Source organism: Pseudoalteromonas sp. SMS1 (assembly GCF_021530565.1).
In the GTDB taxonomy this organism is placed as follows: Bacteria; Pseudomonadota; Gammaproteobacteria; order Enterobacterales; family Alteromonadaceae; genus Pseudoalteromonas.
In genome coordinates, this window is record NZ_JAKGBI010000018.1 from 1 (window position 1) to 57,671 (window position 57,671).

55 protein-coding genes and 1 rRNA gene (1 of these 56 running past the window's edge) are annotated in these 57,671 nt (G+C 42.8%); 50 read left to right on the plus strand and 6 right to left on the minus strand.

Going from position 1 to position 57,671, the window contains the following annotated elements; translation table 11 throughout:
* A 5S ribosomal RNA gene (gene rrf, locus L1286_RS17790) occupies positions 1-91 on the plus strand; the annotation flags it as partial.
* Between the two features lie 1,155 nt (positions 92-1,246).
* On the opposite strand, the gene L1286_RS17795 is transcribed toward rrf, so the two are convergent.
* Both L1286_RS17795 and L1286_RS17800 read right to left on the minus strand, forming a co-directional pair.
* Entirely contained in the window at positions 1,247-2,095 is an 849-nt protein-coding gene (locus L1286_RS17795; RefSeq protein ID WP_235408381.1) for a hypothetical protein, read from the minus strand.
* Between the two features lie 27 nt (positions 2,096-2,122).
* Positions 2,123-3,958: a motility associated factor glycosyltransferase family protein gene (locus tag L1286_RS17800; protein ID WP_235408382.1), complete on the minus strand. Its 1,836-nt coding sequence runs from the start codon at positions 3,956-3,958 to the stop codon at positions 2,123-2,125.
* 798 nt (positions 3,959-4,756) lie between these two features.
* Between L1286_RS17800 and flgB the strand changes: the two genes are divergently transcribed.
* From flgB to L1286_RS17945, 29 genes are all read left to right on the plus strand, one after another.
* Positions 4,757-5,170, plus strand: coding sequence for a flagellar basal body rod protein FlgB (flgB, locus tag L1286_RS17805; protein WP_235408383.1), 414 nt, complete (start codon positions 4,757-4,759; stop codon positions 5,168-5,170).
* 2 nt (positions 5,171-5,172) lie between these two features.
* Complete coding sequence (gene flgC / locus L1286_RS17810) at positions 5,173-5,604, plus strand: flagellar basal body rod protein FlgC (RefSeq protein WP_235408384.1); 432 nt, start codon at positions 5,173-5,175, stop codon at positions 5,602-5,604.
* Positions 5,605-5,619: 15 nt separating this feature from the next.
* Complete coding sequence (locus L1286_RS17815; protein WP_235408385.1) at positions 5,620-6,297, plus strand: flagellar hook assembly protein FlgD; 678 nt, start codon at positions 5,620-5,622, stop codon at positions 6,295-6,297.
* A gap of 38 nt (positions 6,298-6,335) precedes the next feature.
* Complete coding sequence (gene flgE / locus L1286_RS17820) at positions 6,336-7,682, plus strand: flagellar hook protein FlgE (protein WP_235408386.1); 1,347 nt, start codon at positions 6,336-6,338, stop codon at positions 7,680-7,682.
* A gap of 110 nt (positions 7,683-7,792) precedes the next feature.
* Complete coding sequence (locus tag L1286_RS17825; RefSeq protein ID WP_235408387.1) at positions 7,793-8,557, plus strand: flagellar basal body rod protein FlgF; 765 nt, start codon at positions 7,793-7,795, stop codon at positions 8,555-8,557.
* 18 nt (positions 8,558-8,575) lie between these two features.
* Entirely contained in the window at positions 8,576-9,364 is a 789-nt protein-coding gene (flgG, locus tag L1286_RS17830) for a flagellar basal-body rod protein FlgG (protein ID WP_235408388.1), read from the plus strand.
* 15 nt (positions 9,365-9,379) lie between these two features.
* Entirely contained in the window at positions 9,380-10,060 is a 681-nt protein-coding gene (gene flgH, locus L1286_RS17835; protein WP_235408389.1) for a flagellar basal body L-ring protein FlgH, read from the plus strand.
* Positions 10,061-10,071: 11 nt separating this feature from the next.
* The gene (locus L1286_RS17840) at positions 10,072-11,166 is read left to right on the plus strand and encodes a flagellar basal body P-ring protein FlgI (protein WP_235408390.1); all 1,095 of its coding nucleotides are present in this window, start codon (positions 10,072-10,074) and stop codon (positions 11,164-11,166) included.
* A gap of 103 nt (positions 11,167-11,269) precedes the next feature.
* A complete protein-coding gene (gene flgJ, locus L1286_RS17845; RefSeq protein ID WP_235408391.1) occupies positions 11,270-12,280 on the plus strand; it encodes a flagellar assembly peptidoglycan hydrolase FlgJ in 1,011 nt (336 codons plus the stop codon).
* Position 12,281: 1 nt separating this feature from the next.
* A complete protein-coding gene (gene flgK / locus L1286_RS17850; protein WP_235408392.1) occupies positions 12,282-14,312 on the plus strand; it encodes a flagellar hook-associated protein FlgK in 2,031 nt (676 codons plus the stop codon).
* 2 nt (positions 14,313-14,314) lie between these two features.
* Positions 14,315-15,553, plus strand: a complete 1,239-nt coding sequence (gene flgL / locus L1286_RS17855) for a flagellar hook-associated protein FlgL (protein WP_235408393.1) — start codon at positions 14,315-14,317, stop codon at positions 15,551-15,553.
* A 342-nt stretch (positions 15,554-15,895) separates the two neighbouring features.
* On the plus strand, positions 15,896-16,861 hold the full coding sequence (locus tag L1286_RS17860; protein ID WP_235408394.1) for a flagellin N-terminal helical domain-containing protein: 966 nt from the start codon (positions 15,896-15,898) through the stop codon (positions 16,859-16,861).
* Between the two features lie 393 nt (positions 16,862-17,254).
* Positions 17,255-18,223 (plus strand): flagellin N-terminal helical domain-containing protein, encoded by a 969-nt coding sequence (locus tag L1286_RS17865; protein ID WP_235408395.1) that lies wholly within the window; start codon positions 17,255-17,257, stop codon positions 18,221-18,223.
* 149 nt (positions 18,224-18,372) lie between these two features.
* Positions 18,373-19,338: a flagellin N-terminal helical domain-containing protein gene (locus L1286_RS17870; protein ID WP_235408396.1), complete on the plus strand. Its 966-nt coding sequence runs from the start codon at positions 18,373-18,375 to the stop codon at positions 19,336-19,338.
* Between the two features lie 93 nt (positions 19,339-19,431).
* Positions 19,432-19,842 (plus strand): flagellar protein FlaG, encoded by a 411-nt coding sequence (locus tag L1286_RS17875; RefSeq protein ID WP_235408397.1) that lies wholly within the window; start codon positions 19,432-19,434, stop codon positions 19,840-19,842.
* A 21-nt stretch (positions 19,843-19,863) separates the two neighbouring features.
* The gene (gene fliD, locus L1286_RS17880) at positions 19,864-21,291 is read left to right on the plus strand and encodes a flagellar filament capping protein FliD (RefSeq protein ID WP_235408398.1); all 1,428 of its coding nucleotides are present in this window, start codon (positions 19,864-19,866) and stop codon (positions 21,289-21,291) included.
* Between the two features lie 20 nt (positions 21,292-21,311).
* On the plus strand, positions 21,312-21,740 hold the full coding sequence (gene fliS, locus L1286_RS17885) for a flagellar export chaperone FliS (RefSeq protein ID WP_235408399.1): 429 nt from the start codon (positions 21,312-21,314) through the stop codon (positions 21,738-21,740).
* On the plus strand, positions 21,730-22,017 hold the full coding sequence (locus tag L1286_RS17890) for a hypothetical protein (protein ID WP_235408400.1): 288 nt from the start codon (positions 21,730-21,732) through the stop codon (positions 22,015-22,017). Before fliS ends, L1286_RS17890 begins: the two co-directional genes overlap by 11 nt.
* On the plus strand, positions 22,007-24,130 hold the full coding sequence (locus L1286_RS17895; RefSeq protein ID WP_235408401.1) for a motility associated factor glycosyltransferase family protein: 2,124 nt from the start codon (positions 22,007-22,009) through the stop codon (positions 24,128-24,130). The genes L1286_RS17890 and L1286_RS17895 overlap by 11 nt, the downstream gene beginning before the upstream one ends.
* A gap of 3 nt (positions 24,131-24,133) precedes the next feature.
* Positions 24,134-24,616, plus strand: a complete 483-nt coding sequence (locus tag L1286_RS17900; protein WP_235408402.1) for a GNAT family N-acetyltransferase — start codon at positions 24,134-24,136, stop codon at positions 24,614-24,616.
* 70 nt (positions 24,617-24,686) lie between these two features.
* The gene (locus tag L1286_RS17905) at positions 24,687-26,009 is read left to right on the plus strand and encodes an aminotransferase class III-fold pyridoxal phosphate-dependent enzyme (RefSeq protein ID WP_235408403.1); all 1,323 of its coding nucleotides are present in this window, start codon (positions 24,687-24,689) and stop codon (positions 26,007-26,009) included.
* A gap of 1 nt (position 26,010) precedes the next feature.
* Positions 26,011-26,775 carry a cytidylyltransferase domain-containing protein gene (locus tag L1286_RS17910; RefSeq protein WP_235408404.1) on the plus strand — a complete coding sequence of 255 codons (765 nt, stop codon included), beginning with the start codon at positions 26,011-26,013 and terminating at the stop codon, positions 26,773-26,775.
* The gene (gene pseI, locus L1286_RS17915; protein WP_235408405.1) at positions 26,765-27,892 is read left to right on the plus strand and encodes a pseudaminic acid synthase; all 1,128 of its coding nucleotides are present in this window, start codon (positions 26,765-26,767) and stop codon (positions 27,890-27,892) included. The genes L1286_RS17910 and pseI overlap by 11 nt, the downstream gene beginning before the upstream one ends.
* 1 nt (position 27,893) lies before the next feature.
* Entirely contained in the window at positions 27,894-29,276 is a 1,383-nt protein-coding gene (locus L1286_RS17920; RefSeq protein WP_235408406.1) for an FAD-dependent oxidoreductase, read from the plus strand.
* Positions 29,269-30,243, plus strand: a complete 975-nt coding sequence (locus L1286_RS17925) for a hypothetical protein (protein WP_235408407.1) — start codon at positions 29,269-29,271, stop codon at positions 30,241-30,243. Before L1286_RS17920 ends, L1286_RS17925 begins: the two co-directional genes overlap by 8 nt.
* Positions 30,230-30,898, plus strand: a complete 669-nt coding sequence (locus tag L1286_RS17930; RefSeq protein WP_235408408.1) for a class I SAM-dependent methyltransferase — start codon at positions 30,230-30,232, stop codon at positions 30,896-30,898. The genes L1286_RS17925 and L1286_RS17930 overlap by 14 nt, the downstream gene beginning before the upstream one ends.
* Entirely contained in the window at positions 30,862-31,812 is a 951-nt protein-coding gene (locus L1286_RS17935; RefSeq protein WP_235408409.1) for a DegT/DnrJ/EryC1/StrS family aminotransferase, read from the plus strand. Before L1286_RS17930 ends, L1286_RS17935 begins: the two co-directional genes overlap by 37 nt.
* Complete coding sequence (locus tag L1286_RS17940; protein WP_235408410.1) at positions 31,809-32,441, plus strand: class I SAM-dependent methyltransferase; 633 nt, start codon at positions 31,809-31,811, stop codon at positions 32,439-32,441. The genes L1286_RS17935 and L1286_RS17940 overlap by 4 nt, the downstream gene beginning before the upstream one ends.
* On the plus strand, positions 32,438-33,160 hold the full coding sequence (locus tag L1286_RS17945; protein ID WP_235408411.1) for a WbqC family protein: 723 nt from the start codon (positions 32,438-32,440) through the stop codon (positions 33,158-33,160). Before L1286_RS17940 ends, L1286_RS17945 begins: the two co-directional genes overlap by 4 nt.
* Positions 33,161-33,191: 31 nt before the next feature.
* Here L1286_RS17945 and L1286_RS17950 read toward each other — a convergent pair whose 3' ends face one another.
* The 3 genes from L1286_RS17950 to pseB are packed head-to-tail and all read right to left on the minus strand — an operon-like array spanning position 33,192 to position 36,225.
* Positions 33,192-34,079: an aldo/keto reductase gene (locus L1286_RS17950; protein WP_235408412.1), complete on the minus strand. Its 888-nt coding sequence runs from the start codon at positions 34,077-34,079 to the stop codon at positions 33,192-33,194.
* Positions 34,076-35,227, minus strand: coding sequence for a UDP-4-amino-4,6-dideoxy-N-acetyl-beta-L-altrosamine transaminase (gene pseC / locus L1286_RS17955; RefSeq protein WP_235408413.1), 1,152 nt, complete (start codon positions 35,225-35,227; stop codon positions 34,076-34,078). The genes L1286_RS17950 and pseC overlap by 4 nt, the downstream gene beginning before the upstream one ends.
* Positions 35,224-36,225, minus strand: coding sequence for a UDP-N-acetylglucosamine 4,6-dehydratase (inverting) (gene pseB / locus L1286_RS17960; RefSeq protein ID WP_235408414.1), 1,002 nt, complete (start codon positions 36,223-36,225; stop codon positions 35,224-35,226). The genes pseC and pseB overlap by 4 nt, the downstream gene beginning before the upstream one ends.
* Before the next feature lie 224 nt (positions 36,226-36,449).
* On the opposite strand from pseB, the gene L1286_RS17965 reads away from it, so the two are divergent.
* Both L1286_RS17965 and L1286_RS17970 read left to right on the plus strand, forming a co-directional pair.
* Positions 36,450-37,238, plus strand: coding sequence for a flagellin N-terminal helical domain-containing protein (locus L1286_RS17965; protein WP_235408415.1), 789 nt, complete (start codon positions 36,450-36,452; stop codon positions 37,236-37,238).
* Between the two features lie 149 nt (positions 37,239-37,387).
* Entirely contained in the window at positions 37,388-38,827 is a 1,440-nt protein-coding gene (locus L1286_RS17970; RefSeq protein WP_235408416.1) for a sigma-54 dependent transcriptional regulator, read from the plus strand.
* Positions 38,828-38,846: 19 nt separating this feature from the next.
* Here the strand turns inward: L1286_RS17970 and L1286_RS17975 are convergent, their stop codons facing one another.
* Entirely contained in the window at positions 38,847-39,452 is a 606-nt protein-coding gene (locus tag L1286_RS17975) for a DNA-3-methyladenine glycosylase I (RefSeq protein WP_235408417.1), read from the minus strand.
* Between the two features lie 232 nt (positions 39,453-39,684).
* On the opposite strand from L1286_RS17975, the gene L1286_RS17980 reads away from it, so the two are divergent.
* From L1286_RS17980 to flhA, 18 genes are all read left to right on the plus strand, one after another.
* A complete protein-coding gene (locus tag L1286_RS17980; protein WP_235408418.1) occupies positions 39,685-40,794 on the plus strand; it encodes a two-component system sensor histidine kinase NtrB in 1,110 nt (369 codons plus the stop codon).
* A complete protein-coding gene (locus L1286_RS17985) occupies positions 40,791-42,197 on the plus strand; it encodes a sigma-54-dependent transcriptional regulator (RefSeq protein WP_235408419.1) in 1,407 nt (468 codons plus the stop codon). The genes L1286_RS17980 and L1286_RS17985 overlap by 4 nt, the downstream gene beginning before the upstream one ends.
* Positions 42,198-42,362: 165 nt before the next feature.
* Positions 42,363-42,698 (plus strand): flagellar hook-basal body complex protein FliE, encoded by a 336-nt coding sequence (gene fliE, locus L1286_RS17990; protein WP_235408420.1) that lies wholly within the window; start codon positions 42,363-42,365, stop codon positions 42,696-42,698.
* A 25-nt stretch (positions 42,699-42,723) separates the two neighbouring features.
* Entirely contained in the window at positions 42,724-44,442 is a 1,719-nt protein-coding gene (gene fliF / locus L1286_RS17995) for a flagellar basal-body MS-ring/collar protein FliF (protein WP_235408421.1), read from the plus strand.
* Entirely contained in the window at positions 44,435-45,475 is a 1,041-nt protein-coding gene (gene fliG / locus L1286_RS18000) for a flagellar motor switch protein FliG (protein WP_063379631.1), read from the plus strand. Before fliF ends, fliG begins: the two co-directional genes overlap by 8 nt.
* A 3-nt stretch (positions 45,476-45,478) precedes the next feature.
* A complete protein-coding gene (gene fliH, locus L1286_RS18005; RefSeq protein WP_235408422.1) occupies positions 45,479-46,300 on the plus strand; it encodes a flagellar assembly protein FliH in 822 nt (273 codons plus the stop codon).
* 17 nt (positions 46,301-46,317) lie between these two features.
* Positions 46,318-47,661, plus strand: a complete 1,344-nt coding sequence (gene fliI, locus L1286_RS18010) for a flagellar protein export ATPase FliI (RefSeq protein WP_235408423.1) — start codon at positions 46,318-46,320, stop codon at positions 47,659-47,661.
* A complete protein-coding gene (gene fliJ, locus L1286_RS18015; RefSeq protein WP_235408424.1) occupies positions 47,661-48,107 on the plus strand; it encodes a flagellar export protein FliJ in 447 nt (148 codons plus the stop codon). Before fliI ends, fliJ begins: the two co-directional genes overlap by 1 nt.
* Positions 48,108-48,190: 83 nt before the next feature.
* Entirely contained in the window at positions 48,191-50,473 is a 2,283-nt protein-coding gene (locus L1286_RS18020; RefSeq protein ID WP_235408425.1) for a flagellar hook-length control protein FliK, read from the plus strand.
* Between the two features lie 46 nt (positions 50,474-50,519).
* Positions 50,520-51,044 carry a flagellar basal body-associated protein FliL gene (gene fliL / locus L1286_RS18025; protein WP_235408426.1) on the plus strand — a complete coding sequence of 175 codons (525 nt, stop codon included), beginning with the start codon at positions 50,520-50,522 and terminating at the stop codon, positions 51,042-51,044.
* A 10-nt stretch (positions 51,045-51,054) separates the two neighbouring features.
* Positions 51,055-52,149, plus strand: a complete 1,095-nt coding sequence (fliM, locus tag L1286_RS18030; RefSeq protein WP_063356984.1) for a flagellar motor switch protein FliM — start codon at positions 51,055-51,057, stop codon at positions 52,147-52,149.
* Positions 52,150-52,173: 24 nt separating this feature from the next.
* Positions 52,174-52,569, plus strand: coding sequence for a flagellar motor switch protein FliN (fliN, locus tag L1286_RS18035; protein ID WP_235408427.1), 396 nt, complete (start codon positions 52,174-52,176; stop codon positions 52,567-52,569).
* 11 nt (positions 52,570-52,580) lie between these two features.
* Entirely contained in the window at positions 52,581-52,949 is a 369-nt protein-coding gene (gene fliO / locus L1286_RS18040) for a flagellar biosynthetic protein FliO (protein ID WP_235408428.1), read from the plus strand.
* Positions 52,950-52,954: 5 nt separating this feature from the next.
* Positions 52,955-53,698 carry a flagellar type III secretion system pore protein FliP gene (gene fliP, locus L1286_RS18045; RefSeq protein ID WP_235408429.1) on the plus strand — a complete coding sequence of 248 codons (744 nt, stop codon included), beginning with the start codon at positions 52,955-52,957 and terminating at the stop codon, positions 53,696-53,698.
* Between the two features lies 1 nt (position 53,699).
* Positions 53,700-53,969: a flagellar biosynthesis protein FliQ gene (fliQ, locus tag L1286_RS18050; RefSeq protein WP_235408430.1), complete on the plus strand. Its 270-nt coding sequence runs from the start codon at positions 53,700-53,702 to the stop codon at positions 53,967-53,969.
* 1 nt (position 53,970) lies between these two features.
* Positions 53,971-54,750 carry a flagellar biosynthetic protein FliR gene (gene fliR / locus L1286_RS18055; RefSeq protein ID WP_235408431.1) on the plus strand — a complete coding sequence of 260 codons (780 nt, stop codon included), beginning with the start codon at positions 53,971-53,973 and terminating at the stop codon, positions 54,748-54,750.
* Between the two features lie 9 nt (positions 54,751-54,759).
* The gene (gene flhB / locus L1286_RS18060) at positions 54,760-55,890 is read left to right on the plus strand and encodes a flagellar biosynthesis protein FlhB (protein ID WP_235408432.1); all 1,131 of its coding nucleotides are present in this window, start codon (positions 54,760-54,762) and stop codon (positions 55,888-55,890) included.
* 58 nt (positions 55,891-55,948) lie between these two features.
* Positions 55,949-57,671 carry the 5' portion of a flagellar biosynthesis protein FlhA gene (gene flhA, locus L1286_RS18065; protein WP_235408433.1) on the plus strand. Its footprint extends 377 nt past the window's final position, so 1,723 of the gene's 2,100 nt are visible here — the first part of the coding sequence; the start codon lies at positions 55,949-55,951; its stop codon lies off the right edge, out of view.

The window sequence follows — 57,671 nt, forward strand, 5'->3', positions numbered from 1 at the left end:
CCACCTGATCCCATGCCGAACTCAGTAGTGAAACGAAATAGCGCCGATGATAGTGTGGGGTTTCCCATGTGAAAGTAGGACATTGCCAAGCACCAAATATGAGAAAGCCCGATTCGAAAGAGTCGGGCTTTTTTGCGTTTATAATGCTAAACCGTGCTTTAGCGCTTTAGTGTTAGGTGTAGTGAATCGCTTTCACGGTTGTGATTCTTTATGTCTTTTAAATACATTCTCTTAGCTGCGGTTAAAGCAGCTCATTTCACCTTGCGCGAAAAGAATGTGAGCACTTCGCGCTTGTCATAAACCTTTCGCACTAGAAAAGTGAGTAGTTTCACTTTCTACCGACTGAATGCGAGGTCTCTGGCCGTCGGCCGAACCATCGCCAAGCGCCAAATAAAAGAAACCAGTAGCAGTAATGCGGCGGTTTTTTGCGTTTAAGGTAACTAAATTGTGCTTTAGGGCGAGGTGCAGTGAATTGCTTTCACGGTTGTGATTCTTTATGTCTTTTAAATACACTCCCTTAGCTGCGGTTAAAACAGCTCACTTCACCTTGCGCGAAAAGAATGTGAGCGCTTCACGCTTGTCATAAACCTTTCGTACCATATTTGCGCAAAAGAGCGCACTCACTTTGCTTGCTGTCTCTATCCTTCTGCATTACAGCGTTGTTTTGGTTTTGTCACATGTTGTCTTTCAACCTTTATCAGCAAATCATGGCGATGATAATGTGCGGTGAATCAGCAGGGTATTTCCTGATGAGAAGAAAAATTGGACGTCAAACTCCACATTCATTGAAAAGCAAACCCTTTAATACGTAACGGCGATGACCTTTAAATTTCAGGATGAGATAAAGTGTGCGCTTTCCGTAAAAGCGCACTTCGAGATTCATTTTTCAGTAGTTTTGAATAATTCAGGCAATTTGTTTGTCTAAGGAGGTCAATGTCAAAATAAATTCTGGCAGATAGAAATATTTATCACAAAAGTCAGGGGAAGGGAGGCATTGAAGTTAAATTTCCAAAGGGATGACCACTGATATCAGCAGAAACAGTAAACAGAGGTTAAAGACCGATGCTCTCAATGCATTTAATAAAAAAGTACCTGTTTAAGAAGGGAGCGCGACTTGAAGCAAAAGAGGTCGCGACAGAATTTAGTGATTAATACATACATTATTTATACAATAGAAAAGGCCAGCAGAAACAGCTGGCCTAAAAACTGTGCTCTTGTACAGGGCAAGCGTTAACGAAGGTCGCGACTATTCACCTAAGTGTGTGCGGCAATATTCGGCTTCATAAGCATCTAGGCCTTTATAGTATGCTCTGAATACTGTATTTGTCTGGCTGTAATCTGCGCCAAAACCGTAGAATTCATACTTACCATAATTGTTTTTGTAAAAATTGAGTTTAGTGGTTCCTGGCTTATTAGCATGTTTTAATTTTAGGTGTAGAGAATAGAATTTTTCACCAGAATGTTCGTTCTTCTTATACGTTCCTTTCATCAAGTAGCTGTGGTCTTTTACTAAATAGTCTGCATGTGTATTAGTACCGATAATGAAGCTTCGGTTGGACTTTGTACAGATGGTGTATGTTAGCTCATATTCAGCAAACTGATCAGATATGTCTTTACTTTCTATATATAAAACACCATTATGTTGTCTCTCATAGAGTGGCGTTGTGTTACGTTCAGTTGTTGGAAATGGAACAAAGTCGATCGGGCGAGGCGCTGTTGAAGAACTGTCTCCTGCACCGAATGAATCGCCCGCACCAAATGAATCTCCCGCACCAAATGAATCTCCCGCACCAAATGAATCTCCCGCACCAAATGAATCTCCCGCACCAAATGAATCTCCCGCACCAAATGAATCACCTGCACCGAATGAATCACCTGCACCGAATGAATCACCTGCACCGAATGAATCGCCTGCTCCGAATGAATCACCTGCACCGAATGAATCACCTGCACTAAATGCTGCATCTGTCTCTGCGCTATAGTAACCGACCTGGTCACTATCACTCACAAGTGAACCAACGGTGTCTGCTAAAGAAGCCGAAACATGCAATGTGCCAACTGCAAGAGGTAATACAGTTAATAAATTAAACTTCATCGATTTTCCTTATAGTTTATTTGAGGGTTATTGGGTTTTACTTAACTTTTCTAATGCCTGATCAAAGGAGGTCATGAGTACTTCTTTTAAATAGGTGAAGTACTCGTTCTGGTTTTCCAATGGCAAGTGGTTTATGTGACTTGCAACGGTTGTCGTTACATATTTAAAGGTACCACTCAGTAAATAGTGACTCGCCTGATATTCAGGTTGATAAGATATTTTTGATAGCTCTTTGGCGAACAGGGCTAGCATTTGAGGTGCGTGCTCTGTTTGGTTGATTTTTTGCTTTAACTTAAACAGAATATTGGTCGCTTGAGCTATCGAGTTTTTAGCATTAATGGGTGACGGAGCATGATGCTGTGCATACTTTCTAATTTCGCACATAATCGCTGCTTTGTTGATTTTCTGTGGGTTGATATCACTCAGCCTCTGCGACAACGTCCCTTCAATATATGCCCCATCGCTGCTGTTGATAACGGAGACGAGCTTATTCGATTTAATGAGACTTTGTTGGACTAACCTAGACTCATTGTAAATACGGTCTGTATAAATAGACTGTCTAAAATTACCTTTGGTTTCTATTTCGGGACTAAAGACACTTTGTGATAGGGAGCTAGAGTCTTCAAAATAGGCAGAGTGCTTGCTGTGGTGATATGTGGGATCGATGTATCCATAGTCACACCCGACTAAAACAATATTCTTAAACCCCATTCTTGTTAAAGAGGCCAGTGCCATATTTGTTACAGTGGGGTTGCAGTTATATAGCTGTCCTGCCTGTTTGGTATTTTGAGTATACACATGGGCACCCAAATCATTGGCTTTTGGAAAAAGCATGCGATGGTCAAATAAGTTTACGTACTTTGGGTAAACCGTATTCAGTGCGACCAACACAACATCCTTCATTCTCGGGTCCCTGACTTGCTCTTCCTTAATATATAAATTACAAGGAAGACGTTCCATTTCAATGTGAAAATCTGGCGTAATATTGTTGTTTAATAGTGGGTTGAGTGAAGTACCGCAAGATGCAATGAGAAAACTGTTTCGATTTTCAATTAGGTAATCTATGTCATTATCCAATGAAGGGCCATTGCCGACTATCACTAGAGGTATGTCCTCAAATTCAGATAAAGCGTTGTTATGCCCGGTAATCTCATGCGATATGCTATTTTTTTCCGTATGTGATAATCCAACCAACTCATCTTCCATAAATCCCCAAAGGCTAGCTAGTCGATTACGCCAAATTTTAAAGTTTTCGTAGATGTGGTCAAATAAGGGCGTGGAATAGTGTCTGTAGAGGCTTATATCAGACACAATATGCGAGCCAATCTTTTGTGTTATAGACAACAGTGCACGTTCAAACTCCTCATAACGTTTGCTGTGAATGAGATGGAGGCTACCCCCTCTATTGCGGCACTCTGCTTGTAGCTTTTCAAAGCTAATATGGTGTGATGCCATGCTAAGCATATCCATAGAAGGCTCGAGAATAATGATGTCGCTATAATTTATGGACTTCATTAGAGCTTCAATGTGGTAACCGGCTGCCAGGCCCAATATAACTATTGTGCCTCGTTGTGGTTTGGAGTTGGGTTTGAGGCCCAGTTTGTTTGCCTTATCATTCATCTTATTAATCAATATCTGATGAACGTAGTCACTCTGATTGTTAGTCTTAAACCGCATACTTAAGTGTTGAGGATGCTTCAAGAAGAGCTTTACTTGTTTTTCACAGCAGGATCTTGCACACTCGCCATAAAAACTTAAGATCTTGTGCTGAAGTTCTTGATGATTCCATAGTGATGGGGGGGCTGCGGAATATAAGGTATTTTCAGAGTGTAAGAACTCCAAGTTTTGATTAAATAGTTCCATCTTATGTTATTTATTTTTAACCGTATTCTATTGCGTATTTTTTCAGAGTTAAAATCTTCCGTCAATTACACCTTTCACTATAGTTGATTATTGTTCAGGAATAAATAATTTCAAGCATTGTTTTTTTAATTACTGTTTTAGATTTTCATTCATCAATTAAGTTGTTGGTATTAATGTTATTTTTTATTTTTTCAATTGCTTTTTGATGCTTTTGTAAATGCAGAGTAATTTAAAGTTATTGATGTACTAACTCTAGGGTGTATTATTTCTCAAAAATTAATTGTAAATATATTATCAATAATTAAGTAGGGTTAAAATGTTAATTTTGTGGTTAATTTGATGGCTGGACATTTTTATTTAAATTTTCATTAAGCCACACGTATGCCACATAATACAGGCAAATTCCAGCACCTTAACGCAAAGTTCAGAGTAAATGCGGTTTCAGCGGCTTTTTCATTGCTGCGAGTCCAACCAACTAAGACTCCTTGCGATATATCTTGTCGCGTTCAAATACCTTATAAGTTGTGTTCATTCCTTTGAATCCGCAATTAAGTTTGTCCAAATACCACGCCTTTTGAAACAGCTGATCATTGACAAAAAATTAGACATAGACAATAAATCACTATGCGACTGGGATGTGTCGTTGTAATAAGAAGCGGCTTTTAATTGATAGTTACAATCCAAAGGTTAAAATCTAAAATATTGAAAATAAACAAATTAATCATAAATCTCCGAGCCCACTAATACTGGCCTTTATCTTGCATTATCCACCGTGAAGTCAAATTTTTGGAGTTGGTTATGGCAATTAGTTTTGATAAAGCGCTAGGGGTGCATCAACACACGATGTTGATCCGCTCTCAACGTGCCGAGATGTTGGCGAGCAATATCGCAAATGCTGATACTCCCGGTTACAAAGCAAAAGACATTGATTTTGGCCGCGCCTTAAAAGCGGCAAAGTCGGCACAGCAAAGCGGCAATCAAATGACCCGTACCAACGAAAAGCACATCAGTGGCGGGACAAGATTGGCTAACAGTGAAGAACTATTTCGTAATCCAAATCAAACAGATACAGGCGATGGTAACTCCGTAGATATACAAGTGGAACGGAACTTGTATGTACAGAACTCATTAGAGTACCAAGCTAGTTTGAACTTTTTGGGTGGCAAATTTAAAAGCTTGAAAAAAGCGCTTGGTGGTGGTCAAGGAGCCTAATTATGAGTTTATATAACGTTTTTGATATCGCAGGCTCTGGTATGAGTGCACAAAACATTCGCTTGAATACCACTGCCAGTAATATATCCAATGCAAACAGCATAAGTTCGAGTCAGGACAAGGTGTATAGGGCGAGACACCCCGTGTTTGCCGCAGAGCTCAATAAAGCGGCAGCGGCGAATCCAAATACACTGAATTCGTCAGTGGGTGTAAAGGTGTTAGGTATTGTTGAAAGTGATAAGCCACTACAAGTTGAATACAATCCTAACCACCCAAGTGCTGACAAAGACGGGTACATCTATAAGCCGAATGTGAATGTTGTCGAGGAAATGACCAATATGATCTCCGCATCACGTTCGTACCAAACGAATGTTCAAGTAGCAGACGCAGCAAAACAGATGTTAAGTAAAACTCTGTTGCTTGGTCAGCGCTAATTGGGAGTATAGCTGATGAGTAATGATGTCAATTCCGCAACTTCGTCCTTTGTCGACTCGTTGCGTTGGCAAGATAATAAAGTGCCAACAGAGAAAAATGATGAGTTAAAGCAGGAAGACTTTTTTGCGTTACTTACTCAGCAGTTGTCTTACCAAGACCCGAGTAAGCCTGCTGACAATGATCAAATGATCTCGCAGATGACTAACTTTACGATGGCTGAGGGAATTTCAAACCTAAATACGAAGTTTGAATCATTGGCTGCTTCGATGACATCAAACTCAGCATTACAAGCGTCGACCTTGATTGGTAAAAAAGCACTTCTAGAGTCTGATACCGTTGAGGTAGGACCTGGTATGCAATCTCGAGGATCAATCATTGTCGCAGAGCCGGTGGAGAAGCTAACGCTAAGTATCATTAATGATAAAAATGAGCTGGTTAGAAAAATTGAGTTAGGCGAGCAGACAACAGGCGCCAAACGCTTTGAATGGGATGGTTTAGACGAAAACGATGAACCAGTACCACCGGGTGAGTACACAATTAAAGCTGAAGGCCAAACAAACGGTAAGTTTGAAGCATTGCCGACAGCAACTTTTAGAAATATTGATAGTGTTAATGTGAATGGCTCTCAGGGCATCATTATTAATACAAAAGCTGGTGCAGTTAGACTATCTGACGTTGCAGAGATAGCTTAATCAAAAGATTTAACCTTCATTTAAAGAGGTAAAAGAGTATGAGTTTTAATATTGCTTTAACTGGACTTGCTGCTGCCCAAAAAGACTTGGATACAACAGCGAACAACATTGCAAACGTAAATACGACAGGCTTTAAAGAGTCACGCGCTGAGTTCGCGTCAGTATATGCATCATCTGTGTTTAGTGCGGGTAAAACTAAAAATGGTGACGGTGTTTCGACAACCATGGTTGCACAACAGTTCCACCAAGGTTCATTGAACTTTACGCAAAACTCACTTGACCTTGCTATTACAGGGGAAGGTTACTTTGCAACAAGTGAGGATCTTGGTGGTCAAGATTACACGTTTACTCGTGCTGGAGCATTCAAACTAAACAAGGACAACTTTATTGTTGACGCGAATGGTAACTTTTTACAAGGATTCCCTGTCGACCCAAGTACTGGTGACACAACATCAGTGAGTCTAAGTACTTCCTCACCGCTTCAGATCCCTGATGCTTCAGGTTCTCCACGTGCGACAACCAATGTTTATTCCTCATTTAATTTAGATTCAACCGCCACTGCGCCGACAGTACCATTCGATCCTGCGACGACTGCTTCATACAACAGCTCTACGTCTACGACGGTTTATGACTCGTTGGGTGAGCCTCATACGTTGCAGTTTTTCTTCCGTAAGGAAGATCCGACGACGAACCCGAACGAATGGCAGGTATTTGCAACGCTTGGTGGAAAGCCATTTAGCTCAAATGGTACTGAGATTGTTCCACCGGCAGCGATTACGCCAATTACGGAATTTGAATTTAATGCGCAAGGTTTCCCAAACACCACCGCAGGTGTTGCAAATACAGGTACTACCTTCAACCCTTTAACTTTGACCGCGGCTAACGTATCTGGCCTGTTGACTAATGGTGCCACTTTCCCGTCAGATATACAGATGAACTGGCGTGATGAAGCAAACACAGCGACCAAATTACCTACTCAATTTGCCAGTCGATTTGAGGTTAAAGCACTAGATCAAGATGGCGCGACCACCGGACGATTGGCGGGGATTGATATCGGCAATGATGGTAAAATTGTTGCTTCATACAGTAATGGTGACTCGACCTTCTTAGGTCAGGTTGCAATGGTGAGGTTTTCTAATTCTCAAGGTCTAACAGAAGCTGGGAATACGGGTTGGAAGAAAAGTTTAACATCAGGGGAACCGATCGCTGGGGAACCTGGCTCTGGCACATTGGGTACAATCAATTCATCAGCATTAGAGCAGTCGAATGTAAACTTGACGAATGAATTGGTTGACCTGATAAGTGCGCAGAGGAACTTCCAAGCTAATTCGAGGGCGCTAGAGGTTAACTCGACGCTCCAGCAAAACATCTTACAGATCCGATAATTTCACCCTTCCCTATAAAAGCCGCTTTTGCGGCTTTTTTATTTTTGACACTCATACTGGCATTACTATTGCATTATCCTATGTAGATTGAACAGTTTTAGGTCGTTCTCATGGATAAAATGCTCTATATCGCGATGTCAGGTGCTAAGCAAAGCCTGCGTGGCGTGGCGCTAAAAGCGAACAACTTAGCAAATGCTAATACAACAGGTTTTAAAGCCGACTTTGCTCAGGCCCGTTCTATGCAAGCTTTTGGTGAAGGCTTACCGACAAGGGTATTTGCCATGCAAGAACGCCCAGGAACCAACATGTTAAGTGGTGCTGTGGCTGAGACTGGCAGAGATCTTGACATCGCAGTAGATGAAAAGTCTTGGATCAGTGTGGTTGATGCCAGTGGAGAGGAAGCTTACACAAAAGTCGGTACACTGAATATCACCAGTGAGGGTGCGCTTGTAACGAGTCATGGCCGCCAATTAATTGGCGAAGGCGGACCAATCATTCTGCCGCTTCCCATCGATAAGGTTGTGTTCAGTGATGACGGTTCTATTCAAGTACGCCCTCAAGGGGCACCAGCAAATTTTCTAGAGACGGTTGATCGGTTGAAAATTATCTCTGCCGACAACAGTAAACTCGAAAAAGGTAATGATGGCCTGTTTAGGCCCAAAGAAGATCAGTTAGAAGACGGGCATTGTGGCTTTTGTGAGATCTCTCCCACAGCCAGAGTAATGAGTGGTTACTTAGAAATGTCAAATGTCAATCCAGTTCATGAGATGGTTGATTTAATTAATCATCAAAGACAATTTGAAATGCAAATCAAGCTAATGAAGTCAGCAGAAGAAATTGATGAGCGACACACTTCGCTCCTGCGCATAGTTTAAGAGAGTGAGGTATAAATTATGAATCCTGCATTGTGGATAAGTAAAACGGGATTAGATGCCCAGCAAACAGATATATCGGTTATTTCGAATAACTTGGCTAACGCCAGTACCGTTGGTTATAAGAAAAGCAGAGCTATCTTTGAAGATTTACTGTATCAAAATATTAACCAACCTGGTGGCCGTTCTTCACAAGATACTGAACTTCCCTCAGGTTTGATGCTAGGTGCTGGTTCTAAAGTTGTAGCTAACCAAAAGAACTTTTCCCAAGGTAATATGATAAGCACCGAAAATTCATTGGATTGGATGGTTCAAGGCCCTGGTTTCTTTGAAATCCAAATGCCAGACGGCACGATTGCTTATTCTCGCAATGGCCAATTTACAACCGATGAAACCGGACGCGTGGTGACTTCAGGAGCTGGTTTCCCTGTACAACCAGAAATGACTGTGCCAGATAATGCCAACTCAATCACGATTTCTCAAGATGGAGAAGTGTCGGTAAGCATTAATGGTCAAGCTGAAAATACGGTCATTGGTCAGCTCGTGATCAGTGACTTTATCAATCCATCAGGGTTAGAGCCAATTGGTCAGAACTTATATACAGAGACTGCTGTAAGTGGCGCGCCCGTTCAAGGTAACCCTGGTGTTGAAGGCTTAGGTTCTATCGTGCAAGGTGCCCTTGAAACTTCCAACGTAAATGTAACGGAAGAATTGGTAAACCTGATTGAAACACAGCGAGTTTATGAAATGAACTCCAAAGTAATTAAGTCTGTTGACGAAATGCTTAGTTACATTAATCAACAACTTTAAAGGGTAGGGCAGATCATGTGTAAGCGTATTTTGATAGTCGCCATCGGACTCGGATTAACAGGCTGTATGTCGACAGAGAACAGTGATGTAGTAAGGGATGATCCTTATTATGCGCCGATGTATCCAGAAATGGAGGCTGAGCCTGTGGTTGCAACAGGTTCGTTGTTTAACACCTACTCAAATGATCTGTACTCAGACAAAAAAGCTGTTCGTGTGGGCGATATCATTACCGTCGTTTTGAGAGAGTCTACGCAGGCCTCTAAAGCGGCCAATTCCAAACTTGATAAAGACAGTGAAGTGAAAGTCGATCAGATGCTAGGTTTAGGTAACGTGCCTGTCAGGATCGGTGGTGACGCCATTCAATTGAGTGCGGGCGCTGATTCATCTTTCCAAGGCGATGCGCAAGCCAACCAGTCAAATAGTCTATTTGGTAACATTTCGGTGAATGTAATGCGTGTACTACCTAATGGTAACTTGGTTATACGAGGTGAAAAGTGGTTGACCCTTAATACGGGTGAAGAGTTTATCCGTTTAGAAGGTTTAGTTCGGCCACAAGATGTGTCAGCAGACAATGAAGTCCAGTCTAATCGAATCGCAAATGCTCGCATTCAATATTCTGGAAAGGGGCAAACCCAAGAAGTACAAAGTGCTGGATGGTTAACTAAATTCTTTATGAGCACCTTGATGCCGTTTTAAGGAAGCACATTATGAACATACTTCGCAGTCTATTAATTCTAACCGCATCAATTTTACCACTGGGTGCACATGCTGAAAGAGTAAAAGATGTCAGTGTGGTTGAAGGGGTCAGAAGTAACCAACTAATAGGTTATGGTTTAGTGGTTGGTTTACCTGGCACAGGTGAGCAAAGCCGTTTTACAGAGCAAAGTTTCAAGGCCATGCTAGGTAGCTTTGGTATCACAATGCCCGGTAATTTACGACCTAAGATTAAAAATGTGGCTGCTGTTGCTGTACATGCAGATCTTCCGCCATTTGTAAAACCAGGCCAAAGTATTGACGTTACCGTCTCGTCCATTGGGAGTGCGGGCAGCCTGAGAGGTGGGACGCTACTTCAGACATTTCTAAAAGGGGTTGATGGGAACGTTTATGCAATCGCGCAAGGCAGTATGATTGTTGGTGGTTTAGGTGCTGAAGGATTAGACGGCAGCCGAGTCGTGATTAACACGCCTACTGTGGGTAGAATACCGAACGGTGGTATGGTTGAAAGAGCAATTAAAAGTCCATTTACGCAAGGTGACCACATAACTTTTAATTTGAATAGACCTGATTTTACGACTGCAAAACGCTTGGCTGATACCATTAATGATCTCGTTGGTCCCAATAGTGCGAGCGCCTTAGACGCGGCATCCGTGAGAGTAATTGCTCCACGAGATCCAGCACAAAGGGTGGCATACCTTTCTACTTTAGAAAACCTAGAGTTTAAGCCAGCAGATACCTCTGCGAAAATCATTGTAAACTCTCGAACAGGTACGATTGTTATTGGCAAAGATGTGAAGTTGCAACCTGCGGCGATCACTCATGGTGGATTAACCGTTACGATCGCAGAGCAAACAAATGTCTCTCAACCTCAACCACTCACGCAAGGAGATACCGTAGTTACGCGTCAAAGTATTGTTGATGTGGACCAAGATGATTCTCGTGCGTTTGTGTTTGACCCAGGAAGTAGTCTTGATGATTTAGTCAGAGCAATTAATGCTGTGGGTGCCGCGCCTGGTGATTTAATGGCGATACTGGAAGCGCTGAAAGAAGCAGGCGCGATACATGGTCAATTAGTCGTCATATAGTCCTTATTTTAATCAATAAGTTAGCCCCATTTCTATGGGGCTTTTTTTTGGCTTGGTATTTGCATGTTAATCATTATTATTACTCACGACGTGTTTTTGAACAATGAATACTGATCCGACACATAATCAAAGTTTTTTTGATTTAAGTAACCTGAACTCATTGAGGCAGGATGCGCTGAAAAGTGCTGGTGATGGCGATGCGTCTAAGCAAGCGCTGAAGAAAGCTGCACAGCATTTTGAATCCATTTTTACACAAATGCTGCTGACAAGTATGCGCAAAGCAAACGAAGCGTTCGAAGACACAGACAGCCCTTTTAACTCTAGCAGCGTCAAATTCTATCGAGAAATGCATGACCAACAAATGTCGCTAGAACTATCCAATAATGGAAGCCTCGGACTTGCAGATTTGATTGTACAACAGCTGTCACCGACAAAAAGTGGGTATATGCCGGCTTCAGTTATTCGTACTGGTGCTGAAATCCAAAGCGACAAGATTGCCAGTGGACAGCATGTTCCTGCACAGGACGAAAGCACTGTGCAAGCACATAATAAAGATCAAGCTAAAAGTACATCTCACGCTGAGCCGGTTCAAAATCACAAGCAAGACCCTAAATCTTTTGATAGCCCAGAAGACTTTGTTAGCACCCTTTGGGACTACGCTAAGTCCGCCGCACAAAAATTAGGTCTAAACCCTGCTGTTATGGTCGCACAAGCTGCCTTGGAAACTGGTTGGGGCAAACATGTTATTACTAAGCCGGATGGTAACAGTAGTTTTAATTTATTCAATATAAAGGCTGATAGCCGCTGGGAAGGAGACAGTGCCAGTAAAATGACACTTGAATTTGAACAGGGCTTGCCTGTTAAAAAACAAGCGAACTTTCGTGCTTATGAATCTTTGAAAGACAGTTTTAGCGATTACGTTGACTTTTTACAGTCGAACCCGAGATACGAAGAAGCGTTAAAGAAAGCGTCTGAGCCAAGCGAGTACTTGGAAGCGCTCCAGCAGGCTGGGTATGCGACAGATCCTAATTATGCAAACAAGATAAGAAATGTATTGGGAGGGGCGCATTTCCAATCTGCCGTGTCTTCTCTTTTACGTCGGGGAGTAAACTAAGATGTCTTTTAACTTAATGAACATTGGTACTTCGGGCGTTAGGGCGAGCAGTGAATTATTGCAAACCACCAGTAAAAATATCGCGAATTTAAATACGGTGGGTTACATACGCGAACGCACCGAGCATGCCACCATGATAGGGAATCAAGTTGGCCGAGGTGAGACGGTACGTTTGTTAAACGAATTTGCGCAAAAGCAGTTGTACCGTGATTTATCGAGTCAGTCTTACTATGAACAGTTTGTGACCGAATCAACACGTGTTGATACTTTATTCGGTGAAGACTCAAACAATTTGAACAGCAGTATCAACTCGTTGTTTAACAATCTACAAGAAGCTATGAACTTACCGTCTTCAACGGTAACGCGGTCATTATTTTTGACAGATGCGCAAAATATGATTGATCAAATGGACCGATTGTCTGGCATTGTATTTGATCAAAATAACATTGTTAATGAACAGCTTTCGATCTATTCCCAAGAAGCGAATAACTTGATTCAAAAAATCAGCGATTTAAACGGTCAAGTTGGCGCATTGAATGCCAATCCAGATAATGACAATGCCAGTTCCGTGCTGAATGAGCGAGACCAGGCGATTAAGGACCTTGCCGAACTGGTTGATATAGAGACGCTGGATGGTTCAAATGGTGAAAAGCTTGTCTTTCTGGGGTCTGGCCAGTCAGTCGTTATGGAAAATGGAAGTTTTAATTTATTTTCATTAGATGGCGATCCAGATCCGAATCGTAAACAGCTTAAGTTAGATATAACGGAGGGCAATGCAATAGCACTCGAAGTGGATCAAACTAAGTTGCAAGGTAAGATCGGGGGGCTACTTGCGTTTCGAGATGAAATTTTGATTCCAGCGCAAAATCAACTAGGACAAATTGCACTGTCACTGGCCGATGCATTTAACCAACAAAACAAATTGGGAATGGACTTAGACGGTAATTTGGGGGGCAATATATTTACCATCCCAACAACGTCTGGGTTTCCGCATGGCAGTAACACCAGCACGACACAGTTGTCGGCAACTTTAGAGCCTGGTCAAGGTAATCAAATACCAGCGACAGATTTTAGAGTGACGTATAACGCAGGTAACGTCACCATTGCTGCAATTGATGCGCAAGGCAACACTATTGGTAACGCGACGACAGTTGCTTATACAGATCCGCTGAATTCGCAAACTGTGGCACCGCCTGGAACAGAATTATTTGGGTTACAAATTAACTTTACAGATGTGAATGGCGCTGCGGCACTTCCGAACAATGGGGATATGTTTGACATAAAGTTGAATTCAGCAGCCGCGAGTACCATGGCGCTTGCAACAGATCGCCCTGAGAGCCTTGCTTTAGCTTCTCCAATTCGCACAGAATCTGCAGGTAATAATGTAAGTACCGCAACTATTTCTGTTGGCACCGTGACGAATACCGATCCGGCATCAAGTAATTTTTCTGCGACTAGCCCCCCAACATTAACAAATGGGCAAATTACGCTAGTAAAAACCGCTAATCCAGATGAATATCAGATCACTGATGCAAGTGGCACGACGACATTCACAGCCCCCGCCCCGCGAGAAAATATCTTGGCGTCAGCTGGTGGTGGTTTTGCTGGTTACGGGTTCGATTTTAACATAGATGGAGAGCCTGCGACTGGCGATACCTTTGTTATTGAGTTTAACGAGGCGGGCTTTGATGATAACCGCAACGGTCTTGTCCTCAGTCAACTGCAATCAGGTCAATTAGTGAGACAAAATGTGGTTACAACCGCGGTAGCTGATAACTTAAAAACATTTAATGAAGCCTATGCTGGACTAGTAACAGAGATAGGTGTGGTTGCCAACCAAGCAAAAACGAATGGAGCAGCCTACGATGCACTTGCCGCGCAATCTGAAGCATGGTTTGAATCCGTTGCGGGTGTGAACCTAGACGAAGAAGCTGCCAACCTTTTGCGATTTCAGCAATCTTACTCTGCATCAGCACAAATACTGAGTGCTGCCAGAACAGTTTTCGATACACTACTTAATGCTGCGAGGTAATTATGCGTTTATCTCATAATATGATTTTTAGAAATAATTTGGACTCTATCTTAAACAGCCAGCAAGAAGTGAATAAGTCGATGAAACAGGTAACGACTCAAAAACGAGTGTTAACTGCCTCTGATGATCCTTCTGCTATGGCCAGATCATTGCTTTATTCAGATAGAATTCAAACTAACGAGCAGTATACAAAAAATCTGACCATGTTAAAAAGTCGACTCGATACGCAAGAAGGTGTACTTGACAACATAAAAGATTCATTGACTCGTGCTCATGTCTTGACAGTACAAGCGGGTAACGGCGCGCTGACTCCACCTGATAGAGCGGCTCTATCTGAAGAGTTAAGTGCGATTAAAACCGCGGTACTCGATTTAATGAATGCTAAAACCGAAGATGGTCGTTATATTTTTTCAGGGTATCAAGATAACACCAAAACCTATGCCTATGACAGTGCGGCAGGAAGGTATGCGTACAATGGTGATCAAGGTCAGCACAAGATAAAGGTCGCAGAGGGTGTCGAGATCAAGTCCAGTGACAATGGGTTCGATGTTTTTGAAAGTGTCGACCAAAGGTTAAACGTGACACAAAACACGGGTTTCAATAATACTGGGGGGGTAACAGCGAGTACAGTCTATGTGAAAGAGCAAGCTGATTTCGAGCAATTCCACAAAGCCAATTATAACCCGGATCCGGCGGCAGCCGCGACAGGTAATCAAATTATCATTACTATGGCTGCTGGCACACCAAATAGTTATACTTTGACACAGGGTGGAACAAATATCGGCACGGGCACTTTTGCGGGTAATCGTATCAATTTTGGTGGAATGGAAGTCGATATTTCAGGTGCATTGCCAGGTTCTACTACGATAGAGCTAGAACCACCACAAAAAGACAATGTACTGAACACGTTGGATACGCTAATTAATACACTGGAAAACCAGTCGCTGAGCGATGATGATTATCGACAAGTACTCGCAGACTCAATGGTGGGAATCGAAAACGCAAAAAATCGTGTATCGCAAATTCAGTCGGGTTTAGGTGGCAGACTTAATACGGCAACAAGAATAACGGATGCCAATGGTGATTTGGATGTGAATAACCAAATTGCGCGTGCTGAGTTGATTGAAGTTGATATGGCTGAAGCAATTACCGAATTAACAAAACACGAAACGGCTTTACAAGCCTCTCAAGCTACCTATGGCCGTTTGTCTAACCTTTCTTTACTAGACTACATTCGCTAATTTTAATTTAAATGCTCGTAAATTGTGTATTTGTATCAATTTACGAGCATGCTCACTATAAATTCCATCTAGTACTTCTAACTGACTATAAATACTAAAATTTATTTGACGCTGCCCTCGTAATTTAAGTCTATAAGCTTTTCTGTTCTGACTAAATAATCTCGCCCTTTAGTGATTAAAAACATTTTAAAAACAAAGGTTTGAAATTTTTTTTAATTTTTTACTAAAGGATTTTCTCGTGAGTCCGATAACTTAATTAACCAAGCCGGAGAGATAAAAAATCATCGAAGGCTAGAGAATTTAAGTTTGAGAGTAAACTAAGTTTACAGTGGGAGAATCATCATGGCACTTTATGTAAATACTAACGTAAGTTCATTGAACGCTCAAAGACAATTAAACAACTCAGGTAATGCTCTAGACGTATCGTTCAAGCGTCTATCATCAGGTTTCCGTATTAACAGTGCGGCGGACGATGCGGCAGGCCTACAAATCTCAGACCGTTTAACATCTCAAATTAACGGTTTGAATCAAGGTAACAGAAACGCAAACGACGGTATCTCTTTAGCGCAAACCGCTGAAGGTGCGATGGACGAAGTTACTTCAATGTTCCAACGTGTCAGAACTTTGTCACAACAAGCGGCAAATGGCTCGAATACAGACGAGGATAGATTGGCTATCCAAGAAGAAATTCGTTCTTTAATGTCAGAAGTTAACCGTGTAGCAACAGATACTACTTTCGGTGGTGCTAACTTACTAGACGGTTCATATGAAGCGAGTTTCCAGGTCGGTGCGGATGCAGTACAAACAATCGGCTTCAGTATGCAAAATGTTGGCGGTACAGCGGCAATTAATAGCCTCTCGGCAAACGGTGGCTTCACGCTATCGGGCATTGCGGGCATTGCGAGTGCTGTAACCGGTAACGAATTATCAGCACTAGCGGTAGGTGTATCAGATATTGACGGTGCGGCAGTGACAGAAACGTTTGCGAATACTTACATTGCTACTGCAATCAGTGTATCGAGTCAAACCAATGCGCAAGTTGTGATGGCTGGTATGGACTCACTAATCGCGGTAGTTGATAAAAAACGTGCGGAGCTTGGTGCTGTACAAAACCGCTTCCAGTCAACAATTCGTAACCAATCGAATGTTGCTGAAAACCTATCCGCTGCGAAATCTCGTATCAAAGATACTGATTTTGCTACAGAAACTGCAAGCCTAACTAAAATGCAGATTCTACAACAGGCGAGCCAAACAATCCTAAGTCAGGCAAACCAGCGTCCACAGGCAGCTTTGAGTCTACTAGGTTAATATAATTTAATAGGAAATAGTTGAAAGAGGTGTCTGTGCTTGATGGGGTATTAACACAGACACCCAAATTGGACGATAAAGCGGAGAAGCTTAAATCCAAAAGCGTTCATCAATTTAGTGAACATGAATTATTAAGCACACACTATGCCAACTTTTAAATAAAATATTGGCACTCACTCTCAAACTTTAAAAAAGAGGCATTTACTGCCTCTTTTTTTATTCTTGAATACTTTCTTTCCAACTCTGGCACGGCTATTGCTTTATTTCAGGAAACTTGAAAGAAATGTACATGGGCAATGCTTTGCATACATATCAAGCAAAGATCTTGCCGCTCCATGCAATCAACTTGTACTTCTTTCTAGATATCGACAATTTATAGAGAGAGAGTGAATCATGGCTTTATTTGTAAATACGAATGTCAGTGCGTTAAACGCACAAAGACAGTTAGCGCAGTCTAGTGTTGAGCTGGATACTTCTTTTAAGCGTTTGTCTTCAGGTTTACGGATCAACAGTGCGGCGGACGACGCGGCTGGTCTACAAATCTCTGACCGTCTTCAATCTCAAATACTGGGTTTAAACCAAGGTAACCGTAACGCAAACGATGGTATTTCATTGGCACAAACAGCAGAAGGTGCAATGGATGAAATCACGTCAATGTTCCAAAGAATGAGAACATTGTCACAACAAGCGGCAAATGGTTCTAATACAGACGAAGACCGTCTGGCAATTCAAGAAGAAATTCGTCAGTTGGCGTCAGAAGTAAACCGTGTTGCAACAGATACAACATTTGGTGGTCAGAATTTATTAGATGGTTCTTACTCAGCAAACTTCCAAGTAGGTGCTGATGCTGTACAGACCATTGGCTTCAGTATGCAAAATGTTGGTGGAACAGCGGCAATTAATAGCCTATCGGCAAATGGCGGTTTCACTGTATCGGGCATTGCCGGCATTGCGAGTGCTGTTACTGGCAGTGAACTGTCTGCATTAGTGGCTGGTGTATCCGACATTGATAATGCGGCAATAACTGAAACATTTGCTGGTGTATATCAAGCAACCTCTATCAGTGTTTCTTCGCAAACTAATGCACAAGCCGTTATGGCAGGTATGGATTCGCTTATTGCGGTGGTAGATAAAAAGCGTGCCGAACTTGGTGCGGTTCAAAACCGTTTCCAATCAACCATTCGTAACCAAAGTAACATTGCTGAAAACCTTGAAGCTGCAAAATCGAGAATTAGAGATGCAGATTTCGCAATGGAAACTGCTAAACTAACTAAAAACCAGATCTTGCAACAAGCAAGTCAGACTATTTTAGGTCAGGCAAATCAACGTCCTCAAGCAGCATTGAGTCTGTTACAAGGATAAAATTTTAAATTTATTAAAAAAAAGCTAAAGCATTCGCTCATCTCGTCGATAACAGAGTTAGAGAACTATAAATTTAGGACTCTGACTCTCATCTTCGCAGGGTAGGGGTATCCCGCGTAGATAGATGAAATGATAAAGCGGAGGCTATTATGGCTATTTTTGTAAATACGAATGTAAGTTCTTTGAATGCTCAAAGACAACTTAATAATTCGTCAATGGCGTTGGATACATCGTTCCAGCGGTTGTCTTCAGGACTAAGAATTAATAGTGCAAAAGACGATGCTGCGGGTATGCAGATCTCAAACCGATTAACAGGTCAAATTAATGGCTTAAGTCAGGGATCACGAAACGCAAACGATGGTATTTCTTTGGCTCAAACAGCTGAAGGGGCACTAGACGAAACAACACAAATGTTTCAACGAGTCAGAACATTGGCGCAACAAGCATCAAATGGCTCAAACACAGATGAAGACAGACTCGCTATTCAAGAAGAAATTCGCTCATTAATGGGTGAGGTGAACCGAGTTGCTACAGATACGACCTTCGGTGGTCAAAACTTACTAGACGGCTCTTATCAGGCGAGCTTCCAAGTCGGTGCTGATGCTGTACAGACCATTGGCTTCAGTATGCAAAACATTGGCGGTACTGCGGCAATTAACAGTATTTCAGCTAATGGTGGCTTTACCTTATCGGGTATTGCTGGTGTAGCAAGTGCTGTAACTGGTAATGAGTTATCAGCATTAGCAGTCGGTGTATCTGATATCGATGGTGCCGCTGTCACAGAAACATTTGCGAATACTTATATCGCAACTTCTATCAGTGTATCTTCTCAAACAAACGCACAGGTGGTCATGGCCGGTATGGATTCGTTGATCGCGGTCGTGGACAAAAAGCGTGCTGAGCTAGGTGCTGTTCAAAACCGTTTCCAATCTACCATCAGAAACCAAAGTAATATCAGTGAAAACCTATCTGCTGCAAGATCGCGTATCAGTGATACAGACTTTGCTGTCGAAACTGCAAACTTAACTAAAATGCAGATTTTGCAACAAGCAAGTAGTTCAATCTTAAGCCAAGCAAACCAGCGTCCTCAAGTAGCCTTATCGCTACTAGGATAATTTTGTTGCAATAGTAGCGTCAGGTTTATACTTATTTGATAAACTTGACGTATACTATAAGTTGAGCTTGCTATTTGGAATAGGAGGCGAATCGTGAAAGAGGTTCAAATTCCACTTGGTAATGGTACACAGACTTCATTACTGGCTCGTGAGCAATCAAAGCAGGAAGAGGGGGTCGAATCCCTCAGAGCGATTGAAAAGCTTACTGATGTCCAAGACAAATTAAAGTCTGAGCTAGAGCAGTCAGATGAAAACTCTGAGTTGTTTGAAGCTGTGAAAGCCAATCTTGCTAAGGTCAATGATTTTATACCGGTCACGGCAACGAATTTGTCATTTGAATTTGATGACCAAGGAGATCCGCCTTTCATAAGGGTGGTGGATAAAGATAGTGACGAGGTGATTCGTGAGATTCCTTCAGAGGAATTTCGTGAAGTCGCTAAAGCATTGGATGAACTTGCCGATAAGGTATCAGGTAAAGGTGTACTGTTCGATAGAACAGCATGATAGTTAGTTGGAGGTAGAAAAATGCCACTTATTACATCTGCGGGTGTAGGCTCAGGGTTAGATCTTGAGGGCATTATTAAAGCGTCAATTGATGCTGAAAATAGGCCCAAGATGGAACAATTCGTCGCGAAGGATCAGCGTCTAGCCGTTGAGCTTTCCGCAATTGGCGAGGTGAAATCTGCCCTATCTACCCTCAACGACACTGTCGAAAAATTGGCGGACATTGGTAATTTCAATAAGCGGGTTGCGAATATTACTCAACCTAGCAGTGGCGATATTATCAGCGTCACGCCAACATCTGACATTTCTGTGGGTGATTTTGAAATTGCAGTACAAGAATTAGCGCAGGGGAGTCGTGCTGTAAGCACCGATGGCGCGTTTGCAACAGCTGATTCTGTTGTGAGTGCATCTGGCGGCACCTTGTCATTTTCTGCAGGTACGAAATCATTCGATTTAGCGGTAACGGCGGGCATGACCCTAAATGAACTTAGGGATGCAATTAATGCCGACAATAACAATTTTGGTTTAACGGCAAACATCATCAATACAGGTGATGCTGGCGTAGGCAGTAAACTAGTCTTGACTTCCAGTGTAACTGGTACGAACAATGATTTAGTGATAACCAGTGACACAGCTGAATTAGACGCGATCGAAACATATGATGCATCCACCAACCCCACCGGTGGTATGCGGATCGCGGATGATGACAAAGCAAAAAGCGCAGTGATTACAGTGGATGGCTTGACTGTAACCAGCGAGACAAACACTTTTACAAATGCTGTACAAGATATGACGATTACAGCCAAAGCGAAAAGTGTTCAAGATGCAACCACACTCAAATATGAAACAGCCAATCTAAATATTGCTTATGACAGAGACTCTGTGACGACGCTTATTGATGAATTTATAACAAACTACAATGCAGTTGTCGGGCAGATCGGTTTTAGAACACGTATTGGTGAACCATTAAATGGTGATTCATCGATGCGAAGCTTAAGCGATCAGATGGTATCTACCTTGTCAAAAGCGTTAACAGACGCAGGCCCGTTTGGCTCAATTTTTGACATCGGTATTAGCGTTGATAAAAAAGGCTACTTAGAAAAATCATCTTTGGTACGTAGCTTAAATGAAGCTATGGATACTAACTATGATGATATTGGCACAGCGTTTGCAGGTCCTAATGGGGTTGCCAAAGATTTAGAAAGTCTGCTTGGCAACTATGTAGATTCAGGTGGATTACTGAAACAAAGGGAAGATGATTTAACGACGCAGCAAAAAGCGATTGAAGACGATGTGTTAAAGCATCAATATCGCATGGAGTCATTGGAACAGAGACTGCGTAAGCAATATGCTGGACTGGATGTTTTGATAGCGCAAATGCGTCAAACGCAAACGTATCTGGGCTCTCAGTTAGCGAATTTACCTGGATTTACTAGTAGTAAGAAATAACACACTAAGGAGCCGTTTTTATGTATAACGCAAAAGTTAAAAATTATCAGCGTGAGGCACTTAAAACTCGAGTTGCAGGTGCTGACAGATACGAGATAATTCAAATGCTGTTAGGTGGTGCTATTGAAAAATTGGTCTTGGCTAAAATCTCGATTGAGAAAAAGCAGCTAGAGGCAAAAGCGGAGCATTTATCTAAGGCGTCGGCGATTATTGAAGCGCTACGCGGTTGTTTGGACTTTGAGGTCGGCGGTGAAGTGACTGAAAACTTGTATGCACTTTATAGCTACATGATTGACAGACTGTTAGACGCGACGATTCAAAATGATCCTGAAATGGTTCAAGAAGTCTCCCACTTATTAAAAGAGATTAAATCTGCGTGGGATGCAATCCCGCAAGATGTAAGAATGCAGACAATGCAAGATTACGGTGCAGATGCGAATGTCGGATAGTAGTGAGTATCATCGCTTAAAAGTGGCTTTTGATGCTTTTGAGCAGCAGCTAGAAAAAGATGTCGACAGCACGCTGGGCTTGTACGATGAGCTCAGTGAAGAAATTAAACAATTATTTAGCAATCCAGAGGTTTCGACCGAAGAAAAAGCGGAATTGTTGACTCGCCATGGACAAATCATCGAAAAGGTTGAACGAAACCGAGAAGATATCAAGCTGCAATTGATCCGCTACAACACAGGCCAGAAAAAAATAAAGAAGTACTACGATGTCAAATAACTTGCACGATAAAGACTCCATCCCAGAACAACTGCAAGATCTCGAAAAACAGATTCAGAATTTAGATCACCGGCAACAAGCCGAAGATGCATTTATTGATGCGGCAAATGATTTATTCAATAAAAATATTCAAGCCTTTACAAAATATTTCCCTGACATTGCGGAAAAGTTTGCCAAGCATGACCCATCAGAGAAGTTCAACCTTTTTTTGACGCCAAGTGGGCAAGCAAATCTCGTTGATTACGACACTGGTGTACCAATATACGGCGATACGCCGATAGAGCAGTGTCATAAGCAGGTTGATGAAATACTAAAACAGCCAATCATAGGCCGAGTCGATCATAGTGCGATTTCAAGTATTAAGAATGAAACGGGCTTTAAGCACATTACCTTGATGCAAAATATAGGTAAAATCTACGATGAAGCCAAAGCAACTTTACCTAAAAATGAGCGCGCATGTAAAAAAATGCCCAGTATGATCATTTTTGGTGTTGGCTTAGGTTACTTTTTAGATCGATTAATCGAGCAAGTCACTGCCTCATACATAACCATTCTTGAACCAAACGAAGACTACTTTTTTGCAAGTTTATTTACTTTTGATTGGGCACAATTCTTAAACAAAGTAGATCTAGATGGTAGCTTTTTATATATATCGGTCGGTGTGTCAGAACAAGAGATGTACCAATCTCTTTATGATAGAGCGTCTCAGATAGGTGCGTTTAGTATTTCAACGGCAGTATTCTATCAGCATTACCCATCGAAATTGATGAATGAACTGATTAAAGAGTTTAAAACTAACTTCCATCGTTTCTTTATGGGGTGGGGCTTTTTCGACGATGCATTATTAAGTATTGCGCACACTGTTCAAAATTTTAAAAAGCCAGTCTCGATCCTTAACCCCAAAACTAAAGGGGTTGGGCCTGAACTGAATTTTCCTGTGTTTATTGTTGCTAACGGTCCTTCATTGGATAATGACGTTGCATTTATCAGAGAAAATCAGCACAAAGCGCTTATCGTGGCTTGTAACTCTGCCACCACAGCATTGCTTAAAGAAGGCATTATCCCTGATTTTCACGTGGCTCTTGAACGTACAAAAGCGACGGAAGATTTATTGACAACGTTTATCAGCGAAGAACTCAGGCAGAAGATTAACTTGCTGGTTTTAAACGTCATGTATCCCAAAGTATTGGACCTATTTGGTTGGTGCGGCGTGGCATTAAAAGGCAACGAAGCGGGTACTTCTTTGTTCCACATTTCCGAGTTTATAAAGCATAAGCGTATTACAAGTACACTTGGTTACAGCAACCCGCTGGTAGGTAACACCGCGTTGAGCTTTTTCGGCAGTATGGATTTCAAGAGCATCTATTTGTTTGGTGCCGATAATGGTTATAAAGACCCTAACCACCACCATTCCAAAAATAGCTACTACTACTCCAAAAGCGGTGAAACGGTATATGAACCGTTAAAAATGGGCGGAGAGCTGCACGTCGAAGGAAATTTCGGTGGCATAGTCACAACAGACCACTTTATGCATACTGGTAAAGTGCAAATGGAACGCTTCATCGATTCTAAAAAGGACGCCGATATTACGGTATTCAATTGTAGTGATGGCACCAAAGTCGAGGGGGCTTTCCCACTTCATTCTGAAGATATCATGTTTGAAGATTCAAACTTTAGCAAAGAGCAAGTGATCAACTTTGTCAAAAATAAAGTATTCACGTCAAGTAACAACGACACTGAGTTAGAGTCGTTTCTTGATTTTGACGAGTTCGACGAAATGTGTCACGTCATGGCGGAAATATTGGAAGAGCCCGTTTCCAATAGGGGCGAAGCGCTTGAGCAAATTTTAAAAAGCCTTCGCTATTTATTTTCCTTTAAGCAGCACCCTCGGTATACGCACTTTTACCTTTTAATGGAAGGTGAGTCTCTATATGTTACGTCGGTACTCCTGTCCACCTTGTATAATTTTGGCGATGACGAAGAGATAATGCCGCTGTATTTGGACGCGAGGCAATTATGGGCCGACTTTATTAAAGAAGCGCCAGACGAATACAGAGCACGTTGGAACGAGTTAAGTGACTATAGTTTTGACTACTCACAATCAGAGGTCTAGCTTATGTTAGAACTAGCAACAGAGAGATTTGTACTAAAAAAACTAGGTGCAGAAGATGTATCAGAAACCTATTACAATTGGTTTTTTAATGCTGAAAATGCGCAGTATATTAGTTACAGGCCAACCTCTGTTGCTGAGTTAAAAGAATATGTCAAAGACCGTGAAATTAAACAAGATTGCTTGCTGTTGGGTATTTATCATGATGGCCAGCATATCGGTAATATAAAATATGAACCCATTGATGTAAGTAAGAAAACTGCAGAGATGGGGATTTTTATTGGTGAGCCAGCTTGGCAAGGAAAAGGTGTAGCAAAAGAAGTCATTCACGCTGTAAACTTGTTCTTGAAAAAAAAGTGGGGGATCCAAGATGTTCACTTGGGGGTTGATAATAAAAATCAACCTGCCATATCTGCCTATGAAAGATTGGGGTTCAAAATAATATCCCAATATCCAACCTATTATATAATGAGCCTTGAACTAACATAGCCGCCTTAATGAATTAAGGCAGCTGCTTTAGTGCTCGGGTTAATCTTCAAGTTATTCTTTGGTTATCAAAATGGAAAGTAAAAAAAACTCAGGCGCAACTCTATGGGAAAAGGCGAAAAAGATAATCCCTGGAGGCAATCAGCTATTATCAAAAAGAGCTGAAATGTTTTTACCTCAGCAATGGCCCGCATACTATAAAAAAGCCCAAGGATGTGAAATTTGGGACTTAGATGACAAGCATTATTTAGACTTTTCTATTATGGGCATTGGCAGTTGTTCATTAGGTTACGCTCACCCAACGGTAACCGAAGCGGTTGTAGAAGCCGTGCAAATGGGGTCAATGTCGAGCTTAAATTGCTTTGAAGAAGTCGAACTAGCTGAAAAACTGATTGAAATACACAATTGGGCTGGTGGCGTTAGATTCACGCGTACAGGTGGCGAATCCTGTGCTTTAGCTATTCGTATTGCTCGCTCTTACTCTGGCAAAAATAAGGTGGCGTTTTGTGGTTACCACGGCTGGCACGACTGGTATTTAGCAACCAACCTTGCCGATGGGGATAAGCTCAAAGAGCAGCTACTTCCGGGTCTTTCACCAAGTGGTGTTCCTCAGCAGCTAATAGATACTGCATTACCTTTCCACGAGGGAGATCTCAAGGGATTTGATGAATTGTTATCTGAGCACGGTGATGATTTGGGGGTGGTGATGATGGAAGTGTTTAGGCATGGCATGCCCGATTTAGACTTTATCAAAGCGGTAAAAGCGCGTTGTGAGCAGCATGGTATAGTCTTAATTTTTGATGAAATATCATCCGGGTTTAGACTGAATGCAGGGGCAGCACACCTGTTATTTGATGTTCACCCGGATATTTGTGTGCTTGGTAAAGCAATGGGGAACGGCCACCCAATAGGTGCGATTATCGGTAAGTCTGAAGTGATGGATGCTGCCCAGCAGTCGTTTATTAGCAGTACATACTGGACTGAACGAGTGGGGTTTGTTGCGGCATTAAATACACTCGCTGTTTTTGAACAAGAGCAAGTGAGCGAGCAGCTAAATAAGACGGGTCGTCACCTTAAAACTAATATGGCAAAAATCTGTCATGACCTACAATTTGAGCTCCAGTTAATTGGCGTAGACAGCGTACCAATACTGGTTTTCCCGGGTGAGCAGGCTCTCGCTCTCAAAACGCTATATACGCAAGAGATGCTCAAAAGAGGCGTGCTAGCGGCCAATGTTATTTATGTGTCAATGGGTCACACACTAGCGCATTGTGAAACCTTCTTAAACGCTTTTGAAGAGGTCATTGGTGTTTTAAAGCAGGCCCAAGACAAAGGGGATGTGCTTGACTTACTCGATGGACCCGTGTGCCACAGTGGATTCCAGAGGCTCAATTAATATGGTTAAGACGGTTGCATTTATCCAAGCGAGGATGGCATCTTCTCGCTTGCCAGGTAAAGTTTTAAAGCCGCTCAATGGTTTGCCGGTGATCCTGCATATGATAGAGCGTTTGAAGCAGGCTTCTCGCATTGACAGTATTGTTGTGGTTACTTCGGTTAATCAAGAAAATGACGTACTGTGCGATACGCTCAATGCTGCGGGTGTCAATGTTTTCCGAGGGAGTGAAGATGATGTACTGGGCCGTTTTTGTGAAGCTTTAAAGGTCTACCCTGCTGAACAAGTAGTCAGGCTGACTGCAGATTCTCCTTTCATTTGTCCTGAGATAGTCGATCAACTCATCAGCTATATTGCACAAAACGACGCTGATTATGGATATCTAAATGAATCATATCCTGAAGGTGTCGATTGTGAGGTGATACGTTCAACGACGCTTCAAACCGTCAGTCAATTGGCGACACGTGAGTCAGAAAGGGAGCATGTCACCCTATACCTTTTTAATCACCCTGATTTTTGCAACATGATAGAGCTGTGTAACGAAACACAGGATAGCCACTACAGGTTTACATTAGATACGAACGAAGATTGGCAAGTTATATCCGCAATGGCGGCACACTTTAATACTGAAAGCTTGGCCGTTAATTACGAACAAATAAAACAGTTCTTCGACACAAATCAAAGTATTTATGAAATAAACCAGCATATTATTAGAAATGAGGGGCTAGAAATCTCCTTGCAAAAAGAGAGTGATGCAAATGAACATTAAACCATCTCTAACAATTAATAATACCAAAATAGAGGAGGGTTCTCCTTGCTACGTTATTGCGGAAATGTCTGCCAATCATGGCGGTAGTTTAGAGAAGGCGATATCCCTTATCAATGTTGCCCATAAAGCCGGGGCAAACGCGATTAAGTTACAGACTTACACGGCAGATACAATTACCTTAAATTGTACAAAGGATGATTTTTTGCTGCCAAGTGGCAATGCATGGGAAGCACATCATTCTTTATATTCGCTGTATCAAAAAGCCTACACGCCATGGGAGTGGCACAGTGCACTTTTTGCAGAAGCTCGCAGATTGGGCATGGATATATTTTCTAGTCCCTTTGATACCACCGCGGTCGACTTGTTAGAGAGCTTAGACGTCCCGGCGTATAAGATTGCGTCCCCTGAAATAACCGACATAGGCTTGCTCTCTTACGTTGCTAAAACTGGCAAGCCCGTTATTTTATCAACCGGTGTGGCAGAGTATGAAGATATCCGCTTAGCCGTCGATACGCTTCGTCATCATGGCTGTAATGAGATTGCCGTTTTGAAGTGCACTACGGCGTATCCAACACCACTTAATGAATGTAACTTGAGAACGATCCCAGATATTGCGAAGGCATTCGATTGTGTGGTGGGGTTATCAGATCATACTGAAGGAACCTTAGTGCCGGTTACAGCCGCAAGTGTGGGAGCCAAAATTATCGAAAAGCACTTCGTTGATAGCAGTGAGGATGATTCTGTTGATGCATTTTTCTCGCTGGATGCCCAAGCTTTTAAGGAAATGGTCAATGCCGTGCGCCAGCTAGAATCAGGAATAGAGCCAAAGTATACGCAGGCACAACAGCAGCAAGTAGAGTTAGCGCTGGGGAGTATCAATTATGATATTACTGAATCTGCGCAGAAAAACATCCTTGCCAAACGTTCTTTATATATTTGTAAAGACCTACCAGCAGGGCATGTACTTAAGGAAGGAGACATCCGCTCGGTGAGACCCGGGTTTGGTGCCCATCCTAAGTTTTTACCCCTTTATCTCGGTCAGACGCTCAAGCAAGCTGTGGAGCTGGGAGATAGAGTATCTCCCGATCTCATTGAGGGGGAAATAGAGGAGTGTTGATATGAATAAGTGTGTTGTAGTCGGTGGTGGTATTTGTGGTTTACTCGCTGCGTATTTGTTGAAAAAGCATGGCCAAGATGTTGTGCTGATTGAGCAAGCAGAAGAATGCGGTGGTCTACTTCGATCTGTGACGGATACATCTGGCCATTATTATGATCAAGGCTCACACATTCCCAACTTGTCGGGCGTTTCTGAATTAGATGACTTTCTGTTCGGCCCAGAGCAAGCACGTCAACATAACTGGGTAAGTATTCCAGAGCTGATGACAGGAAACTACTTTCAAAGTACTTGGGATCTACAAACACAAACGATTGATGCCCGAAAGCTAAATAAAGACGACTATTTGGCAGGCATTGCACAACTGCTGGCGAATGAAGATATATCTCAGGCAGACAATATAGAAGCGTACTGTAAAGAAACGCTGGGACCATTATTTTTCGAAAAATTAGTGAAGCCAGTGATTGTTAAATTGTACGGTGAGCAATCTGATTATACTCAACTTTCTGCACGAAACAGCATCAATTATTTTGGCGCATCTCGTATTTTAGCATTTAACCCCGATATCACGGGTAAGTTGAAGGAACTGCCTGCTTTTGACGCCAAGCTGGGTTATCACACCCGACTTGACTACGCCAAGCGTCTGCAACTAGATGGCTCTAAAGATTATGCGTATCTGTATCCAAAGTCGCCTAAAGGCAGTCAGTATTGGGTGGACTACTTGGTCGACAAAGTGACCTCTGCGGGTGTGAAAATCGAGAATAGCTTGAGTGTGTCTGAGTTAAAGTGTGAGAACAAACACGTTACTTCATTGACGTTGAGTGATGGGCGTGAGCTCACTTGTGACTGGGTCTATTGGAGTGCTCCCCCCATTTTTGCATTGAGGTTATTGGAGGACTATAAAAGCCGTTGTCGGCCTAATTTCCGTACTGCAAATATTTTCCATTTTACTTTTGATGCGCCTTTAAAAAATACGCAGTCGCACCTGTTGTGGAACTGGGACTCATGTTCTAGCATATTTAGGATCACGATGTATCCTAACCTCAACGACAGTCGCGCGTACTCTATCTCAGCTGAAGTATTGAGTAGTGCGGATGAAGCCAAAGAAATTAAGCAGCAGGATATTTTACAGGCATTGATTGAGATGGACTTGGTGCCTAAAGATGCGAATTTGCTAGACTCAACGACACAGGTAATACATAACACTTTCCCAGTACCTACAAAAGAGTTTAATCATGAAGTGAGCGCGCAGTTTGAACGTTTAGAATCCTTGGTGGATAATCTCTGTGTATCAGGTAGGTTTAGTGGTAAGTTATGGTTATTAAATGATATTCTCCACGATACTTACACTAAGATAAACAAAACATTTGGGGAAGTGAGTGCCTAAAAAAGCCATTTTTGTATGTGATGGCACCAGTCGAGTTGGATTTGGACATTTTTCACGTTGTTTGACCATCGCATTGGAAATGTCTAAACACAAGGTTGATGTTGGATTCTGTGGTGAATTCGATGGTTTCGCAATGGACTTACTCAAGGGATCTGGTTTTAATGCGGTGCCCAAGTCGTCTCTAATGGGGGTCGATTTGATTATCGCAGACAGCTATCTGTTTACAAAAACCTTATTAGCACAATTAAAAGCGCAATGTCAGCGCTTAGTGGTACTAGACGATTTCGATATGTATCGCCACGACTGCGTAGATTTGCTCGTCAATTTTCGATTTAACGCGCAGGCGTTTGTTAAAAGTTCAAGTCAGCATGTATTGGGTATTGAGTACTTTCCTTTTAAGCAAACTTTTGTCGATATTCGTAAGGCGCAATTGTCTGAACCACCACTTGTTGAAGAAGTTAAACGTGTGTTGTTGGTATTGGGCGCGTCTGACCGCTTTAATATAACAGCCACGCTACTATGCGCGTTAGATCGTGCGCTAAGTGCATGTACTATTGTCGTCCTATCAGCAGAAGCGCCTTGTGTTACTTTGGAAAATAACAAAGTGATACACCACACGTTTACAAAAGACATGGACAAATATTATCGAGAATCAGATGTCGTGATCAGTGGCGGGGGCTCTATAAAATACGAAGCTGGATTTTGCATGGTGCCCAATGCTGCGGTCTCTCAAACTGCGGAGCAGCAAGCCGATACGAAACTACTACAAGGTGGCGGTATCTGCTTTGATGTTGGTTTGGCAGAAGAATTGCTAGAGAATCCTTCGGTGCTAGAGACACAGCTGCAAGTGTTTTTGAGTAAAGCGACGCGCAAAAAACAAACTCAGCAACTAGCACATGTGTACGACTTAAACTCAACGCGTAATTTGGTGAATAAAATATTGGGGTCAAGAAATGTCTCATCATGAAAAAAAGCAGGCTTGGCATCAGCAAGCAAGTGATAGCGATGTCAAGAAGCAAGTGGGTCGACTCGCAGATGACATAACTTGGCAGAAGCTTGCCGACAACATCAATCTAAACCTGCAATTAAACAGTCAAACGGAAATACTCGACGTCGGCTGCGGTAATGGTTATTTATTGTCACTACTTGATGTTGACAAAAATCTTGTATATGGAATTGATTTTGCTGAGAACATGGTAAAAGAAGCAAAAGAAAGGTTTCCTCATGGCCACTTTGCGCAAAGCGAAGCATGTCACATTCCTTATAACAAAAAGTTTTCACGTGTACTGTGTTACAGCATTTTTCATTATTTCCCTTCACAGAGTTATGTCGAGCAGGTGCTCACCGAGTTTATAGAACATACTGAGTCCGGAGGCATGATCCTTATTGGTGACTTGCTAGATAAACAGTTTGAGCAGGAAATAAAACAAAGTAGTGACCAAGAAATAGAGGCCGCTATCCCAATCATCCATCGTTACTCCCAGTGGTTGTTTGTTGATGTGACTGGGCTGGTAAAGTGGCTTGAAAACGATGGCAGATTAGCCAATGTTGAAATTCGTCAGCAGCCAAAAGATTTTAAATTATCATGGTACAGAAAAGATCTCCTCATTACTTTGAAGTGACTTTGAGCCAGTTTTTTGGCATGCACTCAAGTTTTTTAACGCGCTCGGGCAGTACAGCGATTATTGTGGCGATGCAGGCAAATCATGTTGCGCCTGGAAAAGAAGTCATTGTGCCTGCGAGTTGTTGTCCTATAGTACTTTTTTCTTTGCAGATGGCAGGATATGAAGTCGTACTGGCGGATGTGAGTGCAAGTACTTTGAATTGCCGGGCTGAAGACATTAAACAAAAGCTGTCGGCCAATACCGGAGCAATTTTGGCCGTACATGGCTATGGGAGATACTGTGATATCGAGGCGATTGTTCGTTTAGCACAAGAACACGCTATTCCGGTTATCGAAGATGCTTGTTTAGCGTACGGTGGTCAACTAAAAGGCAGGCCTTTAGGGGGGATTGCTAATACTTCTGTTATCAGTTTTGGCTATGACAAACCAATTTCCATGGGATTTGGAGGGGCTGTTTTAACAAACGATAGCGAAGTCGCATCGAGGATACCGAGTATTCTAGGACACAATTTATTTTTTCAATTTCAATGGTTAGATAGACTCGATGATTTAGCGCATGAGTTTGAGAAACTCCCTAGCTATACAAGCAGTCGGCTTCGTAATATTGCATGGGTGCATGACAAGATAGTAAACCCAGCTTTTATCAAGCTGGATATGCAGGAGCAAATACCCTATTGGCGCTACCCGGTCTTAATTAATAGTAGTGACAGGGCGCGTTTTCTGTTATTTGCTCAGTCTAGAGGGCAGGTATTTACGCATCATTATCAGAGCTTGGGTACTATGATGACACAAAGTAACGTACCTGTTGCTGATGAAATTGGTCGGCAAATCCTCAATATATTTGTCAAGTCGCAAACACCTAACAGTCAGTTAATCGCCATGATTGAAACCATCAATGAGTTCGAAATATGAGCCCCGAAGAGTTAAAAAATTATTACCAATCACTTTTTCGTCTGCATGGAGAAAGTGCAGCAGCTGTGCAACATGTCTCAAAAGATGCGCAATATGTGCGTTTTGAAATATTCTGCGAATTCATTGACACGTCTGACAGTATCATTGATCTGGGTTGTGGATTAGGTGACATGTTAGTTTATTTGAGAAATCATGATCATACTGGAAATTACTTGGGGTGTGACTTTGTTCCAGAGTTTATTAAAAACGCGCAAACTAAGTTTGAAAACGATGAAAGTGCGACATTTCAGGTAATGGACATAATAAAGGATGAGATACCAAAAGAGTACGATTATATTGTGATGAGTGGCATCTTTAACAATGTGCTAAATTGCAATGAGTCCTTCTTGCGAAACACCATTGAGGCAGCATTTAAGGCAGCAAATAAAGGGGTTATATTTAATGCCTTGTCTACGTTTGTTGAGTACCAAGAAAGCAGCTTATTTTATGTAAACCCATTAGAAACTTTTGAATATATAAAGCGACACATAACGCCTTATGTCACCCTAAAACACGACTATGTGACTAAACCGGATGGGTTTCCATATGAATTTACGATGGTAATGAGGAAAGAAGGCGTTTTGGTATGATTTTGTCTGTAATGCAACCTACCTATATCCCTTGGATGGGTTACTTTGATCTGATATTAAACGCAGATAAATTTGTTTTTTTAGATGATGTGAAGTTAGAGAAAAGTGACTGGCACGTCAGAAATAGAGTTAAGTCTTCTCAAGGGGAGCTGTTACTGTCTCAAGTCGTTTCGACGCCGAAGGGGAGAATGGCAAGTGTAATCTGTGAAACCTCATTTAAAAGTGGCCACCCTTGGCGCGTTAAGCATTTAAAGTCATTCAAAACAAATTATGCCAAAGCGGCTCACTTTCAAACTACCTTTGATGTGATTGAAGCGTACTACAATACGCGCACCGATAATCTAGCAGAGTTCAATATTGGACTAATCAAGTTGTTTATGTCGCTGCTTGAAATCAATACTCCCTGTTATAGAGCGTCTCAGCTGCCTAATATATCGGGTGTAAAAGATGAGCGGCTAGCAAATTTATGTCAATACTTCGGTGCGGATAATTATGTATCGCCTCAGGGCGCGAGAAATTATATTGATAAAACACACCCTGGAGGCGCCCTTGCAAAATCGGGTATTCAGGTTGGTTATCAGCAATTTGAACACCCGAACTACCCACAACTTTACGGTGAGTTTGTCTCTCACTTGGGCATAATTGATGCGTTATTCAATGTAGGTGCAGAACGAACGCGTGAATTGATTGAGAAAGGGCACAGTACCCCGATAACATGAGCGTGGCAGATAATTCGGTTAGGGTGAGTGCCTAACCAATATGCCAGTGAGCAGGATTAGTAAGTTGACTATCTGAGACGGAAATGTCAGGGAGAAATTGTTTACTTAATTGCTCTGCTTGATGATAGGCTGATAGTATTTGCTGCAACTCTTGTTCGCTATTAACGCCAATGACAATTTTATCAATCTCATCGTGTTTTAATACGTAGGCTAGGGCAAGTTCAAGTGACGATGCAGAAAACTCAGTGGCAATGTTTTTGAAGTTAGTAAGTTGCTTTCTCCACGGGGCAAAGTAACTTGGCATATCCTCTAGTGCCATTAAGAGAAGGCCTTGCAAAAATGCAGAGCGCACGTGCACTTCTATTTCGCGTGCATTGAATTCTTTTAAATACCCTTTGTTTGCAAAAAAGGTGTCAAACGCATTAAAGGGTAGTTGAACTAACCCAATACTTTGCACAGACAACAAATCATCCATGTTATTATTAGAATAGAGGGACACACCTATTTTTCTAATTTTTCCCTGTTTTTTAAACATTTCTAGGGAGTCTAAAAGCGGTCTGTTGCCAGCTTTGATAATATCAGCCGATTGATGAAACAAGACGCCGTATATCTCGTCACAGTTGAGTGTGTCGAAACTATCTAAGAGCATATTTTGATATGCTTCACACGAATCACTATCAAAGCTTGATGCTTGAAGTGGAGGAAGCTTGGTAACAATGTTGAGGTGATGGCAAACATGCTTTAATTTGCCCAGCACTGCGTGGCTCTGACCGTAAGCAATTGCAGTATCTACAACGTCGATATTTGATTGTACTGCGAGCCTGAGGATTTTTTCCACTTCATCTAAGGGGGGTTGCCCAGAAGTGTTACTGACACCGTAATCCAGCCCAAACTGAACGCTTCCTAGCGCGAGTCTCATGCCAGTGCCCCAGATAATACCGACAGGACTTGATCTTGCTCATCAAAGGTCAAATTTGGGTGTAAAGGGAGCGTAACCGCTCTAGCATAGTACTCTTCAGCACGCGGGAAATCGCCTTGTCTGAAGCCCCTATCTTGATAGTATGGCTGGAGGTGAATTGGAATATAGTGCAAGTGCCCAATAATGTGATTACTTCGCAGTGTTTCGATAACCGCTCTTTGCTTATTGCTGGATTGTTTATCAAGTAAAATCACATATAAATGATACGCTGAGTAGCATTGGCCGCTTTGCAACAGGTGTGAGCATGTATCAGGCAGCTTTTCAGTATAGCGTTTTGCCAGCTTGTTTCTTTGCGAAACAAAATCATGTACTCGCTGCAGTTGACTGGTCCCTAAAGCAGCTTGTAGGTCGGTCATTCGATAATTGTAACCGAGTTGATGCTGTTCATAGTACCAAGGACCGTGACTTTCATGCTTTAATTGCTCAGCTTTGTTTGTAATGCCATGGCTTCTCAATAGTGTCGCTTTCTCTGCTAGGGTTGCGCTATTGGTAGTTAACGCGCCTCCTTCGGCTGATGTAACAATTTTCACAGGGTGAAAGCTAAAGACTGTAAAATCAGAATACTGGCAGTTACCTACATATTGAGATTGGTATTGCGCACCAATCGCATGAGAAGCATCTTCAATAATAGCGAAACCATATTCTGTCCCCAGTTTATGTATCGCTTGCATGTCACAAGATTGTCCCGCGAGGTGGACGGGAATGACCACTTTTGGCAAAGTGTTATTTGCTTTGGCTATTGCGAGTCTGTTCTTTAAATCGTTAACGGACATATTGCCGGTTTCGGTTTCCACATCGACAAAGTTGACATCAGCACCGCAATACAGAGCGCAGTTTGCGCTCGCAACGAATGAAATCGGTGAAGTCCAAACCGTATCACCAGGACCCACCCCCAGCGCAAGACATGCAATATGCAGTGCTGACGTGGCACTGTTCAATGCGACACAGTAGTGGGCGCCACATATAGTTGAAATAGCGGACTCAAACTCAGGGACTTTAGGTCCCTGCGTTAACCAGTCTGATTTGAGGACGCTCAGTACCGCGTCGATATCGTCTTGGTTTATATCCTGTTTTCCATATGGAATCATTTCAAGGCACTCTGATTAAAAGCTTCGATTTCATCAACAGTTAGATAATGGTCATTGTTCAAAGAGTTGTACTCAAAGTTCATCGCGACTGGTTTGCCTTTTTCTTTAATGGCATTCACGGTGAAGTCATTGCTGCGACTGCTAAATTTAATACCAGGTGCGATGACGAAGTATTCGTCAAATTCGTACGTATTAAAGCATAGATCTGCGGGGCACATTACTTCGTGAAGCTTTTCGCCGGGCCTAATGCCGATGATTTTTTGAGGCAAGTTGGGTGCCATTGCTGTTGCTAAATCGGTTATCTTGATTGATGGGATTTTAGGTACGAAAATCTCGCCGCCCAACATTCTTTCAAAGTTTTTGAGAACAAAGTCAACACCCTGTTGTAAGCTGATCCAAAATCTAGTCATATCGGGGTGTGTAATGGGTAAGTGATCAAGCCCTTCGTCAATAAACTTTTGGAATATGGGCACTACGGATCCTCTAGAGCACACGACATTACCATACCTGACCACTGAAAAAATCGTGCGATGTCCTCCGGCAATATTATTTGCGGCGACAAAAAGTTTATCTGATGCTAGTTTGGTGGCGCCGTATAAATTGATGGGGTTTGCTGCTTTGTCGGTGGATAGGGCAATGACTTTCTCTACATCATTGTCTAGCGCTGCCTCAATTACATTCTCCGCACCATTTATATTCGTTTTTATGCATTCCATTGGATTGTATTCAGCAGCAGGAACTTGCTTGAGAGCAGCTGCATGAATGACGTAATCTACGCCTCTCATTGCGCGCTTCAATCGGTCTTTGTCTCTTACATCACCAATAAAGTATCGCATGCAAGGTTGATCGAAAACTTGCTGCATTTCAAATTGCTTCAGTTCATCACGTGAAAAAACGATGATTTTCTTAGGCTTATAGCGATCTAGTAAGGTCTTAACATACTTTTTGCCAAAAGAGCCCGTACCACCAGTTATAAGAATGGTTTTGTTGTCGAACATAATAATCACCAAAGGTGCAATTTATTCTTTACACTCTCACAAAAATGGACGTGTAGGGAATAAATATCAAGATAAAATTTAGCTATTACTCAATACTTTATATCACTTTTTGAAATTTTGCAGTAAATTAAGCACAATAACTCATACTCTATAATCTATGCTGGGTGACTTTTGAGCAGTATGGGCGTAAACTAAAGGGATAGCAGTTTGAATTGGAGGTTAAAATGCAGATAAATTCCCCTTCTAACTCGTTGTTAAATAAAACAACACAAGCCAGTAATAAGCAAAATGAACAACTTGCAACAGGTAAAAGAGTCAATTCTGCGGCAGATGATGCAGCCGCGTTGCAGATAATAAACCGTTTGACTTCTCAGCAGGAAGGGTACGGCCAATCAATCCGCAATGCTTATGATGGGATTTCATATAGTCAAACTTCTGAGTCTGCATTATCAGGAGTAGGAGATGCAGTTAGTCGAATCAGAGAGCTTTCTATACAAGCCGGTAACGGAGCATTGACAGACAGTGATCGCCAAGCGTTACAAGACGAGGTGGCACAGCTACAGACTCAAATTACCGACACGTTTGAAAACACGACATTTGGCGGGGCGCCTTTGTTTGACGGTCAGCAAGCGAACTTTCAAGTTGGTCCAGATGCAAATACGACCCAAAGCTTTACGCAAGCCGATAGCTCAGTTGCAGCCGGTATTTTAAGTGTTGATATCTCAACCCAAGCAGGTGCGCAAGCGGCCATTACGGCTGCGGACCAAGTTGCCAAAGATGTGAACACGCAGCGTTCTCAGTTGGGCGCGTTTGAAAACACGTTGAACAGTACCATTCGAGGTTTAGGTAATCAAAGCGACAGAATCGCAGAGAGCCAGAGCCGTATTGCTGACACTGATTTTGCGCAGGTGGCTGCGCAGAGATCAGCAAATGATATTTTATCGCAAGCATCTATCGCACTTCGAGGACAAGCAAATCAGTCAGCTTCCTCCGTTTTGAACCTTTTACAGTAAAGGTTAATACTTTTGTATTGATATAAAACATATCCGGTGGCATTTATTTGGCGTTTATGTCAATAAATTGCCACTTAGGTATTGCATCCCTTACATACTCCCTTACAATCTCCTGTATAGACTTATAAAAACACTTGGATCCAATCCAAATGATACTGATCATCGATAACAACAATAATCGTGCTTCTGGATTAGCTGCGGCACTGACATTTTGCGGTCAAGCCGCAAAAGTACTCGCAGAGTCAGAGTTTACACCCGAATCGGTCAAGAAATATCAGGAATGTACAATTGTACTCGGTGCTCTAAACGGATTGGATCACGAGCGCCATATTAAAAAACTCCCTGCACAGCCATTTATTTTAGTTGGTGAAACGCTTAGGCCTTTGCTATCTCTTGCCAACGTTATCGGACTAATTAGCGAGCCTTTTAGCCATGATGTGACCATGCAATTGTTGCATGACTGCCAGCAGTACCTGAGCTTATTGCCAGGTCAAAATAGCCAAAATCGAGATGCTAAGTCTTTTGATGGTTTAGTGGGTGACACTGACGCGGTTAAAGAAGTTAGGTTTTTAATTTCTCAGGTAGCAAAAACAGATGCTAATGTACTGATTTTAGGTGAATCTGGCACGGGTAAAGAGGTTGTGGCAAGGAATGTTCATTTATTGTCTAATCGTTCTTCAGGGCCCTTTGTGCCTGTCAACTGTGGCGCCATTCCGGGCGAGCTCCTTGAAAGTGAACTTTTCGGTCATGAGAAAGGTGCGTTTACAGGTGCAATCTCAGCTCGAAAAGGGCGCTTCGAGTTGGCGCAAAATGGAACGCTGTTTTTAGACGAAATTGGCGATATGCCACTTCAAATGCAAGTTAAGTTGCTGAGAGTATTGCAAGAGCGCAGTTACGAACGTGTAGGTGGTACTAAAGCAATTCAGGCCAACGTACGTGTCATTGCAGCGACTCACCGAAACCTTGAAGAAATGATTGAAACAGGTAAATTCCGTGAAGACTTATTTTACCGTCTCAATGTATTTCCAATTGAAAACCCGTCATTAAGTCAACGTGTGGACGATATACCGTTGTTACTTAAAGAGCTCATGCGCAGAGTCACCGAGCAGGGTAATAAAGGGGTAAAGTTTACCGATAGAGCCATCGAAAGTCTTAAAGCGCATGCTTGGCCAGGTAATATTCGTGAGCTTGCAAACTTGGTAGAACGTATGGCCATTATGTTCCCAGATAAGCTGGTGGATGTCACAGACTTGCCAAGTAAGTATCGTTACATTGAGGTTGAGGCTTTTGAACCTGAATACCCTGAAGAGTTAATGGAAAAAGATGCGTTTAATGAGTTGTTTAGTGAAGGGTTCAGCGATTTTGAAGAGGAAGACGAAGTAGAGAGTGTGGCGGAACAACCTTTATTGGGTCTGCTGCCTGATGAAGGGATCGAGTTGAAAGATTACCTAGCTGAATTGGAAGTAAGTTTAATTACACAAGCATTAGAGCGTTATGATTATGTCGTTGCGCGTGCGGCCGAAATCTTAGGTGTCAGACGCACGACACTTGTAGAGAAAATGAAAAAGTATAACTTGAACCGAGATTAATCATCTCGGCACAGAGTTGTTAGCACAGTTTCGCTTTTAAATTTAACGATTTGACAAGCTCAATTAACGGCTGCTTTCTGAAGCAGTCATTGTCATGATCATTGACCATACCACATGCTTGCATATGAGCATATACGGTCGTTGGACCGAGGAATTTAAATCCTTTCTTTTTTAGATCTTTTGCGAACTGAATGCTGATATCACTGGTTGCAGGGTAATCTTCTTTGTGACGGATATTGTTTATGATGGGTGTAAAATCTACATACGCCCACTGAAATTTAGCAAAACTACCATACTCTTTTTGTACTTCTATAAAGCACTGAGCATTGTTTATCGTTGCGTTTATCTTCGCTTTATTACGCACAATACCCGGGTTTTCCATCAGTTGTGCCACATCACTTTCAGTCATTTTTGCAACTTCTTGGACATTAAACTGCTTAAATGCTGCCCGGTAGTGCGCTCTTTTTTTCAAAATGGTGTACCAGCTTAAGCCAGCCTGCGCTGACTCCAACGTAATAAATTCAAATAGTTTGTTGTCATCCCATACAGGTACACCCCACTCCTCATCGTGATAAGCAACATAGTCTGGTTTGCTTTCATCAAGCCATAAGCATCTGGTACACATTACCTTTCCTTTTTCTCTAACTCGTCTGTCAAATATTCGACCTTTACCTGTGAACCGCAGGTGGTCCGCGCGTTTAACGTTTAAAATAACTATATTTTATATCTGTATAAAAATACAGTGTCAAAGTTTTGTAAAGGTTTTTAATGCTATTAAGTACTTGAATTTATTCAAAAAATAATATTGGCACAAGCCTTGCTTTTATCTTGGTAGGAAGATTCATGAGAGTAGTGTCATGGCGTTAGCAAAAGTGATAAATCCACAATTTGTGCCAGAAAACCAATTTAACCCCTGCTTATTGCAAGAGGCCTATGTTGGTGAGCTGAGTGACCTGAGACAGCAAGCGAGCTGGCTGAGCCATTTGGTTGATACAATGCCTGCGGGTGTTGTTGTACTTGATGGGCAGGGCATGATAGCGAAGGCCAACCAGATAGCCAAAGATATGCTTGGAGAGCCATTAGAAGGTGAGAAATGGTTCAACATCATTCAGCGTTCGTTTAGTCCACAGCAAGATGATGGACACGAAGTATCTTTGCGGGATGGTCGACTAATCAAATTGGAGATCACCGCACTTACGCCAGAACCAGGTCAATTAGTCTTAATGACCGATTTAACCGAAACTCGTAAGTTGCAAGCGAGAGTTGCACACATGCAAAGGCTAAGTGCGCTTGGGAAGATGGTAGCATCTTTGGCTCACCAAGTGCGAACGCCCTTGTCGGCGGCCATGCTATATGGTGCCAACTTAGGCAGTGCTAACTTACCGTCTCAATCACGAGAAAAATTTCACAATAAACTGATGTCTCGTCTCAAAGATTTAGAAAGCCAAGTCAATGACATGCTGCTGTTTGCCAAAAGTGGCGAGCAACAAGTTGTGGAGCGGGTGTCGATGCAGCAATTACTCAATGAAGTAAAAGTGGGTTCGGATGCCATGCTGTCTTTAAATAGTGCCGCATTGGACGTGTTTTTACCAGAACCAGATATTGAAATACTGGGGAATAAAACGGCGCTTGCCAGTGCGATTCAAAACCTGATCCACAATAGTGTTCAAGTCATTGGCGCTGGTGCAAAAATTACTTTGCGTGCAGCACGTGAAGGGCAAGATGAAGAAGTAAGAATATCTGTGAGTGACAATGGACCTGGGGTGGACTTGTCTCAAGCTAGCAGGCTATTCGAACCATTTTTTACGACGAAGTCTCAGGGGACTGGGCTTGGTCTAGCAGTGGTCAGTTCAGTGGCCAATTCACATAAAGGGCGTGTGGAAGTTGATAACATGCCAAGCGGAGGAGCGTGTTTTAGCATGCTATTACCGATTTCTCAACACACTCAACTTCAGGAGGTCGTATGAGTAACAAAATTCTAGTCGTTGAAGATGACGCAGGTTTACGCGAAGCACTCTTGGATACTTTAGAGTTAGCAGGTATTGACTGTGTTGAGGCGGATAGCGCAGAGCAGGCAATGGTTTTGCTCAAACAGCAGAGTTTTTCTCTCGTTGTGAGCGACGTACAGATGGGGCAGATGAGTGGCATTGATTTGCTCAAGAGTATTAAACTCAACTATCCTCAACTGCCTGTTTTAATGATGACTGCATATGCCACCATTGATGATGCGGTGGAGGCTATGAGACTGGGTGCTATTGACTATATGGCAAAACCATTTGCACCTGAAGTGCTACTGAATATGGTGAGCCGTTATATGCCTGAAAAGGAAAAAGAAACGGAAGGACCGGTGGTTGCAGACGTTAAAAGTTTGCAATTGCTCAGCCTAGCCAAAAAAGTGGCACAATCAGATGCGAGCGTCATGGTTTTAGGCCCTAGTGGCTCAGGTAAAGAAGTGCTTGCGCGTTATATTCATGATAGTTCTGAGCGATGCGCGGCGCCCTTCGTGGCTATCAATTGTGCTGCTATTCCTGAAAATATGTTGGAAGCGACTTTATTTGGTTATGAAAAAGGTGCATTTACAGGCGCCATTCAAGCATGCCCAGGTAAGTTTGAACAAGCGCAAAAAGGCACAATCCTGTTAGACGAAATAACAGAAATGGATTTGGGTTTACAAGCTAAATTGCTTCGCGTGCTCCAAGAAAGAGAAGTTGAGAGGCTTGGTGGTCGTAAGACAATAGACCTTGATGTTAGAGTACTAGCAACCAGTAACCGCGATTTGAAAGAGGCAGTTGCAGAAGGCAAATTCAGAGAAGACTTGTACTATAGATTAAATGTTTTTCCGCTTACATGGCTGCCACTCAAAGACAGAGCGGCGGATATCGTACCTTTGGCAAATCACTTAATTGAGAGACACTGTCAAAAATCTGGCCAACCTACTCCACAATTATCAGCTGGTGCCCAGGAGAAGTTACTCCAGCATGCTTGGCCTGGTAATGTACGTGAGTTGGATAATGTTGTGCAAAGGGCATTGATTCTGCAACAAGGTGGTGTTGTTGCTGACTCGGATATTTTCATTGAAAATTTTGAACCCGTTTCCTTGAACATTGCCGTTGATGTTGTCAGTACTCCTAAGGAATTGGATATTTCTCCTTACGATAACGTACCGCAAAGTACGCAAAGTACACCCAATAATGATGCGCTGAGTTACAAAGAGGAACTGCAAGATAAAGAACACCAGATCATTCTTGATACTTTGACTCGCTGTAATGGTAAAAGAAAGGATGTTGCGGAAATACTTGGCATAAGTCCAAGAACGCTCCGCTACAAGCTGGCCAAAATGAGAGATTTAGGATTGCCAGTTCCTGCATAAATTGTCAGTTAGCCAGATGAAAGTCTGGCTAACTATTGACCTGTCAAAATTCTGTCCTTCCCAGAGATAACTCAAAAAACACTTAAAGTATTGAATTTGTTGGATTAAAAGTTGGCATGATTGGTGCATTTAACTGTTCATATGTAATCTCACGAGGTGAGCGATATGAAGATTCAAAATACCAGCTTATATCAAGAAATGCAGTCGATGGCGTCTCAAGCCGGTCGAATTCAGCCTGAAACGAAAATACCGACTCAGGCGACGGCAGCAACTTCCAGCGCGCAGTTTGGTGACATACTTTCAAATGCATTAAATAACGTAGCCGATTTACAAAGAGATGCGAAAGCGAAAGTCACCGCCGTTGAAATGGGTGACCGAAGCGTCTCTCTTGCAGAAGCAATGATTGCCAAAAATAAATCTTCAGTGGCATTTGAAGCAACTGTTCAAGTACGTAATAAGCTTGTAGAAGCTTATAAAGATATCATGAACATGCCGGTGTAATTCAGAGAGTTAGTGGAGAGTAACTGTGGCTACAAATCAATCGACAGATTTAGCACTTTCAGATGGTCCAGGTGGGGCTGTGGCAGAAGGTGCTGAAACCCAGCAAGAGCAAAAATCTGGTTATTTCAGTGCTTTAAGCGGCGTTGATATGCTACGTCAAGTTACGCTCGTTATCGCACTCGCAATCTGCTTGGCAATCGCAGTGTTTATTATCATTTGGGCTCGTCAACCAGATATGCGCCCACTTGGTCAGTACCCTACAGATGAGCTAGTACAAACGCTAGACTTCTTAGATGCTCAAAAGATCGATTACGAACTGGATGGCAATACCATCATGGTTGAGGAAACCGACTACCAAAATATTAAGCTAAAGATGGCTCGGGATGGCTTTACGCAGACACCTTCCTCGGGTACAGACATTTTGATGCAGGATATGGGCTTTGGTGTCAGTCAACGTTTGGAAAGAGAGCGCCTTAAGCACAGCCGAGAGCAACAATTAGCGAGAACAATTGAAGAATTGCAAGATATTAACCGTGCAAAGGTATTACTAGCAATCCCTAAAGAAAATGTGTTCGCTCGTCGAGAGAAAAAGCCATCAGCAACCGTGGTTTTGACGATGAAGCGTGGTCGTACACTTGATGGTGAAGAAGTTGACTCAATAGTTGATATTGTTGCATCGGCTGTACAGGGTCTTGAGCCATCACGTGTGACTGTGACAGATCAAAATGGTCGCTTGCTCAACTCGGGCTCTCAGGACTCATTAGCTGCACGTTCAAGAAAAGAATATGAAATTGAGCGCAAACGTGAGTCAGAGTACTTGTCGAAAATTGACAGTATCATGATCCCGGTTGTGGGCTTAGGTAACTTTACTGCACAAGTTGACTTGACGATGGATTTCAGCGCAATAGAAGAAACGCAAAAACGCTTTAATCCCGATTTGCCAGCAGTGCGAAGTGAAACTACTTTCGAGGAAAGTAATATTGGCGGCATTACTGCGGGTATTCCTGGTGCGTTAACCAACCAGCCTCCAGTGGACTCTAATATCCCTGAAATTGCGGGTGTGGGTGGCAATGGTAAGGGCACAACGCCAACACGCTCTCAAAAGGAAGCAACACGTAATTACGAGCTAGACACAACAATCTCTCATAAGCGCCAACAAACAGGAGTGATTCGTCGTATCAGCGTGTCAGTCGCAGTCGATTATGTTGCTAAAGCTGATGCTGAGGGAAATATGACAATGGCGCCTCGCTCGCAGGAAGAATTGAATAACATTCGCCGTCTATTACAAGGTGGGGTTGGCTTTGATATGCAACGAGGTGATGCGCTAGAAGTTGTGACAGTGCCATTTGTTCGCGAAGATATTTTGGAAGCTTCTGAACTACCGCTTTGGGAGCAAGAGTGGTTTATGAAGGTCGCTAGGCTTGCAGCAGGTGCGTTGGTAATCATTGTGTTGATTATGGCTGTAGTTCGCCCTATGCTGAAGAGATTGATTTACCCAGATGATACACTAGAAGATTATGATGAGGATGCATTAACGGCTGGTGTTGATTTAGGTGACAGTACACTTGATATGCTAAGTAATGACTTTGATGAATCAGCTGTTGGCTTCTCCTCGGATGGTACATTACAATTGCCAGACTTACATGGAGATGAAGATCTATTGAAAGCGGTTCGCGCATTGGTAGCGAATGAACCTGAGCTTTCTTCACAAGTGGTCAAAGCGTGGTTAACTGAAGATGAGTGATGAAGAACAAAAACAACTGCCGCCGGCTTTCGATGTTGAGAAGCTAGATGGGGTCGATAAGGCTGCCATCTTGCTACTCAGTCTCACAGAAGAAGACGCGGCGCAAATACTAAAACACCTTGAGCCAAAGCAAGTACAAAAAGTGGGTATGGCGATGGCTGCGATAGATGATCTATCTCAGTCTAAGATTAGCGCAGTTCACAATCTCTTTATTGAGCAAATACAGAGCTTTAGTACTATTGGGTTCCAGTCTGAAGACTTTATCAAAAAGGCACTGACTGCCGCTTTGGGTGAAGACAAAGCAGCCAGCCTGATCGACCAAATCGTCATGGGTTCAGGCGCAAAAGGGCTTGATTCACTTAAGTGGATGGATTCCAAACAGGTTGCAAACATTATCCGAAATGAACACCCGCAGATCCAAACGATTGTATTGTCCTACCTTGAGCCAGAGCAATCAGCTGAAATCCTTTCTCAATTTACAGAGAAAGTGCGTTTAGACTTGACGATGCGTATTGCTAACTTAGAAGAAGTTCAACCTGCGGCGTTACAAGAATTAAATGAGATAATGGAGAAACAGTTTGCTGGTCAAGCTGGTGCCCAAGCTGCGAAAATGGGTGGCCTAAAAGCTGCTGCTGATATAATGAACTACCTCGATACCAATGTTGAAGGTCAGTTGATGGACTCAATTCGTGAGCATGACGAAGAAATGTCGCAACAAATTCAAGACCTGATGTTTGTATTTGAAAACCTTATGGATGTGGAAGACAGAGGAATACAGGCTATCTTGCGTGAAGTACAACAAGACGTATTAATGAAGGCAATTAAAGGCGCGGATGATTCGCTGAAAGACAAGATTCTGAGCAATATGTCAAAACGTGCAGCGGATATGATGGCTGATGACTTAGAAGCGATGCCACCAGTGCGTATTAGTGAAGTCGAAGCAGCACAGAAAGAAATTCTGGCCACTGCGAGACGTTTAGCTGACTCTGGCGAGATTATGCTCGGCGGCGGCGGCGGTGAGGAGTTCTTGTAAACCATGTCTGAACCAAAGCTATATCGTGGTAAGCCGCTTCACGGAGAAGCGGTGGATGCATTGCTAGAACATGTTGAAGATTGGCCAATCCCGAATGTAAAAGAAGATCTAAGTGGTTTAGCTGGTCGCTCGACCGCAATGGGTACGCCGTTAGAAGAGCTTTATACGAAAACTGAGCGACAAGCCGAACCTGAAACCATTGAGCCAGAGATACCAACATTAACCTTAGAAGAGCTAGAGCAAATTCGTCAGGATGCCTACGACGAAGGGCTTAAACAAGGTCATGAACAAGGCTATATTGAGGGCTTTGAGAAAGGAGCCAAAGAAGGCAATGAGGCCGGTCTGAAAGAAGGTATTGAAGTGGGCAAACAGCAAGGGCTTGAAGATGCAAAGCCACTGATTGAAGAGCGCTTGCAAATGTTTTCAACGCTTGTTGATAAAATCAATGCACCACTGCAACAAGTGGATGAAGCATGTGAGAAACAATTGATCCAGCTTGTCAGTTTATTGGCGCAACAAGTTACTTTCCATGAATTAAAAACAAGCCCTGAGCTCATTTTACAAGCGCTCAAAAAAGGCTTAGATGCATTACCTATTGCTGATGTGCAATTAAAAGTGCACCTGCACCCCGAAGATTTGACGCTGGTTGAAGAAGCTTATGGCGCAGATATACTGCACAAACAAAAGTGGCAACTTATTCCCGAGCCAACGCTAGAACGTGGAGGCTGCGAAATCAAATCACCGATTTCTTCCATTGATCTTACTGTTAAAACACGTTTAACCGAAATATTGGAAAAGTTTTTGCATGATAGCGGTATATCTTAATTACCGCATCAGTATTCATGACAGAGACAGCACCCAATAACCAACCATTAGCGAACAGAATTAGTTCTTATCAAAAGCACATTCACTCTTATGGGGTTGCCGTCGCAGGTAGTCTTACACGTGTGGTTGGCCTTACATTGGAAGCAAAGGGCTTGAATGCAGCAGTGGGAAGCCAGTGTAAAATAGAGACGATCAGCGGTTACGTCGACGCCGAAGTGATAGGGTTTAATGATGACATTCTGTATCTCATGCCCAATGACCAAATTTCTGGAGTTTTACCTGGCGCAAGGGTGATCCCTCAAGTGAAGGAATCAGGGTTACCCGTTGGCATGGGGCTATTGGGCCGAGTAGTGGACGGATTAGGGCGTCCATTGGATGGCCTAGGAGCTGTCAAGGCTGAAACACGTTTGAAATTTGCTCAGGCGCCCATTAACCCGCTTGCGAGAAGGCCTATCAGTGAACCGATGGATGTGGGGGTGCGAGCAATTAATTCTATTATCACCGTGGGCCAAGGTCAGCGAATGGGGCTGTTTGCGGGGAGTGGTGTTGGTAAGTCTGTTTTATTGGGCATGATGACCCGAGGTAGTGAGGCCGATGTGATTGTTGTCGGCTTGGTTGGTGAACGGGGTCGAGAAGTTAAAGAGTTCATCGATGAAATTTTAGGTGTTGAAGGGCGTAGGCGATCTGTCGTGGTCGCGGCGCCAGCGGATGCGTCTCCTTTGATGCGATTAAAGGGGTGTGAGAGTGCGGTGACAATCGCTGAATACTTCAGAGATCAGGGTTTAAATGTTCTATTGTTACTTGACTCGGTAACAAGATATGCAATGGCTCAGCGTGAGATCGCATTGGCCGTTGGAGAGCCGCCTGCAACAAAAGGTTATCCGCCCTCAGTATTTGCAAAATTACCGGCCTTAGTAGAGCGTGCTGGTAATGGTGGTGAGGGACAGGGATCTATTACCGCTTTTTTCACCGTTTTGAGTGAGGGGGATGATATGCAAGACCCCATTGCTGATTCGGCCCGTGCAATTTTAGACGGTCACATCGTACTGTCTCGAGACCTCGCTGATAGTGGCCACTACCCAGCCATCGATATTGAGAAGTCAATTAGCCGGGTGATGCCGCAAGTGGTTTCTGAAGCCCACTTGCAGCAGGCTAGAGTGCTTAAACAAGTGTACTCCATGTATCAACAAAATAAAGACATGATCACCCTTGGTGCATACCAACAAGGGAGTGACCCCATGTTGGATCAAGCCATTGCGATGATGCCAACGGTCAACGGATTCTTACAGCAAGGGATGAAAGAAGTGCTCAACTATGACGAGTGCTTACAAGGTCTTGCACAACTTCTAGGACAAGGCTAATGGCGGCAAACAAACTGGCACTATTGCATAAATTAGAGGCGGATAAAGAAGATGGGTTGAGAGTGAACTTTGTCCAAGCTGAGCGAAGTCTACAGGACAATCAACAAAAGCTGAAAGGTCTTAATGACTTTCGTTTGGAGTATTCTCAGCAGTTGTTTAACAAGGCACAACAAGGCCTTAGTAGCAGCGGTTTTTCTCAATATCATAGCTTTATTAATAAAATTGAAGAAGCCATCAAACAACAGGCCAATACCGTCGCTACGGCGAAGCGTGTGGTTGAACAAAGGCGAAAACTCTGGTTGACACAGCAGGCCAAAGTAAAGGCAATCGCGAAGCTTATTGAAAAAAAAGAAATCGAAAAACAACGACTACAAGCCAAGGCAGAACAAAAAATGCTGGACGAGTTTGCGACAAATATTTTTATGAGACGTAAATTGGCTAATTAATGGCTTAAAAATTGCATTTTAAGGAAATAACAGGTTTATAAGTAGGCAAACGGCGTTCGATTGCCGCACTATAGGGTGAGAATATGGTTAATGTTTCATTGGAAGTTGGATTAAACAACACTGTTTCACCGCAGCAAAAGCAAGCAGAAGACAGCGCTGAAGGTAAAGGTTTCATGGCGATGTTAGCCGAAGCCAGTGAGCAAGAAGAAGCAAGAGCATCAGCACAAAATCATGCTGATAGAGAAGAGCAAGCAAAGCAAGAGACGAACCGTGATAACGCGCAGGCTAGCAAGGTCGGAAATGACCAAGCGCAAGCTGGACAAGTTGATCATAGGGCTGTTCCTGAAAGCTTAGCCGAGCCTTTAAAGCTTGATGAATCAAATTTACCTCAGCCAAAGCAAGGGCCCGATGTTGCATTGAAAGTGGCTACTTCTGAGGAGGTAAATAAGGCTGCAACAACCTCAAGTGCGGACACCTTACTTTCTCAAATCAATGCATCAAATAACCAAAAAACAGGTGTTGAGCACCACTTGGCACCAGTACCTCAAGCATTGAAAGCACATCTGGGCAACGCGGAGAAGGTGGATGAGGTACCTGTGAAGGGCAGCAATAAAGGGCCGATTGACCTAATTGGTCCTATCGTTGTACAGGGACAAAAACCCGCTACAGAAGAAGGGAAAGTAGAATCTAAGCTTATGGTTTCAGAGGCGGGTGGCTCGAAAAAGCCGGTGCAAAGTCATATTGAGGCTGTTAAACCAAGCCCCACTGGCCCAAGGCAGTCTGAAGGGCCTGTCGGAGATCCGACGGATGGTATTGTTAAGGGCAACACAACATCGAACCTTCTAGAAAAAGGTGGCAAAGAGCATGCTTTGCCTGAATCATTCGGTGGTGTGAAAAAAGAGCGTGAGTGGCATTTGCATGACAATAAATCAATGAAGCCCAATGCGACTACCGAAGCGATGGTGAATGCGCAAGTAAACATAGAGGGAGCCGGTGAAGCACCTCAAGGAGTCGAAAAAGCGCCAACTGAAGCTGAACGCAAGACACCAAATCTAATTTCAGATTTAATGCAAAAAGCCAATGCATCAGCCCAAGGACAAGACAAATCAACGGTTAAAGAGACAGATAAAATGGTGCCTGTCAGTAAAGGCGGCACAGAAACTGTGGAAAAGTCAGCTCACGTCAGTAAACACAATACAATTCAAGTGGAGGAGGCATCTCAAAGTGCCGCTAAGCAACCTGGTGCTGAAGCAAGTGCTGTATTAAAGTCGGGCGAGGCGATCAAAAAAGAGCAGTTAGCTGAGCTAAAAGTGATGGTTGATAACTTATCTCCTGATGAAAAGCAAGCATTAGAAAAGTTGGTCAACGAACGACTTAATGATGCTAAATCAACGGACACTGTGTCTAAGAAGCAAGAAGCAGCACTTTACCATGCGTTGACTGGCAAAAGCCTGACTCAAACGGCTGAGTCAAATACGACCACCACTGCTAAAACCACAATGGGAAGTGACTCGAAAGACAAGGTTACCTTACTGGGCGAAAAGTTGAGTTCAGATAAGCCTGAAGGTATCGCAAAAGCCAATACCACTCCGACACCAGAGTTTACCTACAATAGCACTAAGGTTGCCGTGAAGGAGCAGCCTGCTGTTGACGCCAGCAAGTTGAGTGCAACAGAAGTTGTCGTAGGTAGTGAAGAACAAGCCGAGTTGCCAAGTGAATTTGAGGGTGAGCAACAAAGTAGCAATCACAATCAACGTCAAACTGCGAGCCAAAATGTAGAGAATGTATTTAAGGCAATCCGCACACTTGGCAATGAACAAATTCAAAGTAAAGAAGAGTTTGATCAGGTCGTTCAGCAGGTTGAACAGTCGCGGCAAAATCAACAGGCCAGTGTGCAGCAATCAAATACACAAGCAAAGTTACAAATGGACCCAGGCGTTGCACAGGCATTGAATCTGACCCGAAGTGATGCGGCAAAAATGCTTCAAGATAAAGTTAATATGATGATTAACTTAAATAATCAGGAAGCTGAGATCCGGTTGGATCCGGCTGAATTGGGCAGTATGCACATTCGCATTCGCTCAGATGCGGAGCAAGCACAAATAAACTTTGTCGTGCAAAACCAAGAGGCTAAAGAGCTATTGGAAGAGTCTATGCCGAAACTAAAAGAGATGTTGGAAGAGCAAGGTATTGCGCTGGGTGAAAGCAATATTCAACAGGACTCGGAAGGAAATTCAAATAGCGATGAAAATGAATCTCAGGGGCATGGAAAACTTGCTAATGAGGCCAGTGAAGCGCAAAATAATAATGAACAATCAGTGACTAGCAAAAAACAAAGTGATTCCGCAATAGATTACTATGCTTAACAACTGCTATCATTAAGAAATAACTTAATTCAATAGAAGCGCACAAATGGCTGAAGAAACCGATTTAGAAATAGAAGAAGCGGGTGGGTCTAAAAAGAAGCTCATTATAATTATAGCTGCGGTGGTTGTGATTTTAGGTGGTGTGGCCGGTTTTTTCTTGATGTCTGGTGGCGATGAAGAAGAAGCGTCGCTGGCCGAAGAGTCCACCGTTGTCGAAGAAGATTTAAGCGAACAAAACGCAGCTGAGATGGGCAGTGCTTTATACGTCGCGATGCCTAGACCATTTGTTTTTAATGTTCCCGGAGCGAGCAGAGACCGAATTGTGCAAATTAAAGTGCAGTTGTTAGTTCGTGGGGACGTGAACGAAGAAGTCACCAAAAAGCATATTCCGTTGATTGAGGGCACTTTGCTAAGTGTGTTTTCAACAACAACCGCAGATGAATTAAGCACCAGCGCGGGGAAAGAGACGCTAAGATTGACTGCATTGGATAAAGTCCAAGCAGCGATGGAAGGTGTTGAAGGCAGCAAAGTTATTGAACGTGTGCTGTTTACCGGTTTTGTAATGCAGTAGGAATCCACCTGTGAGCGATTTACTATCACAAGACGAAATCGATGCCCTGTTACATGGTGTCGATGAAGTTGAAGAAGACGAAGTTCCCTCTGGCGAGGGGGGCGAAGATGCCAATGCCCTGCAGTATGACTTCTCCTCTCAAGACAGGATTGTGCGTGGGCGGATGCCGACGCTTGAAATCGTGAATGAACGTTTTGCGAGACATATGCGTATCAGCTTGTTCAATATGATGAGAAGAACTGCTGAAGTTTCTATCAACGGCGTACAAATGCTCAAGTTTGGGGAATATATCCACACGCTGTTTGTTCCGACTAGTTTAAACATGGTTAGATTTCGTCCATTGAAAGGAACGGGTCTAATCACTATGGAAGCAAGGCTCGTTTTCATTCTGGTTGATAACTTTTTTGGTGGCGACGGCCGTTATCACGCGAAAATCGAAGGGCGTGAATTTACGCCCACTGAGCGTCGTATTGTGCAAATGCTTTTGAAAATCATCTTTGAAGATTATAAAGAAGCATGGGCGCCTGTCATGGATGTCTCTTTCGAGTATCTTGATTCTGAGGTTAACCCTGCGATGGCAAACATCGTATCGCCCACTGAAGTCGTGGTGATCAGCTCATTCCATATTGAATTAGATGGCGGGGGGGGCGATTTCCATATCTCGCTACCATACTCCATGCTGGAACCGATTAGAGAGCTGCTGGATGCGGGTGTACAATCTGATACGGAAGACACAGACTTACGTTGGAGTAAAGCGCTACGTGATGAAATCATGGATGTGGAAGTAGAAATGTCCACGCAGTTACTGGAAGTTGATTTATCATTACAGCAAATTATGGAATTGAAAGCAGGTGACATTATACCAGTGGAAATGCCAGAGCATATCACGGTGTTTGTTGAAGAATTGCCAACTTTCCGCGCTAAAATGGGCCGCTCTAGAGACAATGTCGCCTTGCAAATAAGTGAAAAAATAAAACGTCCTGAGTCTGTTAAATCTGAGCTACATGTATTTACCAAAGGTGGTAAAAAGCTCGATTCAGATGCAGAATTGGCTGAATTAGAAGAAGATCTGCACCTATCTGAAGGTGTTGATCTTGACTGGTGATCAAGAATTTAAGGTAGTAAGTGCATGAGTGATGATCAAGATACGATGGATGAATGGGCTGCAGCGCTGGCCGAAGCAGAAGATGCTGATCAAGGCAGTGCAGAAGTTGCAGAGCTAGAAGAGCTAGAAGAAAGTAATGAAAGTTTAAGCGCTGATGAGAAAAGAAAGCTCGATACTATTTTAGATATTCCGGTCACCATTTCTATGGAAGTGGGAAGATCGAAAATCAACATTAGAAACTTGCTTCAATTAAACCAAGGCTCTGTTGTTGAGCTTGACAGAGTTGCCGGTGAGCCATTGGATGTGCTTGTCAACGGCACATTGATTGCGCATGGGGAAGTGGTGGTAGTAAACGACAAGTTTGGTATCCGACTAACTGACGTAATCAGCCAAGTTGAACGAATCAAAAAGCTCAGATAGTAGATTAAGTAATGACTTGGATGCTATTTACGAATGTGGCTGCTGTGCAGCCACAGGGCCCCAGTTTGGAGATAGTGACGGTTGGTTTATCACTGATCTCTATCATTGCACTCATCATTGGCCTCGCTTGGCTTGTTAAACGCGTAAACCCTAATGTGGGTAATAATCAAGACTTTAAAGTAATCCGTAGCTTACCATTGGGTACTCGAGAGAGGCTGCTGGTAATTGAAATTGACGATAAGCAACACCTCCTGGGTGTCACCCCGCAAAATATTAACTATTTATACCAACTAGAAACCCCTTTAAGTGAAAGCCAATCAGGACCTTTTGTTAAAGAATTAAGTCGCTTTATGGGTCAACCAGTACAAAAAGAAAAGTGAAAATCATGCTTCGACTTTTAATAATTTTAGCTTTAGCTGTATTCCTACCCCAAGTAAGCGCAAATGAGGGTATTGAAGCATTAAGTGTAACGACCAACCCTGACGGCTCTCAAGAGTATTCTGTAACACTTCAAGTACTTGCCATTATGACGGCGCTAGGGTTTATTCCTGCGGCGATTATCATGATGACCTCATTTACACGAATAATTGTTGTACTGGCTATTTTGCGTCAGGCCATTGGTTTACAGCAATCCCCGTCGAACCAAATCCTAGTTGGCATGTCGTTATTTTTGACATTTTTTATTATGGCACCGATTTTTAGCCAAATATATGATGAAGCAGTTCAACCTTATTTAAATGAAAATATGACATCGGTGCAGGCGTTACATGCTGCAAAGGAGCCGATAAAGGCATTTATGCTGTCTCAGACACGAATAAAAGATCTTGAGACATTTGCCAAAATCGCTGGGTACGATAAATTAGACAGCCCTGAAGATACGCCATTTGTGGTTATCATTCCAGCGTTTGTCACCAGCGAGTTGCAAACCGCTTTCATCATCGGGTTCATGTTTTTTATCCCATTTCTTATTGTAGATTTGGTTGTTGCCAGTGTATTAATGGCAATGGGTATGATGATGTTATCTCCAATGATAGTGTCCTTGCCGTTCAAAATTATGTTGTTTGTACTGGTCGATGGCTGGTCTCTCGTGATGGGGACTTTGGCCAGAAGCTTCGGCTTAGGAGTGTAATATGGAACCAGAAGCTTTTGTCGACATCCTAAGTGACTCGTTATTTCTGGTTATCAAGTTAGTCGCTGCTATTGTTGTACCAGGGTTGGTAATTGGCTTAATTGTGTCAGTCTTTCAGGCTGCAACTTCAATCAATGAACAGACACTCAGCTTTTTGCCTAAACTCATCATTACGCTGGTGGCGCTAATTGTCGGAGGACATTGGATGACTCAAGAACTCATGGATTTCTTCAAAATACTGGTGATGCGAATCCCCGAAGTTGCTGGCTAATATGGAAATTCTTTTTTCTGAATTGATGCAAGGGTTGAGCGATTACGTACTGCCTTTAATACGCATTAGCTCAATGATTATGGTCATGGCAGGCCTTGGTGCGCAAAGTGTGTCGAAACGTATAAAAATTTGTTTAGCGATTGTGGTGACGTTTGTTGTTGCACCAGGCATTCCTCAATCACAGTTCACAGACTTATTTTCATTTCAAATGATTTTGGTGGTCATTCAAGAAATGATCATTGGCATTGCCATCGGTTTTGCGTCATTACTTTTGCTTAATACCTTCATTCTTGCAGGTCAAATCTTAGCAATGCAAACAGGATTAGGTTTCGCATCAGTTGTTGACCCATCAAATGGCTTGAGTGTGCCAGCAGTCGGCCAGTTTTACTTGATACTCGCTACATTGCTGTTCTTTGTCTTTAATGGCCATTTAATGATGATCCAAATGATCGTATTTAGCTTTCAATCATGGCCAATCGGTGGTAACTGGTGGCATGCAGATAACTATTGGCAAATTGTGACCTGGGGATCATGGTTGTTTGCGACGGCACTTGCATTATCTTTGGCCCCACTCACTGCGATGTTAGTCATCAATTTAGCATTTGGTATCATGACGCGTGCGGCGCCGCAAATGAATATTTTCTCTGTGGGCTTTGCATTTACGCTCGTGGCAGGTCTCACGATCATCTGGGCGACGTTGGGGAATTTTACAATGCAGTATGAGTTCCAGTGGCTTAAAATGACCGAGCTGATGTGTAACTTAGTTGGTTGCACGGTATAGGAGGCAGCAATGGCTGAAGATTCGGGTCAAGAACGTACCGAAGAACCCACCGCAAAAAAGATCAGCGACGCCAGAAAAAAAGGTCAGGTTGCGCGCTCAAAGGAATTGGGTACAACCTTCGTACTCATTTTTTCTGCAGTGGCGTTGATCTTATACGGCGCCGATATTGCTAAGGGCCTGTTTAACATTATGGGTCGTATGCTGACTCTGAATCGCAATGAGACCTACGATACGACCAAGATGTTTTCGGTGTGGGGGGAGGCTTTCTCTGAATTATTTTTTCCTATGTCTATGTTTGTTTTGATTATTCTTGTTGCTGGAGTGATCGGGAATACATTGTTGGGCGGCTTTAATTTTAGCTGGCAAGCTGCGGCGCCTAAGGCGAGTAAAATGTCGCCGATGAAAGGCATTAAAAGGATGTTCGGAACACAAGCAGCCGTAGAGCTCGTCAAATCAATCTTGAAATTTTTACTCGTTGCCGGGTTTGCCATTTTATGTATTAAATGGATGTTTTACGACATCCTTCATTTAAGTATTGAATCAGCGCCTGGCAACGTTATTCATGCCTTAGAAATACTTGCCTGGCTCTTTCTAGCGCTCAGTTGCACAATGATTGTGATTTCAGCCATTGATGCCCCATATCAGAGTTATAACCACAATAAGCAACTGAAAATGACACTTCAAGAAGTGAAAGATGAGTATAAAAACTCTGAAGGTGACCCTCAGATTAAGGCACGTATCCGAAGAACTCAACGCGAAATGTCACAGCGTAGGATGATGCAAGATGTGCCTGATGCGGATGTAGTGGTAACGAACCCAACACACTACTCGGTTGCACTAAAGTATGATTCTGAAAAAGCGGGCGTACCAATTGTGCTCGCAAAAGGTGTCGATGAGCTGGCCATGCAAATTAGAAAGGTCGCGAAGGGAAATGAGGTCCCAATTGTTGAGTCTCCTGTACTTACACGCTCTCTTTATCACACTACAGAAGTGGGCGATCAGATACCAGATCAATTGTTCACAGCCGTCGCTCAAGTATTGGCTTATGTGTTCCAGCTTAAAAAGTTTAATAAGGGCCGTGGCCGCAGACCTACGGCACTCAGTAAAGACTTACCCATACCAGACGATATGAAGCACTAATAGTTGGAATGAAGATTGCTTTAACTTACCTGCGTCAATAAATTGAAGTTGATAAGTTATGGATTTTAAAGCGGTTCTACAACAAATAAATCGAGACAAAAAAGAATATGCTAAAGGCATTGGTACGCCGTTACTGGTACTTGCAGCTTTAGCGATGGTTATTTTACCGATGCCCCCATTCTTGCTGGATATATTGTTTTCTTTCAATATAGCCTTGGCGCTCGTTGTGTTGTTGGTAACCGTTTACACAATGAAGCCTCTGGAATTTGGCATGTTTCCGGCGGTCTTGCTTATCGCAACGATAATGAGACTGGCTTTGAATGTGGCGAGTACCCGAGTTGTTTTGCTTGAAGGGCATAATGGTGGCGACGCAGCCGGTAAAGTCATTGAAGCATTCGGTTCGGTTGTAATTGGTGGTAATTATGCTGTGGGTCTTGTTGTTTTCCTCATCCTCATCATTATCAACTTTGTCGTAATTACCAAGGGTGCTGGCCGTATTTCTGAAGTATCTGCACGCTTTACATTAGACGCTATGCCCGGCAAACAGATGGCCATTGATGCAGACTTGAATGCCGGTTTTATCTCAGCGGAAGATGCGAGAGCAAGGCGTGATGAAGTCACAAGGGAAGCAGACTTTTACGGCTCAATGGATGGTGCGAGTAAATTTGTAAAAGGCGATGCAATTGCAGGTATCGTGATCTTGGCAATTAATATAATTGGTGGCCTATTTGTTGGTATGGTTCAGCATGATTTAACGTTCTCGCGTGCGATGGAGGTTTATACATTGCTGACAATCGGTGATGGGTTAGTTGCTCAATTACCTTCGTTACTACTTTCTATTGGTACTGCCATCGTTGTTACCCGCCAAAATGAATCGCACAATATGGGTGAGCAAGTTACTCAACAACTAGGCAATGAAAAATCTTTATATATCGCATCGGGTATTTTAATTGTAATGGGCTTAGTGCCTGGCATGCCACATGTTGCTTTTTTGGGTTTAGGTATTTTGATAGGTGGCCTTGCATACTTTTCTCAACAACATAAAGAAAAAGCTGCCGTCGCGAAAGCTGAAGAGGAAGCGCAAGGCTCCCAAGTCGCCAACAAGCCTCAAGACCAAAAAGAGCTTGGTTGGGACGATGTACAACCTGTTGATGTGATTGGCCTTGAAGTGGGTTATCGTTTGATTCCTTTAGTTGACCAAGCACAAGGCGGTGAGTTGTTGAGCCGCATTAAAGGCGTTAGAAAGAAATTGTCTCAGGAATTGGGTTTCCTAGTGCCTCCGGTTCACATTCGAGACAATCTTGAGTTAGATCCCAATGCGTACAAAATTACATTAATGGGCGTAGGCTCAGGAGATGGTGAACTTAAGCATGGCGATGAGCTCGCGATTAACCCAGGTCAGGTCTTTGGTCCAATTCAAGGTGTTGCGACAAAAGATCCGGCATTTGGCTTAGAGGCGGTTTGGATTAAACCTGATCAGAAAGACGAAGCTCATTCTCTTGGCTACACCGTTGTAGATGCAGCAACGGTGGTTGCGACCCATATTAGCCAACTATTGACTAATAACGCTTCACTACTACTAGGTCATGAAGAAGTTCAAAACTTACTGGATATGCTCGCAAAAAGTCATCCGCGTTTAGTGGAAGGATTAGTGCCAGATATACTGCCACTGACAACCATTGTAAAAGTACTACAAAACTTACTCAATGAGGGGGTTGCAATTAGAGACATGCGTTCAATTGTTCAGACCCTTGTGGAGTATGGCCCTCGTAGCCAAGACC

What these genes read in the sequence shown, in the direction of transcription:
- L1286_RS17795 (WP_235408381.1), bottom strand. Translation starts at nt 2,095, where the DNA reads ATGAAGTTTAATTTATTAACTGTATTACCTCTTGCAGTTGGCACATTG.
- L1286_RS17800 (WP_235408382.1), bottom strand. Translation starts at nt 3,958, where the DNA reads ATGGAACTATTTAATCAAAACTTGGAGTTCTTACACTCTGAAAATACC.
- flgB (WP_235408383.1), top strand. Translation starts at nt 4,757, where the DNA reads ATGGCAATTAGTTTTGATAAAGCGCTAGGGGTGCATCAACACACGATG.
- flgC (WP_235408384.1), top strand. Translation starts at nt 5,173, where the DNA reads ATGAGTTTATATAACGTTTTTGATATCGCAGGCTCTGGTATGAGTGCA.
- L1286_RS17815 (WP_235408385.1), top strand. Translation starts at nt 5,620, where the DNA reads ATGAGTAATGATGTCAATTCCGCAACTTCGTCCTTTGTCGACTCGTTG.
- flgE (WP_235408386.1), top strand. Translation starts at nt 6,336, where the DNA reads ATGAGTTTTAATATTGCTTTAACTGGACTTGCTGCTGCCCAAAAAGAC.
- L1286_RS17825 (WP_235408387.1), top strand. Translation starts at nt 7,793, where the DNA reads ATGGATAAAATGCTCTATATCGCGATGTCAGGTGCTAAGCAAAGCCTG.
- flgG (WP_235408388.1), top strand. Translation starts at nt 8,576, where the DNA reads ATGAATCCTGCATTGTGGATAAGTAAAACGGGATTAGATGCCCAGCAA.
- flgH (WP_235408389.1), top strand. Translation starts at nt 9,380, where the DNA reads ATGTGTAAGCGTATTTTGATAGTCGCCATCGGACTCGGATTAACAGGC.
- L1286_RS17840 (WP_235408390.1), top strand. Translation starts at nt 10,072, where the DNA reads ATGAACATACTTCGCAGTCTATTAATTCTAACCGCATCAATTTTACCA.
- flgJ (WP_235408391.1), top strand. Translation starts at nt 11,270, where the DNA reads ATGAATACTGATCCGACACATAATCAAAGTTTTTTTGATTTAAGTAAC.
- flgK (WP_235408392.1), top strand. Translation starts at nt 12,282, where the DNA reads ATGTCTTTTAACTTAATGAACATTGGTACTTCGGGCGTTAGGGCGAGC.
- flgL (WP_235408393.1), top strand. Translation starts at nt 14,315, where the DNA reads ATGCGTTTATCTCATAATATGATTTTTAGAAATAATTTGGACTCTATC.
- L1286_RS17860 (WP_235408394.1), top strand. Translation starts at nt 15,896, where the DNA reads ATGGCACTTTATGTAAATACTAACGTAAGTTCATTGAACGCTCAAAGA.
- L1286_RS17865 (WP_235408395.1), top strand. Translation starts at nt 17,255, where the DNA reads ATGGCTTTATTTGTAAATACGAATGTCAGTGCGTTAAACGCACAAAGA.
- L1286_RS17870 (WP_235408396.1), top strand. Translation starts at nt 18,373, where the DNA reads ATGGCTATTTTTGTAAATACGAATGTAAGTTCTTTGAATGCTCAAAGA.
- fliD (WP_235408398.1), top strand. Translation starts at nt 19,864, where the DNA reads ATGCCACTTATTACATCTGCGGGTGTAGGCTCAGGGTTAGATCTTGAG.
- fliS (WP_235408399.1), top strand. Translation starts at nt 21,312, where the DNA reads ATGTATAACGCAAAAGTTAAAAATTATCAGCGTGAGGCACTTAAAACT.
- L1286_RS17890 (WP_235408400.1), top strand. Translation starts at nt 21,730, where the DNA reads ATGTCGGATAGTAGTGAGTATCATCGCTTAAAAGTGGCTTTTGATGCT.
- L1286_RS17895 (WP_235408401.1), top strand. Translation starts at nt 22,007, where the DNA reads ATGTCAAATAACTTGCACGATAAAGACTCCATCCCAGAACAACTGCAA.
- L1286_RS17900 (WP_235408402.1), top strand. Translation starts at nt 24,134, where the DNA reads ATGTTAGAACTAGCAACAGAGAGATTTGTACTAAAAAAACTAGGTGCA.
- L1286_RS17905 (WP_235408403.1), top strand. Translation starts at nt 24,687, where the DNA reads ATGGAAAGTAAAAAAAACTCAGGCGCAACTCTATGGGAAAAGGCGAAA.
- L1286_RS17910 (WP_235408404.1), top strand. Translation starts at nt 26,011, where the DNA reads ATGGTTAAGACGGTTGCATTTATCCAAGCGAGGATGGCATCTTCTCGC.
- pseI (WP_235408405.1), top strand. Translation starts at nt 26,765, where the DNA reads ATGAACATTAAACCATCTCTAACAATTAATAATACCAAAATAGAGGAG.
- L1286_RS17920 (WP_235408406.1), top strand. Translation starts at nt 27,894, where the DNA reads ATGAATAAGTGTGTTGTAGTCGGTGGTGGTATTTGTGGTTTACTCGCT.
- L1286_RS17930 (WP_235408408.1), top strand. Translation starts at nt 30,230, where the DNA reads ATGTCTCATCATGAAAAAAAGCAGGCTTGGCATCAGCAAGCAAGTGAT.
- L1286_RS17935 (WP_235408409.1), top strand. Translation starts at nt 30,862, where the DNA reads ATGGTACAGAAAAGATCTCCTCATTACTTTGAAGTGACTTTGAGCCAG.
- L1286_RS17940 (WP_235408410.1), top strand. Translation starts at nt 31,809, where the DNA reads ATGAGCCCCGAAGAGTTAAAAAATTATTACCAATCACTTTTTCGTCTG.
- L1286_RS17945 (WP_235408411.1), top strand. Translation starts at nt 32,438, where the DNA reads ATGATTTTGTCTGTAATGCAACCTACCTATATCCCTTGGATGGGTTAC.
- L1286_RS17950 (WP_235408412.1), bottom strand. Translation starts at nt 34,079, where the DNA reads ATGAGACTCGCGCTAGGAAGCGTTCAGTTTGGGCTGGATTACGGTGTC.
- pseC (WP_235408413.1), bottom strand. Translation starts at nt 35,227, where the DNA reads ATGATTCCATATGGAAAACAGGATATAAACCAAGACGATATCGACGCG.
- pseB (WP_235408414.1), bottom strand. Translation starts at nt 36,225, where the DNA reads ATGTTCGACAACAAAACCATTCTTATAACTGGTGGTACGGGCTCTTTT.
- L1286_RS17965 (WP_235408415.1), top strand. Translation starts at nt 36,450, where the DNA reads ATGCAGATAAATTCCCCTTCTAACTCGTTGTTAAATAAAACAACACAA.
- L1286_RS17970 (WP_235408416.1), top strand. Translation starts at nt 37,388, where the DNA reads ATGATACTGATCATCGATAACAACAATAATCGTGCTTCTGGATTAGCT.
- L1286_RS17975 (WP_235408417.1), bottom strand. Translation starts at nt 39,452, where the DNA reads ATGTGTACCAGATGCTTATGGCTTGATGAAAGCAAACCAGACTATGTT.
- L1286_RS17980 (WP_235408418.1), top strand. Translation starts at nt 39,685, where the DNA reads ATGGCGTTAGCAAAAGTGATAAATCCACAATTTGTGCCAGAAAACCAA.
- L1286_RS17985 (WP_235408419.1), top strand. Translation starts at nt 40,791, where the DNA reads ATGAGTAACAAAATTCTAGTCGTTGAAGATGACGCAGGTTTACGCGAA.
- fliE (WP_235408420.1), top strand. Translation starts at nt 42,363, where the DNA reads ATGAAGATTCAAAATACCAGCTTATATCAAGAAATGCAGTCGATGGCG.
- fliG (WP_063379631.1), top strand. Translation starts at nt 44,435, where the DNA reads ATGAGTGATGAAGAACAAAAACAACTGCCGCCGGCTTTCGATGTTGAG.
- fliH (WP_235408422.1), top strand. Translation starts at nt 45,479, where the DNA reads ATGTCTGAACCAAAGCTATATCGTGGTAAGCCGCTTCACGGAGAAGCG.
- fliI (WP_235408423.1), top strand. Translation starts at nt 46,318, where the DNA reads ATGACAGAGACAGCACCCAATAACCAACCATTAGCGAACAGAATTAGT.
- fliJ (WP_235408424.1), top strand. Translation starts at nt 47,661, where the DNA reads ATGGCGGCAAACAAACTGGCACTATTGCATAAATTAGAGGCGGATAAA.
- L1286_RS18020 (WP_235408425.1), top strand. Translation starts at nt 48,191, where the DNA reads ATGGTTAATGTTTCATTGGAAGTTGGATTAAACAACACTGTTTCACCG.
- fliL (WP_235408426.1), top strand. Translation starts at nt 50,520, where the DNA reads ATGGCTGAAGAAACCGATTTAGAAATAGAAGAAGCGGGTGGGTCTAAA.
- fliN (WP_235408427.1), top strand. Translation starts at nt 52,174, where the DNA reads ATGAGTGATGATCAAGATACGATGGATGAATGGGCTGCAGCGCTGGCC.
- fliO (WP_235408428.1), top strand. Translation starts at nt 52,581, where the DNA reads ATGACTTGGATGCTATTTACGAATGTGGCTGCTGTGCAGCCACAGGGC.
- fliP (WP_235408429.1), top strand. Translation starts at nt 52,955, where the DNA reads ATGCTTCGACTTTTAATAATTTTAGCTTTAGCTGTATTCCTACCCCAA.
- fliQ (WP_235408430.1), top strand. Translation starts at nt 53,700, where the DNA reads ATGGAACCAGAAGCTTTTGTCGACATCCTAAGTGACTCGTTATTTCTG.
- fliR (WP_235408431.1), top strand. Translation starts at nt 53,971, where the DNA reads ATGGAAATTCTTTTTTCTGAATTGATGCAAGGGTTGAGCGATTACGTA.
- flhB (WP_235408432.1), top strand. Translation starts at nt 54,760, where the DNA reads ATGGCTGAAGATTCGGGTCAAGAACGTACCGAAGAACCCACCGCAAAA.